Source organism: Amphritea balenae (genome assembly GCF_003858655.1).
GTDB lineage: Bacteria > Pseudomonadota > Gammaproteobacteria > Pseudomonadales > Balneatricaceae > Amphritea > Amphritea balenae.
Genome location: NZ_RQXV01000005.1, coordinates 173015 through 229819 on the forward strand (window position 1 = coordinate 173015; position 56805 = coordinate 229819).

Sequence of the window (56805 nt, forward strand, 5' to 3'; positions counted from 1 at the left end):
AAAACCACCAGGCCTCAGTGTTTTATGAATTTTCTGCAGAATATCCCGTTTACGTTCGGTGGAGAAATAGATCAGAACATTACGGCAAAATACGATATCACAAGGACCTATGCCGGTATAAAGTCCGAGCAAATTAAGCTCTCTGAACCGGACTCTGGATTTAATCTCTTTTTTAAGCGACCAGGCCTCATTTTTTCCCGGCTCAAAAAACTGTTTAAGCCGTTCTTGAGACAAGCCTCGTCCCAGCGCCAGCATCTCATACTCGGCTGCACGCGCCTTCTCCAGCACCCGGGTACAGATATCCGTTGCCGTAATCTCTTCACCTAACCTGAAAACGCCAGAATTAACTTTTTTGAATTCATCAATAATCATACTGATCGAGTAAGGTTCCTGCCCTGTAGAGCAGGCCGCCGACCATATTTTCAAACGTTGTCCGCTTCGGCTTTCAGCCAGTTCAGGCAGAATGATGTTCTTTAAAATTTCATAAGGGTGATTATCCCTGAACCATAATGTCTCGTTCGTCGTCATCGCATTGATGACAGCTTCCTTAAGCTCACTATTGCCCGGACGGCTCAAAGTATTAACCAGATCCCCTAGAGACTTGTACTCCCCTTCCTGGAGTATTTTTCCTAACCGACTTTCAACCAGATACTGCTTATGTTTGGCCAGCAAGATACCGCAAGCTTGTTCCAGATAACGACAGAACTGCTCAAATTCCTGCTCTGTAATATTAATCTTCGTGACTGTCAGAACATCTCTCCTCCACTGCTTGCGGGTCTCAACCCTCGAGCAGCTTGATACGATCTACAACAGCTTCTGCAAGCTCATCAGCGTTAAACTTACCAATAAATGCATTAGCGCCTACACGCTTTACCATTGATAAGTTAAAGCGGCCACTAAGCGAGCTGTGAAGTACTACATATAAATTTTTCAATCGATTATCTTCTCTGATTTTTTTCACCAGGGTATAGCCATCCATCTCTGGCATTTCAATATCAGAAATTATCATTAAAAATAGCTGTTCCAGGTCCAGACCTTTATCAGCTAACTGAGTAAGTACCCGCAGCGCAGCCTGGCCATCATTCGCAGTCGTTACCTTGATATTCAGACTTTCCAGGGCTTTTCTGACTTGCGAGCGCGCTACACTTGAATCGTCAACAACCAGAATATGATATTGCGCTGCGCTCTTCTTCACTTCCTCCGTAACTGCGGTGCTTTTTACCTCAGTACTAATAGGAATGAGATCGGCCAATACCTGCTCGACATCAAGAATTTCAATCAGACCACCTTCATGCTGAACAACCGCAGTCAGATAATTGGTTTCCTTAGTTTCAATGGGAGGAGGACTAACCTGATCCCACTTTGCGGGTATGATGCGATCTACTTTACGTACCAGAAAGGCAAGCACCCGGCGATTATATTCTGACACAATAAGAAAGCAGTCCTGACGCAAAGACTCTTCAATGGGGTTATGCCCTATCGCCTCTGCAAGATCGATTACAGGAATCGTTTCGCCACGGATATGGGCTAAACCTTTAAGCGCAGTGGTCTGTTTGGGTATACCGGTCAGCTCTGGACAAGGCAAAACTTCACGGACCTTAAATACGTTAATTCCGTATTCCTGATCATCATTAAGACCGAACAAAAGCAGCTCCAGCCGGTTCTGTCCTGCCATATCTGTACGTTGGTTTACAGTGCTGTTTATACCTGACATGATGCTCTCTGTACTAAGCTTTACCTAAACATTGCAAATTAGCAGCAATGCCAATCCCCGGGAAATCTGTGAACAAACTAGCGTTTACACTTTTAAGCACACTTATAGCGATGTTAGCTGTGCCAGTAAAGAGCAGCATTGCAGCCGAAACAGTGTCCATTGAGCAAAAAGCAGAGCGGTTCTTATTTAACGAATATAGCCTAACAAACCCTCTGGCACGTACAAAGGTCAGTATAAAGCCTCTTTCAGCCTCCCTTAAACAACGTCACTGCAACCAGCCAATCGCCTTTGAACACAAGCCTGGCAGGGCTTCCAGAGCAAATATCAAAGCAGTATGCCAACAACCAAAATGGTCTATATACATCTCGGCGATCATTGAACAATGGCAACCTATCGCAGTCACCAGCAGAGCCCTGAGTAAAGGCACCATTTTGGGAGATACTGACCTATATCTTAAGGAATTCGACGTGCGACGCCTGAATTCCCCTTACTATACTGACCCTGGAGAACTGATTGGCAGAGCGGTCAAACGCGCCGTCGCAGCCAATCAGATTATATCTCCGACACTGATTAAGAAACGTATGCTGATTCACAAAGGTGACCTGGTCTATATCGAGGCCCGCAAAGGGGCTATGACCATCCGTATGTCAGGTGTCGCTCAAAAGGGAGGGGCCCTGGGAGAGCAAATTCCTGTCATCAACAACCGTTCGGGTAAGACGGTTCGGGGTTACGTCAAAAGCCAGGGAGTCATTAGCGTATCCGGTAATTGAACTGCTATAATAGGCCCTGTATTTTTTTGTAAAAATAGCTAAAGATTAATAGCCACTCGCCGATAGCTAAGTTCAGAACAGTATGAGGACCAGACAATGGTTATTGATATCACGGGTTTATCGTCGACACAGACGGCTAACTCTCGTGCCAAGGTAAATGAACAACCTGCGTCCGAGAGTAAAGCTCAACAAACACCGACTACCGAGAAAGCTCCGGTAAATAGCGGTGTAAGCCTGAGCGATGCGGCACAAGCAGTACAGAAAGGTGTAGAACAGCTGGTCGAAGGTGGCACTTCTATAAATGAACAGAAAGTGGCCGAGATCAAAGCTGCAATCGAAGATGGCAGCTACAAAATAGATTATGAAAGCACCGCACGTAATTTATTCCAGATAGAAAGCCAGTTGGATTAAAACAGACTGTGACTTCACTACCACCGCTGAATCAACTCAATGCCCTGACCCGTCAGGGCATTAGCCTTTTGACGACTCTGGATACCCTTCTCGATCAAGAGTATCAGGCACTACAAGAGCGAAAGATTGATCAGTTACAGTTGTTGGTTGAAAAGAAAACCACCGCACTCCAGCAACTCGAAGAAAATAACCAGGCTCGTAACCAACTGTTTATCAATTCAGGGATCACTCCAGATAAAGCTGGCCTACAGGATTACTGCACCAAACTCCCGGATATCGATGCCAAAAGCTTCACTCAGTTCTGGAGCGAACTGGAAACGATACTGCTACAGGTTAATGAAAAGAACCAGCGGAACGAACAGGTTATCAGCCGCAGCAGTCGAAACATGGAACAGCTTCTGAGTATTCTGCGCGGCCAGAATCAAAAAAATATGCTCTATGATCAAAGTGGCGGAAAAGGTAACTACGCCGCTCAGAATCGAATCGGAAAAGCCTGATTTTCTTTGTTTTTACCGGGTGACTCGCCCAGCCAAACTATGTAGAATTGCCTCCGATGCCTCCCCGTAGTTCAACCGGATAGAATAGGGCCCTCCTAAGGCTTAGATAGGGGTTCGAGTCCTCTCGGGGAGGCCACTCTTCACTAATTAGCTAACCCTCGCCTTCTCGACATCAGAACGCCCTAGAAACTCCTCATTAGTTCGTTGGTAATAACCCACACATCAGATCAGCCATCAGATCTGAACTTCCCAGATGGGGCAGAATCTCAATATCCACTCCTGTTTCAGCCTCAGCAGCAAGACCCACCTGCTTAGGGATATCGGTGTGCACATGCCGGCCTTCTGCCAGAAAATAAGGCATTATCAGGACATGGGTAGCGCCTTTCTCAACGCAGCTTTTAATAGCTGCGGGTATTGATGGATCGACCTGCTCCAGATAGGCCGTCATCACTACCGGATAGTCCTGACAAAGGCGCTGTTCTAACTGCTTTCCTAGCTTCATAACTTCGTCATTAGACGCCTGACGACTACTACCATGCGATACAACAACCAACGCTTTCATCTGTTCTCCTGAAAGATAAAATAAAAATATCGCCTATGATCTTTAGCAATAACAGAGAGCATAATCACTATCAGTGGAGAGCTGTTTGACAATTAGCAATTATCAGACAAAAAAAAACCGCTGGAGAGCGGTTTAAAAGTGCGTTTAGAGAAAAACAACATACATAACAAAAAGAAGAGTGCGATCAACAAACCAGGTAAAGCATTACTGAGCAAGCCTGCTGATCTTCATCCATGGTGCTCAGTTAACGATTAAGGGGTCTGCTTTAGCCGCCTCTTTTTGTGCCAGAGCAGCTTCGGCCATTTTCTTGCCAAACAGCTCCATCACATCAAGGTTCTGATCAGGATTTTCGCTGGCTTCATCCATCGCAGCGACCATCGCTTCAACGGTAGGCAGAGTCTTTTCTACCAGTTGCTGAATATAAGCCTCGGGAGATGTACCTGTGTACTTATGGTAACGATCAAACAGTTCAACTGTTTCTGGTTGCAGTTCAACATTTACAAAAGACTTAGTAGCCATACTTAACTATCTCCAGATCTTATTCTTTTAATTAATTCAATATCTGTACCCGATGCCACCATACATCTGTCAGTCAGACTGTTATTCCGGTTATGACTGCTGTGCCAGTTCAGAACTGGCTATCAGCGATGATTTAAATATAGGAGATCACCTAAGCAGACATTAGAACCAGAAAATAACAGTTTCTGGAGCCAGTCAGGTCTGACTGGCCATATAACCGACACCAAACTGGCCCTAGTCATTGTCCTGCTTAGAATAAAGAATAAGGCTGAGATAAAACTATAAAAAATCACTCAAGATGACGGGCAGAAAAATGGCAGAATATACAACCCTGCAGGCGATGGGTATTACCGATATAAACAACATCAGCCACTATAAACTAAGTCAGAAAGAGAACACCGAAGAACTAAAAGTCTATTTTAAACGCCCAGAAGGCTCGACTCTGCCGAATAGCAGCAGCTTTAGTTTTGAAATAAATAAAGTTGTTGCCGCTGATAATGAAGCCCTGGCTCAAAACACTAAGGGTAGCGATCCTGTTCTTATTGCTGCCATCGGCGAACTTAACAGTCTGTCCAAGCAACAGAGCAAAGGTGATCGCCGCAATATTCTGATGCAGGAAATTGACCGTATGGAACAGGTGATGAGCGCTAAAATCCAAGAATTACGCGATGATCTGGCGCGTATTTAGCACCGACATCTATAGAATCAAGGCCGCATTAGCGGCCTTTTCTACGCTCAGAATATATCCACCTTTACACTGTAAGTGATGAAAACAGAATTGGCGCCGGGATTTTTTTCATTTGCACCCGCATTAGACAGATGAGTCACTCCCAGCCCAATCCGGGACAATTCATTCAGCCTGAAGCTCAGATCCAAGCCTGAACGGAACTGCAACTCCCCTCCCAGATCATTACTATCCCCCGCTTCATACCAACTGACAGCAGCATGAGGCGTCAAATCCCAATCATTGTTCAGATTAAAATCATATCGGATACCGCCATAAACCCAGTAACCACCATCGTCATTAACCTCAATACCTACCGCAGGACGTATATTATAGAAAGAATCCCTGGGCGCCCCTCGGTATTCAATACCATACTGAGTGACCTCTTCCTTAGTTACTTCGAAGATACCGGCAGAGACTGCGATTTCATCCGCTGACCCGGCAATTGCAGTCGGAATATAGAAAAAAATAAAAGCCAGAAACGTACAACTAACACTATGGGAAGGCATAGCAACCTCCTACGAAACAACAGCCCCTTCCCCTGCTATAAAAATAATCAATACTCTACACATTAGTATCAGATTCGCCGTGCTACAAAAAAAGGAGACATTTGTCTCCTTTTTTGTAAAGATTCTTTTACTTACTTCTTTCTGACCAGCCCCTCTACCGTCCCATTGCCTGATTGAGCGTCCCGATTGCTACGCTTCAATTGCGGGCTGATATAATCAAATGAACAGCTAGCATCTGACAGCTTATCCGGGCAATGATCTTCAGATGACTGCCCCAAAACCGCTTCCTGCTTACTGAAGATATCCCAGGTCAGAAATACCGTCTGGCCATCGACCATCAAGCGACCCAGATCGATTTGGTATTACAAAACTCCCGAATACCCGCTTCACCCAACTCACGGCCCAGACCAGAGGCTTTCACTCCCCCGAACGGCATACGAATATCACTGGCTACCTGAGCATTCAGGAATGCATTACCTACGTCCAATCGCCTAAGCATCGCTTCACCTTTTTCCAGATCCTGAGTCCAGACACTGGCCCCCAGGCCAAACCGGGTGGCGTTTGCCTGAGCGATCGCATCCGCTTCATCCTGAACAGCGACAATAGCCGCTACCGGACCAAATATTTCTTCGTTATAGGCGGTCATACCCAGCTTTACATTAGCTAATACCGTTGGCGCAAAGAAGAACCCCTCACCCGGCATGTACTCTCCACCGGCTAGCAGCTCAGCCCCTTCTTCAACGGATGCTAACACCTGCCGCTGCACCTGCTCACGTAAGTCATCACGAGCCATCGGTGCAATAGTGGTTTCAGGTGAGAGAGGATCACCCTGCTGCATCGCTTTAGCCTGGGCCACCATTTTCTCGGTAAACTCTTCGATACGAGATGGCACGACCAGAAAACGTTTAGCGGCAATACAGATCTGACCGGCATTACCAAACCGAGCCCGCATAGCAACCTCAACAGCGGCATCAATATCAGCATCATCCAGAACGATGAACGGATCAGATCCACCCAACTCCAGAACTACTTTTTTCAAATGCTGGCCGGCCAGTGCTGCAATTTTACGGCCGGCAGCTTCACTACCGGTAAAGGCGATACCCTGCACCCGATGATCAGCAATAACTTTGGCACTCTGATCAACCGAGATAGTCAGGTCTGTCACCAGACCTTCAGGGGCACCCGCATCACGCAGAATCTGCTCAATCGCTTTTGCACAGCGCGGCACATTTGGCGCATGCTTCAAAAGCAAACCGTTACCCGCCATCAGTGTTGGCACCAGACAACGGAACACCTGCCATAAAGGAAAGTTCCAGGGCATGATTGCCAGCACAATACCCAAAGGCTCATAGCTGATAAGACTCTTACGCGCGGGAGTTTCAATTATTTCATCCTGCAGCATCGCTTCAGAATTATCGGCATAGTAACTGCAGGCAGACGCACACTTATCTACTTCACCAAACGCCTCTACAAGGCGCTTACCCATCTCCAGAGAGATAACATGCGCCAGCGCTTCACGCTGATCATGCAGCACTTCAGCAACAGATTTAAGCAGCGCCGCCCGGTCAGCGAAACTGCTGGACGCCCATGCCCGGGCGGTTTTATCAGCCTGAGTCAGCTTCTGCTCTAACTGCACTTCGGTTAGAAAATCAAATTGTTCCAGCAACTCGCCTGTTGCTGGATTCCGGGTTTCAAAATTCATTCTCTATCTCCTTAATTAGCTTCAGACTGTTTTAGCTTCAGACGGTCTGATCACCATGGAATAAACGTACAACGTGACGCGCTTCAGCAAAGAACAACCAACGCTCAACCAATAAACCGGCCAACGTCAGCAGGGCAGCAATAATCAACAGAACACTGCTGGACGTCAGCAGTAACAGGAAAGGCACAACAAAGGCCAGTACCAGCATCAACAGACGCATGCGCACCAGCTTATTAGCGGCAACGGTATAACCGAATTCATTATTCAGGAAGCTGTTAGAAGTATGACCCTGATCCAACAAGCGCACATTGGCCTGGGTAAAGCCGGTCGCGGTATTGATAGTGCTACCCGCAGGCTTACCTATCCAGAACAGATACACCAGTTTACATACCGCCCCCAGCACCAGCAGCGCTAACGCCAGAGTATAAAGTGAAGAGGACAACTCCCCACCGATCAGCGACTGCAGCGCCGCCAACAGCAAGGACCCGGACATCAGGCCCAGCGCTATGTAGTTAACCGGTGTCAGCGAAGAGTTCCATTGCCGGATCGTCTTCAGACTGGCATAGATCATACTGGTACAAAACAGCGTCAGCATCGCCAGCACGGCGGTCAGAATACCCGCCAACAGGCCCAGGGCCGTTACCTCGCTACCGCCGAAAAAGATCGCTGCCAGATAAGTCAGCGCAAACGGATAAAACAACACCGCAAAAACCGCCTCGCGGGACAGCCATGAAGTTTTAAAACGACTGAACGCACGCCATGCATTCTTAGGATTGGTCAGGTGCAGCGTCGACGACAACAAACCGCCGGTAATCAGCGCTATTGCCAACACGCCACCACTGAGCAACACAGTACTATCCTGTAACTGAGGCAACCCAGCCAGATGGCCGATAATCATCAATGTCATCAGGCCATAACCGGCACCGGACATCACGGTAAATATAAGAACTGAAAAAGCCGGATGCATAATACATTCTCCGTTTTTCGAGGCCGATAAACTGGCCCTGTTTTTTATTATTTGCCTGTTACTAATTTGTTTAGAAACACGCACAAATTTTCTTTAGAACCAAGGTGCCTTTCTGACTGATCCGATCGTCGCGAGGGGCAGACTGGCTGAGTCAGATTTCCTTATCTTTCGCGGCGAATAGCAGCGCTCTTTAACAAGGAAGATCATGAAATATGGCCAGCCAGGCTGTTCCGCAGTAGATCAGCGTTCAGTCAGACAGGTACCTATCTCGAAATGACCTTGTTCACCCAGTCTTTTACGCTGGCCGCCACCGACCTCGGCTCATACATCTCCACCACCGGCTTATTACGTGGCGGCAGGTAAGTATTTACCGGGTTATAACCCAGCTCAGGCATCAGCTGTTTACCGGCTCGATCACGTACCAACTTGCTCACTTCTGAGTTCGGATCATCAAAATCGCCAAATACCCGTGACTTGGTCGGACAGGTCATTACGCAAGCCGGCTTACGTTCATCCTCAGGCAGCTTCTCGTCGTAGATACGGTCGACACAGAGAGTACATTTCTTCATGGTTCCCTGTGACGGATCGATCTCACGAGCGCCATATGGGCAAGCCCAGGAGCACAAGTTACAACCCATGCACTTATCCTGATCCACCAGGACGATACCGTCCTCTTCACGCTTATAGGACGCTCCCGTCGGACACACCGTCACGCATGCGGCATTATCACAATGCATACAGGACATCGGCATATTCACGGTTTTACTGTTCGGGGTGTCGTCCACCTCATAGGTACGGATACGGTTCAGCCACGCCCCATTGGGGTCTTTACCATAGGGGTTTTCATCGGACAGCGGGCCGATGGTGCCAGAGGTGTTCCACTGCTTACAGGCTGTGGCACAGCCATGACAGCCAACACAGGTATCCAGATCAACTACCAGACCTAATTTCATCTTATTATTCTCCGTCTGCAGTTACTTCTCGCCGCGGGTCAGAATGTCTGACATCGAGCGAACCAGATTGACATTTTTATGGGAGCTATAGCTAAGCATGTCCGGAGACGGCTTAGCATTTGGCTGTGGCTTCAGTGCTGCAAAGCTAGGCCAGGATCCCGTTTCTCCCGGTGCGGCCGGCGTGATTTTCACCCGCAGGTCGTACCAGGCTGCCTGTCCGGTGACAGGGTCGGAGTTAGTAACACGGTCTATCTTGTCACCCTTCTGCGGCAACAATTCAGAGATCAGGTGGTTCATCAGGAAACCATCGCTGGCTTCATTGGCATCATCAGACAAACCCCATGCACCGCCGCGCTTAGCAATCGCGTTCCAGGTCCATACTGTCTGTTCGTTGGTGCCTTCCATCAGTTTCACCTGCGTCCGGATCTTACCGTTATGGGATTCCACCCAAACCCAGGACAGATCTTCGATACCATCACGCTCAGCCGCCACCCGATTCATGTACAGATAGTTCTGCGACATGATCTGACGCAACCAGGCGTTCTGGCTGTCCCAGCTGTGATACATAAACATCGGACGTTGATTCACAGCATGATACGGGTACTCATCACGATCGATTCGCTGCTCTTCTAACGGCATGTAGTAGATAGGCAGTGGATCAAAGTACTTAACCAGACGCTCTTTATGGTGCTCTTCAGTCGGCATCGGGCCGTCGTACAACCCCTGTCCCGCCAGACGGAAGGTCTGCAGTTTTTCAGAGTAGAGTTCAATCACAATCTGATTGGTTGAACCGACCCAGGAAGCTTCTTTCGCCAGCGTCAGATAATCCAGATTAGCGTGACGCATGTAACGCTGATTCGGCTTCAGCCTTTGTTCGAAGAAACCTTCATTCTCTTCATAGGCTTCCCACTGGCGAGGGTTTGGCTCACCACGTAATGATTTTTCACCGTCTTTACCGCGGTAACCCGCCAGGAAGCCGATACCCGGCTCTTTCTCAAAGTTGATAATGAAGTCTTTATAGCCTTTGTACTTAGGCTTGCCTTCAGGATTAGTGAATGCTGGGAAGCCTAAACGTCCCGCCATCTCTACCATCACTTCCTGCCATGAAAGTACATCACGGTCCGGCTGTATCACCGGAATACGTACCGCGTCACAGGCGGCATCCGGTTCAGAGATAGGTCGGTCCAGCATCGAAATAGTGTCGTACCGCTCCAGATAAGTAGTATCCGGCAGCACCAGATCAGAGTACGCCACCATCTCAGAGTTAAAGGCATCGGAGCAGACGATAAACGGGATTTTATACTCACCGTCATCCTCCTTAGCACAAAGCATATCCAGGGTCTGGGCGGTATTCATACTGGAGTTCCAGGCCATATTGGCCATGAACAGCATCAGGGTATCGATCTTATACGGATCGCCTTTTACCGCATTACTGATCACCATATGCATCAGACCATGACAGGAGATAGGTGCATCCCAGCTGTAGGCCTTATCGATACGCAATGGATTACCTTCAGCGTCGATCACCAGATCTTCAGGGCTGGTTGGGAAACCCAGTGGTGGTGATTTCAGCGGTGTATTCGGTGCCATCTCTTTGGCAGGCTTAATACCCGGCGGTACATGTTTCGGGAATGGAGGCTTAGCCAGGTGCCCCCCAGGACAATCAATAGTGCCCAACAGAACTTGTAACAGATGAATCGCACGGCAGGTCTGGAAACCGTTAGAGTGCGCAGAGACACCACGCATCGCATGCATCGATACCGGACGGCCAATGAACTTATCCTGCTTTCGGCCAGCCCAGTCGGTCCACTCGACATCGATAGTAATGCTTTCTTTGAACGCTACATGGGCCATTTCCAGCGCCATACGTTCAATATCTTCTGCCGCAACACCACATTCTTTTGCGGCGACTTCTGGCGAATATTGCTCATCCAGATATTTGTCTAACATAATGCTCATGGCAGTACGCAGCGGCGTACCATCAGGCGCTGTGTATTCACCAAATAGTGCTGGATTAATATCCGGCAGGTTTGCGTCTACATAGGCTTCTTTTACCAGATCCCATACCTGTGGCTGCTCGCCCTTACCTTCGGCTAAGGAGCCACGATAGAACAGGCCATCGCCTTTCTGTCCCGGGGTGTTAACCACCAGCTGTGCGGAGTTGGTATAGCGGATCAGAAACTCTTCATCCACCAGCTGATTTTTCAGCAGCACATGCACCATCGACAGTGCCAGAATACCGTCGGTGCCCGGACGAATAGCCACCCACTCATCGGCAATCGCCTGGTAACCGGTACGCACCGGGTTTATTGCAACAAACTTGGCACCGCGCTCTTTCAGGCGTTTCAAACCCAACTTGATCGGATTCGAGGCGTGGTCTTCTGCCACACCCCACATCATGAAGTATTTGGTGTTTTCCCAGTCCGGATCACCAAACTCCCAGAATGCGTGGCCCATAGTGTACAGGCCACCGGCCGCCATATTGACAGAACAGAAGCCGCCGTGCGCTGCCCAGTTGATAGTACCAAACTGGCTTGCCCACATGCCGGTCAGCGCCTGCATCTGGTCACGGCCAGTGAAGTAAGCTAACTGTTTAGGGTCGGTCGCACGGATCCTGGCCAGACGTTTTTCCAGCATATCCAGCGCCCGTTCCCAGGAGATCTCTTCAAACTCGCCAGCACCACGCTCAGTACCCGGCTTACGCAGCAACGGGGAGCTTAGTTTGGCTGGTGAATATTGCTTCATGATGCCAGAGTTACCTTTGGCACAAAGCACACCCTTATTCACCGGATGATTTGGATTACCCTGAATAAAACGAACTTTATTATCTTCTACTGTTACTTTAATACCGCAGCGACAGGCACACATATAACAAGTTGTGTACTTGGTTTCCTGATTATCGCGATCTTCAAACTGAGGCAAGCTGGAGTCGCAGATCTGCACTGTTTCATCAGCACCTTCTTTAGCGAATACGCCAGTCTGGTCCGTGGCCGCCTGGTTCATATCGTTCTGTTTAAGAGTGGCTTGGCTTGTCATATTTATTATTCCACCGTCGCGTCATGGCCCGTATTGCAACCATCACCCATGAGTTTTAAATGCCGTAAGTTGCAGAGTCTTAAAACTGAGCTCCTGTTATTTGCTACAGGAATTCGACCCTGCCATTTATGCTATGAACTGGACAGGATCGGCACAATGACCAGTCTTAAAAGTCCGATGGGACCAGAAGTGGCATTAAAATTTACTCAAAACTGGTTCTACTGGCACCAATGATGTCTTACTAGAGTAAACTGAGATCAGTTTCAGCCGACAGCACCAAGGGCCTGCATATTAAGGGTTATCAGATGCCGCCAATATGAACCGGACTAGCACAACGACCAGACAGAAAGTGAAGTTTACTAAGTAAACTAATATCAGTTTCAGCCCCGATACTTCACATAACAACGAGCCAGCGAATTAAGGGTTATCAGATGCCACAAAGCACCGGAAACAGTACCGCTCATTCACAGACTGGCAAGCACTCAGCTATTACCCGACTGCTGCCGTTTCTGGTCTGGATGCGGCTGATTACGCCGGCCAAAGCACGGGATGATCTGTTTGCCGGTCTAACTAATGCTGTTATTGTGCTGCCTCAGGGTGTGGCTTACGCCCTCATCGCAGGTATGCCCCCGGAATACGGCCTTTATGCCGCCATAGTGCCAGCGATTATCGCAGCCCTGTTCGGCTCATCCTGGCACCTGATCTCAGGCCCTACCGCAGCTTTATCGATAGTGGTCTTCACCACCGTTAGTCCACTGGCGGAACCCGGCTCAGCTGAATTTATCAATCTGGTACTGGTACTGACCCTGATGGCAGGGCTGTTTCAGCTGCTGCTGGCTTTTTTCCGTTTCGGCACGCTGGTTAACTTTGTTTCTCACTCAGTAGTAGTTGGCTTTACCACTGGCGCAGCGATCGTTATCGCCTCCAGTCAGGTAAAAAACATTTTAGGTGTCAGTGTTGAAAGCAGTGGTAGTTTTATCTCCACCTGGCAGGGCGTCATTGCTGCCGCAGGTGACACCAACTGGTTTGCCGTTTCTGTTGCTGCCGTAACGGTGGTCTGCTGTATTCTGGTTAAGAAGCTACTACCGCGCTGGCCGAATATGCTGATCGCCATGGTGGTCAGCAGTGGCTACGCCTGGTGGTTGGGTGCGGCTGACAAAGGCATACAGCTGGTTGGCGAAATCCCCGGCAGTCTACCGCCGTTTCTGTTTCCACAGATTGATGCCGGTTCACTTTACGAACTGGCACCGGGTGCCATTGCTATCGGCCTGTTAGGACTGGTTGAAGCGGTCTCTATCGCCCGTTCAGTCGCCACCCGATCCCGTCAAAGCATTCATGGCAACCAGGAATTTTATGGCCAAGCACTGTCCAACATTGTCGGTTCAGTGTTTTCCTCCTATGCCTCTTCCGGCTCCTTTACCCGTACCGGTGTTAACTACTCTTCTGGCGCAAGAACACCATTGGCAGCCATTATTGCGGCCATTTCACTGGCGGCTATTGTGCTACTGTTTGCCGATCTGACCAGCTATGTCCCGATCCCCTCCATGGCAGGTCTGTTATTGATAGTGTCCTGGAACCTGATCGACTTTCATCACATCGGCTGTATCTTCAAAGCAGGTAAGTCTGAGTTTGCAGTGCTGGCGGTCACCTTCTGTGCCACTCTGGTCATGGCGCTGGAATTTGCCATCTATCTGGGCGTCATTCTGTCTCTGGTGTTCTATCTTAAGCGCACCTCGCAGCCCACTATTGTTGAAGTACTGCCAGACCCTAACAGCCCAAGCCCCTTCTTTAACCCGGCCCACAATGATCAACAGCCACGCTGTCCACAACTGCGTATTATCCGTATCGAAGGCTCACTGTTCTTCGGTGCAGTAAACTTTGTTAAGGACTACCTTGAAAATGTCAGCGAAGCTAACGTTTTGATTGTTGCTAACGGTGTTAATCATATCGATATAGCCGGTGCTGAGATGCTGATGAATGAAGCCCAACGGCGCCGGGAGAAAGGTCAGACACTCTACCTTTCAAACCTTAAAGTTCAGGTAAATGAGTATCTGAGTAAAGGCGAATATCGTGCCGCCATCGGTGAAGAGCAAATATTCCTCTCTAAAGGTATCGCTATCACACAAATCTATAACCGGCTTAATCGAGATATATGTGATCACTGTAAAAGCCGCATCTTTATCGAATGTAAACCCACCATCATTGCCAGCGACACGGTACAGAATTAAGCCGCGGGGCGACAACATCAGCGGTTCAAAGATACACAAACGATTTAAGCACTGGCCTCACTCGAAGGTCTAATCTGGACAGTCAGCTATGCTGGCTGTTCCTCTATAATTGCGCTCAGTGCGCTACCCCGACTTTCGTTCAGTTGTCTGAACCCATACTGAGACTCTCTGCTACATGGATCTACTGATACTTCTCCCCTTTATCACCATCATCGCCTTTGCGACCTATGTGCAAACCGTCACCGGCTTTGCCCTGGGCATGATAGTCATGGGCGCAGTAACCACCTTTGATCTGGTACCTATCGCTTTCACCTCAGTGGTGATCAGCATAGTCACCTTCATCAATGGCGCAGTCGCCCTGAAAGGTAACTATAAAGCCGTCGACCTTAAACGGGTGGTGATCACCTGCAGTGCAATGTTCCCTGCAATACTGGGGGGATTGTTGGTACTGGACTATATGAGCAGCGATCTTAATAGCCTGTTACAGGTTCTGCTGGGGCTAACGATTATCGTGGCCGGACTCATGATCATGCTCAAACCCGAGCCCATGACAAAGCCTTCCGGCACCCTGATGTTTGCCGGCTCCGGTGCTGTTGCCGGTTTTATGGCAGGCCTGTTCAGTATGGCCGGACCACCACTGGTTTACTTGTTCTACCGTCAGCCGTTCGAACTTAAAACCATCCGTCTCTGCCTGCTCAGTATCTTCCTACTCAGTGCCGTCGGCCGTACCACACTCGTTGGTGCTCAAGGCGGCCTGACCATCGACATGCTGACATTCTCAGTTATCTGTCTGCCCATCGTTACGCTATTCACCTGGCTGGGTAAAAATTATCCCCCCAACGTCAGCCCGACAACGTTGCGCAGGCTGGCGTTCTTTTTGCTGATCATCATTGGGGCAAGCCTGGTAGTTAAAAATATATAAGTAATACAAACACTTCGCTTGTCCGAACGCCACTTCGTGGCTTGTCCGACCTACGGCACAGCACCTTTTAAGAACGGTATCCTGCAGCTCTCACAAGCTTTTAAATATTTTTTCCTGACAAGTAGCTTGCTGCGATCGGACAAGTATCGAAGATACGATCGGACAAGCGCAAAGCGCGTTCGGAATACTGGCCACATACAAACCCGACAACTGGCCCACTCCCAGTCCGCACTATTCTCATAAACTGGCACCATAGTTAACATTTAAGGTGGCCCTAATGTCCGATATTAAAGTTGATCAGCCCGATATCATGATCTCAGTACGGGATGTATTCGGTATCGATACCGATCTTAAAGTACCGGCATTCAGTCAGCGGGATGACCATGTACCTGAAGTCGATACTGCCTATCAGTTCAACCCGGAAGTGACCCTGGCGATTCTCGCCGGTTTCAGTCGCGACCGCCGGGTGATGGTGCAGGGCCTGCACGGCACCGGTAAATCCACCCATATCGAACAGGTTGCGGCACGGCTGAACTGGCCCTGTGTACGGATCAATCTGGATGGCCATATCAGCCGCCTGGATCTGGTGGGTAAAGACACCATCGTACTCAAAGATGGTAAGCAGGTAACCGAGTTTCAGGAAGGTATCGTGCCCTGGGCACTGCGCCGTCCTACCGCACTGATCTTTGATGAGTTCGATGCTGGCCGTCCTGATGTAATGTTTGTTATCCAGCGTATTCTGGAACGCGACGGTAAGTTCACCCTGCTGGATCAGAACGAAGTGATCCATCCGCACAATCAGTTCCGACTGTTTGCGACCTCCAACACCATCGGTCTGGGCAACAGCACTGGCCTGTACCACGGTACTCAGATGGTCAACCAGGCCCAGATGGACCGCTGGAATATCGTTACTACCCTGAACTACCTGCCGACCGACGACGAAGTGAAGATCGTTCAGGCCCGTGTCAGCAGCATGGCCAACGATGCCGGTACCGAACTGGCCCGTTCCATGATTGCCGTTGCTGATATGACCCGTAACAGCTTTGCAGCCGGTGATATTTCTACCCTGATGTCTCCGCGTACCGTCATTTCCTGGGCCGAGAACATCGAGATATTCCGCGATCCGGGTATCGCCTTCCGTTTGTCGTTCCTGAATAAGTGCGATGAATCTGAGCGTCCGATGATTGCTGAATTTTTCCAGCGCTGCTTTGATCAGGAGCTGAGTGAATCCTGGGCCCATCAGGCGGCTCAGGTGATGAGTCAGGACTGATCGTGTCTGCTCCGGTCAGAAATACCGGCTTTGATCCGGTCGTTGTCGCCCCCCGCAAAGAGAAGCTGCAGCAGAAAATTGAAGAGATCTGCGGCGCTACTGTCAGAGCCTGGTCCGGTGAAAAAGGTTTTGAATACCGTGGTCGCCGGCCGGAGCTGAACGGCCGCCCATCGGGTATCCGTGCCGCCCATCTGCGCACCGATCCCAACGAAGACGACTTTACCTCCTGTCGTGGTGCTGCCGACGGTATCTCCCTGCGTCTGAAGCACAGCGATATTCCACTACACCGTAGCCTGATGCCGGAATCGCCAGTAGGTCAGATGCTCTTTGAGTTGTTAGAACAGCTAAGAGTCGAACGACTGGTTGAGAAACGCTACCCCGGTATGGTGAAAAATCTGGATCACCGTTATAAGCAGTGGTGCGCCCAGTTCTGCGCCTCCGATATGATCGAAAGCCATGTCGGCCTGCTGGTTTATACAATCGCTCAGGTAGCCTGGTCCAGACTATCAGGCCAACCGGTGAACGAAGCCACCGAAGGGCTGATCGAACCCCAGCGAATGATGCTGGCACCTCACATAGGCAGCTTTCTGGTCGGCCTGAAACGTAACGTGCATGATCAGGCGGTCTACGCTGAGAACGCGCTGGGAATCGTTCAGGTGATCGATGAGATCACCGAGAAGCTGGACAATAAGGACGATGAAAGCAAAGAGAAAGACCAGAAAACCATTAACAGTTTCGGCCTCTATTTCGATGAAGACTTCGAAGGCCATGGTGATACTCCGGCACTGCCCGGCCGTCGCAATAGCCGTATCGAATATCGTGAACTACTGGCACAGTTAGAAAAGTATAAAGTCTATTCCCGCGCCAATGACCGGGTCATCGAAGCGGAAAAACTGGTGGTGCCTTTTCTGCGCCGTAAACTGCGGCAGAAGCTGGATGAGCGGATCAAAGGTCAGGGCGTTAACGTTCACCGACTGGCCCGCGAGCTACAACAGATCCTGTCTGCACCGGAACTGGATGGCTGGAACTTCGGCGAAGAGGAAGGCTACATCGACGCCCGTCGCTTGAGCAAGCTGGTGACCTCGCCTGATTTCCGTCAGCTGTTCCGCAAGGAGCGTTACCAGCCACGTAGTAACTGTCTGGTTACTTTCCTGGTGGATAACTCCGGTTCCATGAAGGAACATATCGGCTCCATCGCAACCTTAATAGAGATTATGACCCGAGCACTGGAACAGGCCGGTGCCACCACCGAGATCCTGGGCTTCACTACCAGGAGCTGGCAGGGCGGCAAGCTGTTCAAGCAGTGGCGTGGCAGCAGTAAAGATGAAACACCGGGCCGTCTGGCCGAGCTGGAACATATCATCTACAAAGATGCGGATACCCCGATCAAACGCGCCCGCGGTAATATCTCAGCCATGCTCAAGCAGGACGTATTCAAAGAAGGTATCGACGGTGAAGCCCTGCTCTGGGCCGCCGAGCGAATGAATGGCCGGCCTGAAGAACGCCGTATTCTGATCGTACTGTCCGACGGTTGTCCGATGGAAGCGGCCACTGTGCAGAGCAACGAAGAGGACTTCCTTGATAATCACCTGCGGCAGGTTGCGCGGATGATTGAGGCGCGCGGGGATATCGAGTTACATGCGCTTGGGTTTGGGTTGGATCTGTCGACCTATTACCGGAACTCGTTGGAACTGGATCTGCCGGAGGTTTTGGAGAATCGGGTGTTTAAGGAGATACTTCAGATGCTTAGCAAAAGGCGCTAATCCGAGGTCCGATCGCTTCGCTTGTCCGAACACTACGTTTGTCCGATCGCTGCAAAGCAGCTGTCCGAAAGGTCGAAGAGATAAAAGCGTATTTACCACAGAGTGCACAGAGGACACGGAGAAGATCATCAGTGCTTCTCCGTGTTAGATCGCTTCGCGACTCCCCCTGGCGTTTCGTTAATCAATGGGTACTGCCCTCTCAAAATTAAAGAAGCAGCCAAAGAACGGCCTCAGACAGTCCTCGTACTATTCCATTGACCCACTCCAATGCTCGGCTGCACAGAAGGGGGATTGTGTCCGTGCCATCTGGGGTCATCGCAGTTTTAATTTTACTCTGACCCAATTTATTTGCATCGCCGTTACAATCGCATACGGTAATTAATTGGCATTAATTTGATTCTGACCCCGTTTTTCCATAATCTACCGATCCTCCCCAATAGGAAGTTATGATTGGTTAATAAGGAAATACGATGTTCAAGCCTGTAATCACACTCACGCTTACTTGCGCTATTTTATCCGGATGTCAGATAAAGCCACATTCTGGTATTGAAGCCGAGCAAGAGCAAGCTCTAGTTGATGGTCGCGTCGTCGCACTTTACACCAGAATAAATGAAATCTGTCCACTCAACGACAAAGACAAAGATCTCTATATACGCTCCGCTAAAAGAGGGGATAGGCTTTATTCCGGTTCGCCATTTGAATCTTATTACACTCATGCAAAACTCTCGGTTCTAGAAGAGTCAAGATCAGACCTAGCTAGACGAATGAAGAATATCAACTCTGATCTGCTGAAAGCTTGCGACATACTAACAGCAGAGGTAAGAGATATTGCTATAGAAAGACAAAAAGCTGCTGAAGATATGAGACAAGCGGTTCTTGGTCAGGATACAGAGAAAGATCCGAGAAAGCTTAAAGCTGTTTATCATGGAGTTGTCGTTCAAACTTTGAATCACATTGAACTAGTGTGTTCAGTTTCTGGTGAAGAGCAAGCACATATAATGAATGTCGTATATAAATTTCATCAAATGTACCCCGCAGGTAGTAAGTATTATTCAGACTTTATAGGAACCAGGCTGCGAGACGGGACCGCATCATCTACTATCTCTGAATCCAAGATAGCATCCTCTCTTAAGCAGTACGCAAAAACCAATAATATTGAGAGTGCTTGCAAGAAAGCCATATCTGACGCAGTTAAAGAATCAGTGAGCTATGGCGGTATAAATTAGAGCTGTAGGTTAAATAGAGTGAAACGAGACCCAACATTTTATTGGGCATCACTACGCTCAGCCCTCCAAAAGAGCCAGGAAGCTCTGAATAAGTTGGAGTGAGGATTACCTAGTAAAGCAAAGCTCTTGAATCAGCTCTCCAGAGAGAATAAGCCCCTGCTTGCACAGAAGCTGTTAATAAGGGGTTTACGCTTTTTCGGACTTCGGACAAATCACGCAGTGATGTTCGGACAAGGGGAGCGGAGCTCCCCGATCGGACTTCTCCCTACGCCTTCGGCCGCCATCCCGGAGGCTTAACCAGATATTTCACAAAGTCCGATGCATTCTCAGCGCTGGCAAGATCCTTATACAGGCGCGGGAATTCGTAGAACTGTACGGTGATCGGGTTTTTGCTGGCCATAGGGGTGGTGAGGCCGTAGTTGGGCAGTTCTTCCTCTTTCTGGAAAGTACCGAAGATACGGTCCCAAATGATCAGGATGCCGCCAAAGTTCTTGTCGATATATTTACTATCGGAGCCGTGGTGGACCCGGTGGTGGGATGGTGTGTTTAAGAACCATTCCAGCGGTCCGAGCTTGCCGATCATCTCGTTATGAATCCAGAACTGGTACGCCTGAACCAACACTTCAGCGGCGAAGATCAGGATAGGATTGAAGCCCATCAGTACCAACGGCAGGTGGAACAGCACCGACACCATCGGATCGAATAGGCTGAAACGAAATGCGGTGGCGGTATTGTAGTCACTGGAACTATGATGCACTGAATGGGCTAGCCAAAACAGACGAATGCGGTGAATGGCGTAATGCTCGATGTAGTAGGTCAGGTCTGCCAGCATCAAAACCAGCAGTGCGCTGTAACCGTTTACCGGTATCTGCCAGGGAATATACTCGTAGATAACGAAGTAGAGGTAGACCGCACCGCCGAAGATGATCATCTCGGTAAAGTAGTATGGCACCTGGGTGAAGACGCTGGACAGGGTTTCCATAAAACGCCCGCCACTGAAGCGCCGGGTGACGATATCATTAAGTATTTCCAGTGCCAGGAACAGCCCGGCAAACACTAGCACCCAGTCGTAAATGTTGAACGACATAAACTCCATGTATTCAAGCCAGTTAGCTTCGCTCATGTTCAACCCCCCTACTTCAAACCAAGAAATGCGGTAACAGCCACCGGCTGATAATTGTTATCCAGTTGCCAGCGTTCAAAGTCACTCTGATAGAGGAAGTCTTTGTAGCTGTCCTTTGTTTTCTGCCAGACATCCAGCACAGTGTCATCCCGGTAGGTTTTATACCGCCCTTCAGCCACAGCAATACGTGGCATACCTTCTACCTGTGCCTTTATTCCCAGGGTCAGAATTACTGTATTCGTACTGCTATCGTAATCCCGGTAGATCCCGTACACAGGTTTGTCAGCCTGAATATATCCAGCGAGCGGCGATTCCGCTAACGCTTGCCAGTGATCCCTTATCTGCTGATCGACATCCGACTGAAGATCAACCTTTCTACTCAGGCCGCTTATCCCAAAAACGCTTTGCCAGACTGGCTGATTAGTTACTGTAATTTCCTCCGAGGATTGCTGCTTAACAACAGAGAGTTGCTTTGCCTGAGAAGGCTTATCGGATTGTGGCTGGGCAACGACAGCAGCTTCGCTGAATGGCAGCCAGGATTGCCAGATCAGAAATGCAAACATGCCGATCATGCTCAGGCCATACAACCCGCGTAACAACAGGTTACGTTGAGGTAACGCCATGGTCAGATCTCCCAGAAAAAGCAGGAGATTGCCACCAACAGCCAGAGCAGCATGGTGCCCCAGTAGGCACCGGGTTCTTGTGCCCGTTTAAACTCACGGTGCAGCCATACACTGCCGCTAAACAGATCATAAGCAACCCATAGCAACAGGGCGATGCCCAGTATATAAGCCAGAGACATAGGTAGAACCTCGTATAAAAAATGATCGATAAGTTAGTCAGTTGATAAAGAGTTGAGCAGGTACTCCGCTGCGCTGCGGGCCGGCTGACGGTACTGCTGGTTCATCCCTAGTGGCGCCAGGGAATCAAGGTTGAAATAGAGTGAGATCAGTCCGAAAGAAACAGCCTCAAGCCGGGCGTTATCCGCCTTAGGAAACTGCCCTTGTAAGATAAAGGTAATATCGTCGGTAAAGCCCTGCATCCAGGCCTGCATCCGCTGTCGTAACGCTGCGTCGCGACCGGCGGAGAAGATCAGGGATTCGATCACCAGAATATATTCTCCGTCACTGTACTGATCGCTGAACAGCCCTTCTAATAACAGCTCTGTGCAGCTCTTTTTACAGTTCTCTTTACTCTCCTTGGTGGGCAGTGATTCGATAAAGCCGCTCCACTGCTGTTGCGATTGCTCTAGCACCCGGTCCACCAGCATGGACTCAAGCTCCTCCCGGTTACCGGCAAAATGTCGTACCAGGCTACGCTTCAGGCCAGACTCATCTGCGATGCGCTCTAAAGTACTGCCGTCAATTCCGTAACGGGCAACACAGCGATAGAAGGCATTAAGAATCTCTTCGATGCGTTCCTCTTTCTTACTGGGACGACCCATTAATCTGCTCCACTATCAGCGCCAAAAAATAACCCAGGCATTTATTGTCATTTGTGACAGTTTAAATTAACATCGAATAAATTGTCAAATAAGACAATAAACTATTTTATTCGAGTACAGGGCAAACCATCCCCGTATGCCCGGCTATGCCATATGGAGAAAATAATGAACCAAACGCTGATGAGTGCTTATAAAGAATCTGCCCAGGCATCGCTGGAACAAGCAAATGGCCTGCCGCTGGCGGTATATCACGACCCGTCAGTTTTCGATGCGGAGATCAAAGAGGTGTTTCTGAATGATTGGGTGTTTGCCTGCGCTGAAGCTCAGTTAAGCCAAAGCGGAGATTACTATGCTTTTGAGATCGCCCGCGAGCCGTTGGTGATTATCCGTGGTAAAGATGGTGCACTTCGGGCTCTTTCCAATATCTGCCGCCACCGGGGTACCCCGCTGCTGGATCCGGGTTTTGGCCAAATAGGTAAAAATATCGTTTGTCCTTACCATGCCTGGACATTCGACGATACCGGCGCATTTAAAGGCGCTCCCCTGACTGGTGAGATCAAGGTAGATAAAGAGAAGCACTGCCTACCGGAATTTGCCATTGCCAGCTGGAACGGGCTTATCTTTGTCAATCTGTCTGACGCGCCACGGCCCTTCAGTGAAAAGGTTGAAGGTTTGGATAGCTACCTGTCGCTGTTTGACCTGCAACGCTTTAAGCAGCCCTACCAGATGCCCACCGAGCATTGGGACAGTAACTGGAAACTGGCAGTTGAGAACGGTATCGAAAGCTACCACCTGTTTAAGGTTCATAAAGAAACGCTGGAAACCACCACTCCCAGCAAACAGGCCTATTATGTGGCAGGCAGTTCAGAGTGGACTCTTACCGGTGGGAAGATGAAAGATGACCGGGGTACTCTGAGCAAATGGCTAAGCGGCAATTATCCCGAAGCTTACGATCACTACCTGTTACTGTTCCTGCCACCGTCGCTGGTCGCGGTCATTACCTACGATGGCCTGAACTGGATTCAGATTATGCCCCGAGGACCTGAACAGTGCGCCGTGATACCCGGTGGCCTGCTGGAACATAAAACTACCAACTTTAACTCGCCGGAGTTTCAGTTTACTCAGGCGTTCCTGAATGAAGACAAGCAGATCTGCGAACGGGTACAACAAGGAATGCATGCCCGTAAAGGCAAAGGCGGCAAGCTGGTCAGTATGGAGAAGATTCTGGTAGATTTCCGTCAGTACCTCGCTAATCGCTTGTTCCAGACTGAACCCGATCCGTTTATTGAAACCGAACAGGCACAACGCTTTTATGCCGAGTAAACGTTGTGCTTTGTCTAGCAAGTCTGACGCTTCGCGCAGTAGTCTGATCAGCATAGTATGCCTTGTCTGATCGTATCTCCGATACTTATCCGAACGCTGAGAAACAGCTGTCCGAAAAGTCTAAAAGATAAGAGCGGGCTTACCACAGAGGACACAGAGGACACAGAGGACACAGAGGACACAGAGAAGATCATAAGATCCGAAGCCCGATCGCTTTGCATATGCTAGCTCTATGCTTATCTGCTGGTTACGACTTTTCGGACTTCAGACAAACGAAGTGTTCGGACTAAGGGGCGAAGCCCCTGATCGGACCTCGCCGCGAAGCGGTGCGTCTAAGCCTTTGGCGTCCGTGCCATCACATAAAATTCCGGATTAGGCTGCATAGCCGTCACTATCGCCATCCGGTTCGACAGGCCAAAAAAGGCGGTAACGCCGGCTATATCTAGAATGTCTTCATCATCGAAACCATGCTCTTTCAGATCGGCATAATCAGCATCGCTAACCAACTCAGGATTACGAGAGAGCGTCATGGCAAAGTCGAGCATCGCTTTCTGCTTGTCAGTAATTGGCGCGTGCAGGTAGTTGATGGCTATCTGGTCGGCCAACTGAGTATCTTTAGCAAAGATTCGTAGCAGTGCACCGTGGGCGACTACGCAATACTGGCAACCGTTGGCTGCGCTGGTCGCAACGATGATCATCTCTTTTTCAGCGGCTGTCAGGGTGCTGCCTTCCCGTTCCATAATGGCATCGTGGTATTCAAAGAAAGCGCGAAACTCTGCCGGGCGATGCGCCAGGGTCAGAAATACGTTAGGGACAAAGCCGGCTTTATCCTGTACCGCCAGGATACGATCACGGATATCCTCAGGCAGGCTGTTTACATCCGGTACCGGATAACGGCTAATATCATTCTGGCTCATGGATTTTATCCTCTTTAGTCGTCTCTAAAATTTGAGTATCGCTTCTATTTCTTCAGTCTGTTGGTTACTCTAACAGCCAAAACTGACAATATTCAGACACAAACACGCCATTTATCGCGCGTATCAGGTCATACTGCCATTATCTGATAAAAGCAGCGACGTTATTAACAGGATGAATCGACCCTTATGTATCAAGTTCTGGGCTTAGCCTTTGATGGCTGTCAGGCATCCGGGCTAACCGCCCCCTTCGATGTGTTTAATGTGGTTAACTCCATCTGGCGCCACCAGCGGGAAGAAGACAGCGATCTTTACCATTGTTCGTTGGTCACTGCGACCGGCGAGCCGTTGAACTGTTCCAACGGTATGCAGATGCGGGCTGACTTTTCACTCGACAATGCCCCTAAGCCTGATCTGATTCTGATTCCCGGTATTCACCACCTTAACAGCCACTCGTTGTTAAATAATCTGAAACAGCTGGGCAGAGAGCAACACTGGCTGCAGCAACAGATCGATCAGGGTGTGACTATCGCAGCCAACTGTAGCGGCGTCTTTCTGCTGGCAGAAACCGGCGCGCTGAATAGCCGTAGTGCTGCAACATCCTGGTGGTTAGGCGGACTGTTCAGCAAACGCTATCCTGATGCGGTGCTTAATAAAGACAGCTTGCTGGTTGAGGATGGCCGTTATTACAGCACCGGATCTATGAGTGCCAATATCGGGGTTATGTTAAGAATCGTCGAGCAACAAGTCGGCCGACAGTTAGCTCAATCAGCTGCTAAAACGATGTTAATCGATGCGTCACAGAGCTTTGCCTCGCCTTACCTGTTTATGCAGGAACAGAGCGAACATCAGGATAGCCTGGTGCTGGCGGTCGAAAGTCAGTTACAGCGGGATATTGCACAGAAGATTAATCTGGAAGAGCTGGCCGCCATGCATTCGGTCAGTGTCCGGACACTTTCGCGTCGCTTTAAACAAGCCAACGGCATTGGTCTGTCTGACTATCTGCAACGGCTTCGTCTGGAACAAACTAAATTGCTGTTAGAAACCACAAGTCTTTCGATCGAACAGATCGTGGACCGGATCGGCTATAGCAGCCAGAGCTCATTACGCCGGCTGTTCCAGAAAGAGCTGGGGATGTCACCCAGAGAGTACAGGACAGCAAAGCTGTCCTGATTCACTTCGCTTAATTGCTTCGCAAGGGTCGCTAGAACGTTGCTACGCAACTCACTGGGAGCTAAACCAAAAACTGAGTTTTCCTTGCTAGAACAGGCGTAAAATCTGCCTAACTGGTGCGAAGCGCGTTCTTGCCAGAATAATTAATATTCCATAAAGTTAGCACCAAAATAGTCTTTATAACCAAAACGCAAACCCAAAGACATAAACAATATTAGCTCTGACTGTCCCCCTAAGTATAATGCGCTGCATCATAGTGGGTCGCCTTACCTGGCACTGACTCCACCCTGTTTATTACCTCCTGCATTCCAAAAGAAAAGCAGGTTTTTTTATGCTGCGTCGTCTGCTTATCCACAGACGGCAAGCGCCAACCCGATCCGGTGATCCTGGCCCGAAAGTGTTAGCACTTTTCCGGCTTATTGCTGTTTGCGTTGCTGTCGTTTGTTCTGCACGTAGCGAATTAGTTTCTGCAATCCGGGAGTCTAAAATGAGAGCCAACCCGCTCGCGCTATTACCTCTGTTACTGTTTCTGGCCCTGTTTATCGGTAGCGGTGTTTACTATCAGTCACAAAATGTTGATTTTGCCTTTTACCAGATCTCTGCGCCGGTGGCGATTCTGCCTGCCATAGTGCTGGCTCTGATTCTTGGCAAAGGCGCGCTGAATAAACGTCTTGAAACCTTCATCGCCGGTGTCGGTGACAGCAATATCATTACCATGTGTCTGATCTATCTGTTGGCAGGCGGCTTTGCCAGCGTAGCTAAAGCGGTTGGCGGTGTTGATGCTACGGTTAACTTTGGCCTGAATATTATTCCAACTGAGTTGGTGCTGCCTGGCTTATTTGTCATTACTGCATTTATCGCTACGGCCATGGGCACCTCTATGGGAACTATCGCTGCGATGGCTCCGATTGCGCTGGGCCTGACCGAGGTTAGCGACCTTTCCCTGCCGCTCTGCATAGGTGCTGTAGTGGGTGGTGCGATGTTCGGCGATAACCTGTCGATCATCTCCGATACCACCATCGCGGCAACCCGCTCCCAGGGCTGTGAGATGCGCGACAAGTTTCGCATGAATTTTAAGATTGCTATGCCTGCGGCACTGATCACGCTGGTATGGCTTTATCTGCAGGGTTCCAGTGCAACCATTGCCGAAGCAAGTGACTATGAAATGATTAAGGTTCTACCTTATCTGGCTGTACTGGGTATGGCGCTGGCCGGCATTAATGTTCTGCTAGTGCTATTCAGCGGTATCGTGCTGGCCGGTGCTATCGGTCTGGGTGCGCTACCTGATTATTCAGTAGCCCAGTTCTCCAAGGATATTTACGGTGGCTATACCGGTATGCAGGAGATCATGATCCTGTCGATGCTGATCGGTGGTCTGGGTGCACTGATGAAAGCTCAGGGGGGTTTAGAATTTCTGGCCCGCCAGATCGATCGCCTGACCAGCAAAGGGGACAATTCAGGAAGCCGTCGTGGCGGAGAGATCGGCATCAGCACAGCAGTTGCCCTGACCAACGCTTGTACTGCGAATAACACAGTAGCGATTATTATCTGTGGCGGCCTGGCCAAAGATATCGCCACTCGCAATAACGTTGATCCAAAACGTAGCGCCTGCTTACTGGATATCTTCTCCTGTGTGGTTCAGGGCCTGTTACCATATGGTGCGCAGGTGCTGCTGGCAGGGTCTATTGCAGGACTGTCACCGCTGGTTGTAATCGGCAATATTCACTACAGCTGGTTACTGGGAGTGATTGCGATCGGCACTATTATTGTTGGTGGCGTTCAGCGAAAATCCGGGAAAACGGTGGCTGTTAATTAACAAGTAGCTGGACCGAACTCGCTTTGCTCAAGTAGCTAAACGAAAAGCATCGTTTACTTTGCTAGAAAATGTACAGGCCTTACAACCCGGCTATATCAGTGAACTTAGATTGCTTTGAGTAATCTATACCTAAGTACCGGGCTGTTACTGATCATTTAGAGAGAGAAATTATGTATAAAATTCTGTTTTCTACCCTGCTTATCTGTATCAGTAGCTTCAGCTTTGCAGCAGAGCCGGTGAGTATGAGTTACTGGAACAAGGTCGCTATTGAGGGTCATGATACGGTGGCTTATCACGATACCCATGTTCGAAGTTCACACCAACAGGTATTAGGACAGAAACAGTTTACCGTTGACTGGGGCGGAGCTAAATGGCGCTTCGCCAGTCAGGCCTCGGCCGATAAATTTGCCGCTGATCCAGCCCGTTACAAGCCGGAATACAACGGCCACTGCGCTAATGCTTTGAGTCTTGGCGAAGGACTGATTAAAACCGATGGTACGGTATGGGAGTTCTTCGGTGATCAGCTGCATCTGTTCTACGCCGAGCGGGGCCGCCAACGCTGGTTGAACGGTGACTGGCAAGTTTATAAACAGGACGCCAACAAAGCCTGGCAGGCACTGACGCAATAACCTGCTGTACTCACTTAGGTAGCCACTAACTATATAACCAGCATGGCTGCTGACTAGGGAGTGTTGCGCAATGCAGCGCTCTTAACACGACCCTGCCAGATAACTTCGTTACCAGGGCCAGGCTGATATGGCACTAACAGAGCCAGAATCAAAGAGATACCGCCCATCGCAGCCCCGGTAAGAAATACCGCTGCAGGTGAAACTATCCACAACAGTCCATAAGCCGCCGGCAACGCGACCGCGGCAATATGGTTGATCGAAAACGCCACACCTGCGGTGGACGCCATATCTTTCGGGTCGGCTATTTTCTGAAGGTAAGTTTTCTGGGCGATCGCCATCGAAAATAGCAGATGATCAATGATATAAAGTGCGATCGCAATCCCTGGATCCGAGACAAAAGCGTAGGCGGTAAACACCGCGATCAGTCCTATATATTCTACACAGAGCGCTTTTCGCTCACCCCAGTAACCAATCAACCTACCAATTTTTGGTGCACAGTACATATTCAGCACACCGTTAGCCAGAAACAGAATAGATATCTCGCCAGCACTGAAACCGAACTTTTCCACCATCAGGAAACCGGCAAACACGACAAAGATCTGGCGACGCGCCCCTCCCATAAATGTCAGCGCATAGTAAAGCCAGTAACGTTTGCGCAAGATTAGTTTTTTATGCTGCTCAACCTTTTCAGGAATATACGGGAAGAAAAACCAGCAAAACAGTGCGATCGCACAGGTTATTCCGCCGCCCACCAGATAAACAAACTCCATTCTGATACTGAGAATATCCAGCGCCAGCCAAACCAGCGCAAACGCGATCAGGCTGGCAAATGACCCTATTGCCACTAACTGACCCAATTTATAAGCCGCATCGCGCTTGTCAAACCACTGCAGCGATAGCGACTGATTCATAGTTTCGTAGTAATGAAAGCCCAACGACATTAACACCGTGGTGCAATAAAGGCCGACCTCAGAGGGAAAAAAACCGGTCAACGCGGTACCGATGCCCAGCAATAGCATAGATAGCAGCGCCAGGGTCTGCTCCCGCATCAGTACCAGCAACAGTACTGCTGCAAATGCCATAAACCCCGGAATCTCACGCAACGACTGTAAAATACCGATCTCAACACCGGTAAATGCTGCGCGCTCAATAACGAAGTTATTTAACAGAGCTTGCCAGACACCAAAGGAGATCGGCATCGCCGCAGCTAACAAGAACAGGAACATTTCAGGACGACGTAAATAACTCATTTAACACTCTCCCAGTGATTACTGGCGTTAACCTAAAACAGCAGACAGAGCCCGGATTCTCCCCCTACCTATCAGAAATAGCGGGCAAGCTCCCGGCAAGGCTAATTGCCGCCTCAGCTGCGTATTCAATATGAGTTACTTTAAAATCGATCGGATTTGGCGTATATACTATGTCATGCCAACTTATATCGCTAAACAGCCAGATCTGCCGGAAGTTCCTAAACACTGGACCCGCTTCGATGGCATTCACAGCCCAAGAATTGAGGAGACACCCCGCAAGGTTGTGGTACGCCAGGTTGAACATGAACCCGGCGCCTATGCGCCCTATCACAGCCATGGCTGGGGTCAGCTGCTGTTTATCTCTGAGGGGCTGATACATGTCTCGGCAAAAGATATCGGTTTCTGGGTTGTACCACCGCAACGGGCGGTCTGGATACCGGCGTTTACGCAACATGATGCCCGTACCATACACGCGGTTCAGATGCGTAATCTTTATATCTCACCGGATGCCGCCAGTGAGCTGCCTGATCACTGCCAGGTCATACATATCACGCCCCTGTTACGGGAACTGATTTTAGCCTTAGGCGAATTCGACACGCTGTACGATGAGGCCGGCGCTGAAGGCCGGCTGGTGCAGGTATTTCTGGACCGGCTAAAAACCACCCCTGAAGTACCTCTGAGTCTCCCCCGTCCCAGCGGAAAGATCCTGCAAAAAATTGCTGATTATTTAGCGGCGGACCCCGCAGATCAGCGCTCAATGGAGGACTGGGCAACAGAACTCGGCACCAGCTCCCGCTCTCTTGCCCGTCATTTTCGCCAGGATACTGGCATGACCTTTGGCCAGTGGCGCCAGCAGGCCCGTTTACTGGCAGCCCTGACCCGTATAGCCCGGGGAGATCCCATCGCTAATATTGCTCTGGATCTGGGCTACAGCAGCCAGAGTGCATTTATCGCGATGTTTAAAAAAGCATTAGGCAAAACACCCGGTCGTTACTTTGAGCTCTAGGTTTCAAGTACAAGTTTTTTAATACCAGGCGCTGCTGTTACTACAGATGCTTTGGCTGCTGTGGATAAGTCACCCGCCGGAGCTGCTCAGGGGTTTCTTAATCTTTCTTCTCTACTGTGATTTCCAACGTTTTACTGTTGCCGGCAAACCATTTTTGTACATACAGGGACCCCATAATTGGTGCCTGTCCTTCGGCTGGAACTTCCTGATAACGGACGCTGTTTTTAGTTTCTTTCTCGTATTCAAACTTCACTGTAACTTTGGACATCAGGTTTTCTCTCAAGACATTAATACCGCGAATATACGAATATGAGTGCTCTTAAACAAGGACTGCTTTGGTTTTTTCTAGCCATTAACAAGAGGCAAAGCTTCCGTTCTAACCAATGATATTGTCCTACACTGATCTCATACACCCATCTGAACCTTTGCCCTATCAAGGAGTGAAAGATGAGCAGAGCAAATCCGCTATTACAGATGTCGCAGGTACTGTTTTTTTGCCTGGCGATACTTTTTTTTGTCACGCCACTGCCAGCCGCCGACAGTATTAAGCCGACCCGATTAAAAGTGTCTCTGGCTTTTCCCTCAGCTCTACCCGCCGTTAAAAGCTCAATTTTATGGATAGCTGATCAGGCCCCTGTCATCAGTAATGGTTCGCTAAATATTAAAACCTATGATCCGGGTAAGCTGGTTGCTCCCTTTGAGATTCTGGATGCAGTATCCAGTGGCAAGGTTAATGCGGGCTTTGCTATTTCAGGTTACTGGGTGGGTAAAATCCCTGCGGCAAGCATCTTCTCTTCCGTACCCTTTGGCCCTGAGAGTGGTGAGTTTATGGCCTGGTTGTATTACGGCAACGGCCTGAAACTATACCAACAGATGTATGATCAGGCCGGGTATGCGGTAAAAGTCATCCCTTGTGCAATTCTGGCCCCGGAGAGTGGTGGCTGGTTTAAGCGGCAGATAAACAAGCCTGAAGATCTTAAGGGCCTGAACATGCGTTTTTACGGTCTCGGCGGTAAGGTTTTCAGCAAGCTGGGAGCATCGGTATCACTGATTCCCAGTTCCGAAATCTATCCGGCCCTTGAGCGTGGCGCGATCGACGCTACAGAGTTTTCCCAGCCAGCCATCGATCAGATGCTGGGCTTTCACAAGATCGCCAAATATAACTATTTTCCCGGCTGGCACCAACAAGCCAGTGTGATCGAGTTACTAATCAATAACCAAACATGGCAAAACATGCATATCAGCCAACAGGCAACCCTTGAAGCCCTGTGCAAAGCGTCGATGACCAATACTCTGGCTCAAGGGGAGGCGATTCAATATCAGGCGATGCATAAAAATGAGAATGAGCGCGGTGTCACTAACCTCTACTGGAATGCCGAAATGCTTTCACTGTTCGAAGCAACCTGGCAAGAGGTGGTACGCGAAGAGTCGGAAGACCCGTTCTTCAGGACAGTATGGGATGATCTATCGGCTTTCCGCCAAAACTACAGCCTCTGGCAACGCCACGCCTTCCTGCCACGGCCAACCGGCCGTTTAGAAGAGTAGCGGCCAGGGCTCAGTTATCCAGTGAAATCTGGTTGGCTGCAAAACGGCGGGCTAGCCTCTGTTCTATCCGATATGCTGAAGTAAAGCGGCCTGAGAGTCGGCTGAATGATAAACCTCTTCGCCCACCTGAAAATCGGTAAAGATTATTTCCAGCGCCCGGTCATTGGTGAGCAACAGCAAGATGGTGTAATCCTTGGTTTTTTCCAGTTCGTATAAACCCGCTTTAAACCAGCTATTGGACAGTTCAAGCTGTTCCAGATAGTCCTGACGGGATACCGAATGGAATTCTAGGGGAATATTTTTATCGCCTTTAAACTGAACCAGTGTGTAAGTTTTGGGTACCGAGAGAAAGTCCCGTTTAGTGGCATAAGCGACAGTCAGCAGTGACTCACCTGATGGATTATGGCCGATAAAAGTACAGTCAGTACCCGGCTCAGTTTCCAGTGCAGGCAGTTCGGCGAAGGTTTTTAAGATCATTGGTCTGAATCCGTTATAAGAAGCTAAATCCGTTAAACAAACATCACATAAGCGATAAACAGCGCCCAGGAAAGTAACAACAGAATCCAGGGTAACTTACTGCCAGCGGTGGGAATATCCACTTCCACATCATCACTGTCTGCAACTGCGTTCTGGATCTTTTTCTTACGCTGCTTATCCAGTTCCCGGGATTTAGCCTTCTGTTGCTTCTTGTACTGATCGATCCCCTTCTGAATACCCTGGGCGATCAGTTTAGTCTGTTCTTTGGTCTGGCCCGGTTTCTGAGTGGATTTGGCTACCTGCATCGCCTCTTCTTTGGTTCGGTCTGAAACCGCGCTTTGCTTGGATTTTGCCATTGATTCAGTGTCCCGGGATTTGAATGCCTGCAGTATATAGTAGCGAGTAGCCAGACGCATCGTTTAGACTGCCAGACTGCTACTTCAATCTTGAGTCTATACTCCCCATACCAACCTTTCAGAGCTAAATACCATGCTACAGCTATTGACCGGCATATTACTATTCTTCGGTATCCATTCCGTATCTATTGTCGCCTTACCCCTGCGTGACAGTTTCGCAGCTAAGAGTGAGTATGGCTGGAAAGCCATTTATAGCCTGATCTCTGTCGCCGGTCTTTGGCTGATGATTCAGGGATACGGCGAGTTGAAGCAAACTCCTGAGCTACTTTATATTTCCCCGGCCGGCCTACGCCACCTGGCAGCATTACTACTATTACCCGCTTTTATTCTGACCATAGCGCCCTACTTTCCCGGACGTATCACCCGAGCAATAAAACACCCACAATTGCTGGGCCTGCAACTCTGGGCGGTGGCTCATCTGATGGTCAACGGCGGCTTAGCTGATCTGCTACTATTCGGCTCTTTTCTGGTATGGGCTGTTGTCGATCGTATATCAATGATGAAACGTCCCAGCCGTGCGGTGCCAGGCGTACCTGAGTCCAACCGTAATGATATCTTACTGATTGTTGGAGGTTTGGCTATCTATGTGGTGATCGCCGGATGGTTACACCAACCCTTATTTGGTGTGGCGCCTTTTGGTTAGGGAACAGGTTCCCAGGATATTAGGCCTGAACTCCGACGCCCAAGACTATGAAATCAGGTTATCGATCAGCTTTTGATGCCCGCTATCCTGAAGTCCTTCAAGAATGCGCAGAGCCGCGAACGCGTCGTTAGCGGCATAAAGCTTCTGCGCATCGCTCAACTTAGGCAGAGACCAGTTAGAGGTAGAAACACGCTTGGATTTATTAAACTTCTGTCCGAACTGAACCGCGATAGCAGCCTTCACACCAAGCTGACGACGGTAGCCCAACTGACGATAGATCGCATCAAGATCAAGAATGCCCTTGATCTCAACGCCAAATTTACGTCGGATATGGCTGCGATCCGATTGCAGACCAAAGCCCACTTTCACAACCTGTTCAGCCTCCAGTAACTGACAGATTACCGGGTAAACAGAGCGATCGTGCAACTGAAAAAGATAGCCTGTTTCTGCAGTACAGAGTTGTACCAGATGTGGGCCATCTGACTTTTGATCTTTACGAAATACCGGTCTGGACTCAGTATCAAAGCCGATAAAGGCACTGCTTTGCAGATCGGTCAGTGCCGCCGTCAGCTCCGCTTCACTCTGTGGCAAGCAGATCTGTTCCAGGGTCATTCCCTGAAACAGATCAAATTCGGCTATCTCTTGCTTAGTCGGGGGAAGCAGTTTCTCTTTCATCGGTCAGCTCTGATCCACTATTCAGCCGTAAAGGCCGGGGCTCTTAATAATCTGATTTCTTCGACTTAGAGGGTGCTTTACCCCATTTGAAGCCGCTTTCACTCGGCTTCCCGGAGGCAGGCTTTCTTGCGGTTGGGGGCTTATCGACTACAAATTTAACCGTCCGATCCGCTGGCTTACGCATCTTTTTACTGCTATCGGTATGACCTTCGGTGCTGGTTTTACGCAGTGGTTTAGTATCATCCACCGCCGGTGCTTTATCCCTGAGTTGATGCTGCATACCGGTAAGGAAGTTACGCAGTACCTGATCTTTACACTCACGGAAGTTTTTATGCCCCTGCTTACGGAACAACGCACTAAGTTCATGCTTACTTACACTGAAACCCGCTAGTTTTAGCATATCCAGAATCTGATCCGCATCCAGATTCAGCGCAATCTTCAGTTTACGAAAGACGATATTATTAGTCAGACGACGCTCTGCAACCGGCTGAGGTCCATCCTGTCGACCGCGCTTCTCAATAATCAGGCCATTCAGAAAAGTCGCCATCTCATAATCAGGCAGCAACACATATTCTGGATCATCGTCTTTTTTAAGCCAGTGCTTAAGCTGCTCCCGGGTAACTGCCATCTCAGCATGGCGAAACAGAGCGATCATTTTGGTATCGCTGTAATTAAAGCTATAGCGCAAACGGCGCAGAATATCGTTATTGGTCACATCAGGGTCCAGACAGGAAAGAATCAGGCAGGCACTTTAGCATAAAACGGGACAGCCTTGAGCATAATACGAACAGCCTTGAGCATAAAACTTAAGAGTCTTGAGCATAAAACTTAAGAGCCTTGAGCACAAAACTTAAGAGCCTTGAGCATAAACGGCAGCTTACAGGTATTAAAGAGGCCGCTTATTCAACATCGGCCAACCGGTTATCGGCATCTCTGAGACGACGCGCCATCTCACGGGCCAGATTCAATAACAAAATACCAAAATCATTTGGCAGCTTTTGTTGGATTTCACTGAATACCGCAGTGGAAACCCTGAGCAGAAGCGTCAGTTCTTCAGCATCACCGTCACCGGCTCGATCATGCAGACCGATCATCGCCATAAAACCCACTTCCATACCAAATTCATAATCACGAATATGCGTACGACCGCCACGACAAGGTTTATAAAACCCCACCCGACCATCGAGTACAACATAAAAACAGTCCACCGGATCGCCGAAACTAAAGATTCGGTCGCCGGTCTGTGCCAGTAAAATGTCACTTTTGTCTAATAAAAATAGCAATGCATCATCTGACAAAGCACCAAAGGTTGATGCGTTTTTAAAATAATCCGTTGAATAAAGCTGAAGCAGTTCCTGTGCCGATAGGCTGGTAATCATCTGACTCTTCCCGAAGGCTTACGACTGTCATCGTTCAGACTAGCAAAGCTGGACTGAACAGCTACTTAATTGTCCCCAATGCGGGTATTTTATCGAACAACCACTGGCCCAATAAAGTTTCAAAAACTGGCCCTAACTGGTACCAAAGTCCAACCCCTATCATAGCGCGCGAAAGCTCATCAGAAACAGCTAAAAGCTTAGGTAATTAGCCATAACTGACCCAAGCGATCTGGGCCCTGCCCATCCCTGAAACAGTTGTTACTGTCTCAGCTCAAATAATAATAATCTGGCGTATTAATAACGCCCCAGACCGAACTAGTGCGACGGTCTGCTGCTCACTTATCTATACTGATTTAATAGATAAGCGCTTCCTGTAAAGAAGACGGAGCACCCGAAGGAAAATACGAACAATCTTCTTCGTAGCTTCCATTACTATTTTTTGAGTCCGGTCCGCCTGAAATAGCGGATCAATTACTGAGAACAATTAGCTATGTCTGATTATCCTACCCTGAACAAAATGGGCATCAAATCTGTCGAGAGTGTCGACAAGTACACCCTGCGTCATCAGGGCGATACCGATGTACTGAAAATCTATTACAAACGTGCAAAAGGCTCGTTGCTGTCGCGCAGCAAAAAGTTCTCTTTTGTACGTGGCCGTAAAAATATGCCACTTGAAGTGCGCAACTCTAAAGCATTTGAAAAGATGGCTAATATCAGCCCACAGCTGGTTATGGCACTGGAAGAACTTAAAAAACTTGAAGCGACCCGTAAAGAGGAGAAGCCTCAGGATCCTAAACAGAAGTTCCTTGCCGATCTGGATCACCTTGAAAAAGTGATGAACTCGAAGATGGATGAGATTCGTCGTCAGATCAACGAGCTGGACTAAGATTCGAAATAACACAGGTACTATCCTGTAGCATGTTGCGCCTGAACGTTCTGTCAGGCGCTATCCCCCCCGAACGAACTGGTTCTACCCCGCTTTACCTGTGAAGTACTAGGCTGACTACACTCACTTTAAAACCGGCCAGCTTATGACTATAGAGCAACTGCTTCCTTTTCTGTTGATCGTTGCCTTTGGTACTTATGTCCAGACAGTGACCGGCTTTGCCTTAGGTATGATAGTACTCGGCTGCGTCGCCCAGCTCGGACTTGCTTCTGTCACTTTCACTTCGGTGATTATCAGCCTGCTAATGCTGGCAAACGGCCCCATTGCGTTACGGGGCAACCTGCAACATCTGGATCATAAGGCGATGCTCTGGTCACTGACAGGGCTATTTCCGGCACTGGTGGCCGGCGTTCTGCTGCTCAATTATCTAAGTAGTGATTTTACTCAAATGCTGCAATGGCTGCTGGGTGCCACCATTATTACTGGCGGATTATTCATCATGCTTAAGCCAGAGCCCCTGCCGCAACGTAGTTCACATCGCTCATTTGCAATAGCGGGTGCTGCCGCAGGTATTTTCGGCGGCCTGTTCAGCATTGCCGGTCCACCTCTGGTATATCAGCTATACCGTCAGCCGCTGTCACTGCAAACGATTCGCTTAAGTTTGCTGGCAATGTTTCTGGTAATGAATATCATCCGGTTACTGGTGTTGGGAGTTCAGGGACTACTGACACTAGAGATGCTCTGGACCGGACTAATCTGCATTCCTGTGGTCGCCGCATTTACGCTGATTGGCAAACGTTATCCACCGCCATTCAGCGATACCACTATGCGCCGTCTGGCGTTCGCATTGCTGATCATCATCGGTATAAGCCTGGTTATCAGCGCCTAAAGGATACAGTTTTGAGTTATAAATGAATAAACAGTTCGTCTCTTGAGCGACGTACTTTTTTCAGCAATGCGTGGTGATCATTCTGATCCCGATAGCCTAAGGCTAGTAGCACCAAGCTGCGCATATTTTTCTCTTTAAGCCCGAGCAACTGGTCCAGCGCATCCTTATCAAAACCTTCCATTGGTGAAGCATCAATCTGTTCGAGTGCTGCAGCCGTGACGGTAGTCCCCAGAGAGATATAAGCTTGTTTAGTCGCCCAGTGAAGCTTCTCTTCAGGGCTAAACCGGTTTACAGCCCCCTTTATCATCGTCCTGTAGGCTCCGAGCTCTGATACATCAGTCCCCTGCGTTTCTGCAGTGAGCCGGATGAAGTCATCTACATCGTCACCATTCACGTCTTCATGCGCAGCAAAAACCAATAGATGAGACGACTCGCTAATTTGTGGTTGATCAAAGGCGATCGGTCTTATCTTCTCCCGCAACGCCGCACTTTTAATGACAAAAACACTGTAAGGCTGTAATCCATAAGAAGATGGAGCCAAACGTGCGGCCTCAAGAATCCGATCCAGTTTCTCTTGTGGAACTTGCTGTCCGTTCATACGTTTGGCTGCGAAACGCCAGTTCAGTGCGTCAGTAATATTCATGTGCTATATCCAGGTAGCCGCTAAAAAAGGGGATAAAAACGGGTTAAAGGTTTATTCAAATACCCTAAACTGAAGTACAACTCTGCGTGGGCACCTTAGCACCCCGATGAAACAGAAATGTTCCGACGACCACTAGTACAGCCGCCAGCGCAAGGTTTGTAGGCGCAGCCTCTCCCAATACAAATACCGCAAATGATGTACCGCTCAGCGCAGCCACTGTGCCAATCTGGCTCAGATAAACCGGGCCCGCCAACTTTTGCAGGACAAAATAGAACAGATAAAGAATGGCAAATACGGCGACCTCGAATACCAGTAGTTGGATCACCTGAGTTGATTCGAACAACGCCCCAAACTGACCCGGCTCGAACAGCAGTACAAAGGGTAGCAATGACAGCGCACCGCCAAACATCATCAGCGCAGCTAGAAATACAGGTGCTGCGCCTTCAGGCCAGCGCAAGGTGCGGTAGATGTTGCCAAAGGCCAGTACCAGCGGTAGTGCCAGCACCAGAAGAACCCAGCCCTGCGCTTCACCGGCGCTGCCACTCTTGGCTGAGGCCAATACAATACCGCCCAACAACCCTAGTAAAACCCCGATAAACCGCATTCCCCGTAAGCGCTCCATGCCCAGAAAAACAGCCAGTACCCAGGTAAGCAAAATTGGAAAAGCAAAGCTCAGCGATATAAACCCAGCTCCGACGTGCCGTATAGCCAGGAAACCCAGTGCGTTAGGCAGAGCGATAAGTACGCCTGAAATGGCTGCATATTCTAATGTACGGCTATTAAATGGCATCGGCTGACGTTGCATGATCGCGATACAACCCAGAATTACGCCAGCCCCTGCCATCGCCACCAGCAGGAATGTTAATCGCGGTGCACCCGCAACATCGGCCAGCTTACCCACCACTAAAGACGCAGCGAGTAATACACCGACCAGCAAAAGGCAGGCAAACGCATAAATACCAGTTCGATCTGAACGCTTAGCTGACTTATTGATGTTAGACATTATCTGTCTCCTGTACTCTGTTACACTCTATTAATGAAAAGATACTTAACCAAGAGCTACTTAACATAAAGTATCTTAATGCCAAGATATATTATGAAAAGTATCTTAACGTAGAGATAAATATAAAACAATGAATAAAGTAGAATTAGCTTCGACCCAATGGCAGCGGGAAATGCCCGAGCTGGATCTATTACCGATGGAAGTAGTGGCCCGGCTGGGTACAGCCACACGACTGATCAGCCGGGACTACCTCAATCCATTTTTCAAAAACCACGGACTGCAGCAGGGGGAGTTCGATGTATTAGCGACCCTGCGTCGTTCAGGATCTCCGTATGAGCTGGTGCCAACGCAACTGTTTGAAGCGCTGATGATCTCATCTGGTGGCATGACCAACCGGCTGGATCGTCTTGAAAAAGCCGGCTCGATCGCTCGCAAGCCTAACCCCGAAGATCGTCGCGGCACCTTGGTTGCCCTGACTGAAGAGGGGCTCGAACTGATTAACCGGATATTTCCACTGCATGTCGAGAATGAGGCGAAAGCGCTCACAACGCTCAGTAAGAAAGAGCAGCAGACATTGCAGGGGTTACTTGAAAAACTGCTTGATGGGTTGGATGCGGAATAGGGCTATTACTGGCGCAACTGATATTAGTTCAACGAGTGATACAGACTCAGCTAGTCATATAACCAAAAACCCCGCCGTCAGTTTCTGACGACGGGGTTTAAAGTGGTTTTCTGCTCTAAAAATCAGGCAACTTTAGACGCTTGGCTCTGACTTTCAAGATACTCATCGAAGGTACCCGGGAAGTTGATCATTTCCTGGTCTTTTATTTCGATAATGTAATTCGCCAGTGACGATACGAACGCCCGGTCATGGCTAACGAAGATCAGCGTACCGTCAAAAGCTTCCAGCGCATTATTCAGCGCTTCGATCGCTTCCATATCCATATGGTTGGTTGGCTCATCCATAATCAGGACGTTCAGGTCCATCATCATCAGCTTACCAAACAGCAGGCGGTTCTTTTCTCCACCGGAACAGACTTTTGCTTTCTTATTAAAGTCATCGGCAGTAAACAGCAAGCGACCCAACATAGCACGCACTTTAAGATCATCGTGCTTAGGGGTACGCCACTTAGACATCCATTCGAACAAGGTCAGATCGCAATCAAAATCGGCGGTGCTGTCCTGTGGGCAATAACCGATCACAGCATTCTCAGACCACTTAACAACACCTTCGTTAGCTTGTAGCTCATTCACCAGGCAGCGCAAGAAAGTTGTCTTACCGGCACCGTTTTCACCGATAACCGCCAGTTTAGCGCCGGCTTCAAGAATCAGATTACCATCAGAGAACAGCGGAGTACCCTCAAAACCATGACCCATATCTTCCAGGATCAATGCCTGGCGGTGTAGCTTTTTATCTTGCTTCAGGCTGATAGAAGGGACCTGACGGCTGGATGTTTTCACTTCATCCAGTTCAATTTTGTCTAGTTTCTTTGCCCGGGAACTGGCTTGTTTAGCTTTTGATGCATTAGCAGAGAAACGGTTAACAAAGGACTGCAGTTCATCCATCTCCGCACTTTTCTTGGCATTTTCAGTCAACAGCTGCTCGCGGATCAATGACGAGGCTTCCATGAAGTATTCATAGTTGCCCGGATAAACCCGTAGCTCACCGTAATCGATATCTGCCATATGGGTACAAACCGCATTCAGAAAGTGACGGTCGTGGGAGATAATGATCATGGTGCACTTACGCTGGTTCAGTACATTTTCCAACCAGCTAATGGTATGAATATCCAGGTTGTTGGTCGGCTCGTCTAGCAACAAGATATCAGGATCTGCAAACAGTGCCTGCACTAACAGAACACGAAGTTTCCAGCCCGGAGCAACCTGACTCATCAGGCCAAAGTGATATTCCTCAGCAATACCTGCTTCTAATAAAAGGTCACCTGCGCGACTTTCAGCAGTATAGCCATCCATCTCGGCAAACTCAGTCTCCAGATGGGCAACCTTCATACCCTCTTCTTCTGACATCTCCGGCAGCGAGTAGATACGTTCACGTTCCTGCTTCACTTTCCAGAGTTCAGGATCACCCATGATAACCGCATCGATTACACTGTATTCTTCAAACGCAAACTGGTTCTGGCTCAATACACCCAGTTTATGTCCCGGCGTGATAGAGATATTACCCGCAGTTGGCGTTAGCTCACCACTGAGAATTTTCATAAAAGTGGATTTACCACAGCCATTCGCGCCAATCAGGCCATAGCGGTTGCCATTACCGAATTTAGCGGAAATATTTTCAAACAAAGGCTCAGCGCCAAACTGCATGGTGATGTTCGCGGAGGAGATCAAAGGAATTGTCCTGGGAGATTACAGATTAAAAAGTAAACCGATAGCGCCAAAGTAAGACGTATAAAGGGAGGCCGCACTTTAAAGAGTTGCGGCCAGAATGTCGAGCATAACTGTACATTATATGCACAAAAAACAGCGTCTTCTTTCCTTTCCTGTACTGACTATCAATTCCTGATATCCAGGTGCCGCCAGTATCAGGTACTGGTAATCAATACACCTACACCGGTAAGCACCAGCAGTAGTCCTGATATCCGACTGAAGAGCCTGCCATCGGGAATTACTTTCTCTACCAGTACATAGACAGTTAAAGCAGCCATCCAGATAAGGTTCATCACACCACCGACAAACATCAGCAACATCAGTGCCCAGCAACAACCGGTGCAGATCACCCCATGTCGTACTCCCATAATAAATGCCCCTCGATACCCCCGCCGCCATTCAAGCAACAAAAAGCTTAATGGGCTACGACACTTCGTCAGGCACGCTTGCTTCAGAGTACTCCACTGAAACAAGCCAACACTTACTAACAAAAAAGCACCAACCTGCGATTCGAATTTAACCATCGGCAAAGAGAGAATTCCGGAACCAGATAAAGCGAATTGAAGCAGTGATGCCATGACACTGAATACACACCAGACTGATAGGTAGCCTGTAATAAAAACCAGCGTTTTTAATGTAACTCCATCCGATTTATTTTGTTGCTCCGTCACTCGGGTAAAACACAATATCATAGGGCTGGCGGAAGGAAGCATCATAGCAACCATCATTACACTCCACATCATGATGTTGAGCCATAACATCTCAGGGGAGCTTTTCATACCCGGGGCCATCGACATCATTTCGGTACTGTCTATCGCCATCTGCACCATATAAATCCAGGCTAGCAGGCTGATAATGCCTATAGCCAATCCGATAATAATCCTATCCCGCCGAATTACAGCAGTAATTGTCTGAGTCATCATAACAAGCCCCTGAGTTGTCGTTTTACCTGAGCAATCATCCGCAGATTCAGCTTAATCACTGGTATAAGAAAATGACGAATAGAACGCCATCCGGCCGTCCAGCTCAAAGTTAAGGCCATAAGCGTCATGCCGCAAAGATCTGGATTTAGCGACTATCAGTTCTTCTCCCGGGGCCACCGCTAGAGGATGATTATGAATACTGACATAGTTTCCGTTCTGACCTTCCATAGCATCAATCGATGTTTCAGCAACAACACCGACTCCGAAGTGCCGATAACCATCATTCGCCTGATAGCGGATAGGCAGATATTCGACACCTAAGACTTCGCCGATAAAGCTGGCTAATACTGCGGGATGCCCACCACATTCACCACCAAAAACCCCCATCAGAGCCGACCGTTGGTTTTCATCCGCAGCCTGATCAATATAAAGTACGACCTTCCAGTTACCATCAGCCATATCCCCGGGAGAACGCAACGCCACAACAACGTTGAGACCATCCAACGTCGTATCACCAAACTGGCCTTTGCTTATATGCCAGCCAACCAGTGCGGTACAGCTACCTTCGGTTGGTGAGCCCAGAAGCAGGCAGGGACATGCTCCTTTACAGGAACAGCTTTCCAGATAATGACCATCCATATTCCAGAAATTTTTCATAATTTTTCCCTCATTAGGGGGTTACTGAAAGCCAGACAAATTTGTCTCGCCCTTAATTTTTAGCAGTTCAGACGGGAAAAGGATGAAAAACGGATGAGGATTTCATGAGAATTTTGTCCGGCTCTGTCGCAGTGCTCTATGCTTTATCTGAGTCTTTGTCCACTGAGCTTGGCTGCTAGCCATATTAAAACTACAGCGATCGGAGAAAAAAATGACCGGCCATATTGCTGATCTTTTAGCGCGTAAGAATCACGCAAATTTTGCCAACCGCTCTGTTGAACTTGCTACGCTATGCGGCACACTTCAGGATGACCTGCCCCGGGTAATACACATTTCTGGAATCCCAGGGATCGGCAAAAGCACTCTGCTCGAGATGTATACTGACCAGGCACGGGAACAGGGCGCCATTGTGATACGACTTGACTGCCGCACCATTGAACCCACACCAAAAGGGCTACTGAAGCAACTTGACGAAGCGACCGGCCTTTGTGCGTCAAACCCTGAACAAATTTGCGACCGCTTTGCAGACTTTGATACCCGGGTTGTGCTGGCCTTCGACAACTACGAAGTATTCCGATTAATGGATACCTGGCTGCGGCAGACTTTTATCCCCGCCCTACCCAACAATGCCCGGGTACTTCTGTTCAGCCGGGAACGTCCGGGCACTGGCTGGTACACAACAGCGGGCTGGCATGACCTGTTCAAAACACTGGATCTGGGGCCTCTGTCAGATGATGATGCTGAAAATTTACTCAACCGCTTAGGCGTTACGCCGTCGGGGATGAATAAAATTATCCAGCAGACCCGGGGACACCCACTGGCGTTGCAACTGGCTGCTTCAGCCTGTCGTGGACGCCAGCAGCTGGTTCTGACTGATCCCTCCTTACAATATGTGCTGGAAACACTGACCCGCATGTTTCTCGAAGATGTGTCAGAACCACTTACCCGGTTGGCATTAGAGGCGACATCTGTCAGCCGCCGGATTACCCTGCCAATGTTGCGGGCATTATTCCCGAATCAGGTACCGCAGGATATCTTCGAACGATTAGCCACTCTGCCCTTCGCAGAGCTGCGCAGCGACGGCTTGGTCCTTCATGATGTGGTACGTGAATCCCTCGCCCACTCTTTAAAAGCCCGGGATCCGGAAACCTATCTGAATTACCGACGCATCATCTGGCGACAGCTTTCAACGGCGCTGGACTCAGCTGGCAGCCACGAACTATGGCGCTATACCGCCGATATGCTGTTCCTCATAGAAAACCCCGTCGTACGTGAGGCATTTTTCCCCAGCGGCAGTAACCAGCTAACAGTAGAACCGGCAACTCCATCGGACAGTACCGCCTTACAAACGATAATAACCCGTCATGAAGGCCCGCAAGCCGCACAGCAACTGCTGCGTTGGTGGCAGAGGTTGCCACAGTCCTTTTCCGTGGTCCGGGATGGCAATGGCAGCGTTGCCGCTATCTATTGCAAGATATCCACAGACTCTGCGGAGCCTGCCTGGTTAGAGGAAGACCCGGTCACCCGCGAGTGGCTACATCACCTTCGCCAGCATCCATTGCAACAGCAACAAACTGTACTGTTCTGCCGACGCTGGCTTAGCCAGGTGGAAGGCGAATCGCCATCCGCCTGTCAGGCGGCCATATGGCTGGATCTGAAACGATCATATATGGAGATGCGTCCTGACCTAAGGCGCGTGTATCTGACACTATGTGACCTTCCCGCCTATGCTCCGGTAGCGCTAAAGCTGGGCTTCGAAGTGCTAACCGGGCAAGAGGTAACATTAGATAGCCAAATCTATCACAGCGCCGTACTCGACTTCGGACCGGCATCGGTGGATGGCTGGCTTGCTGATATAGCCGCAGCGGAACTCGGCATTCAACAAGACAGATCACTACTGGATATCGAGTCTCACGAACTGATCATCGACGATAAACGGGAATCACTCACACCGTTGGAATTTGGCGTTATCCAACACCTGTTGGCGAAGCAGGGAAAAGCGGTATCCCGCAGCGAACTGCTCAGGGATGTATGGGGTACCCGGTATGAAGGCGGTAGTAATGTCGTTGATGCTGTGGTTCGGGGCCTGCGCCGTAAACTGGCGCACCAGGCAAGCTGTATTGAAACCGTCACAGGGGTGGGCTATCTCTACCGCGAGCAACCCTGACCCTATGTCGCTCCAGCTATAAACAGCGCTGTAACTATCATTCTGAGATCGATACAACGTAGATCATTCTGATGACCTAGCGGTCATCCTATGACAATGGGTCAGGTAATACGGCACTTATACTGTCAGTATCTACCGTAGGCGTTTCATCTGCATTGTTGGCCGGAGTCTCAGATACTTCATCTGCCGAAGCTTCCTGTGTCGCTTCCAGATCGTTACGGGTCCACCAGTATTTGAAACCGTTATCCATCATCCACTGCCCAACCCGGTCAAGGTTAGACCACTCCCGACACTCGCCGCGAGCACTGTTGATACGTAGCGGAAGGCCATCAACATAAACCAGGATAGCCCAGCTATATGGGTGTTTACTGCGGTCGCCGAAACCACCGCCCTGTTTATTTCTGAAGATCCGGTAAGCGACGGCATAGTCGCCCATCCGTCCCTGTGTATGAACAACAGGAAGCTCTGCCTGAGTGATAGTGCCTGCGATTTCAAGAAAGACTTCTAAACTGTCATTATCAAACATCATGATCCATAGTGTTGCTTTTTTTAAAACTTGAACATACATTATGAGTCATGCTGTCGGATTCTACAATCGGTTATGCCAGGCAAAACCACCGCCTTAAGCGCACAAAACAGCCCGATCATACGATCCGAGATAATAATTATAATGAAGGAAAACAGATGAATTTTGCCAATAAAACGGCCATCGAACTTATTGCTGATCTTCGCGCACACAAGATTTCAGCCACTGAACTACTCGAGCAAACCATCGCTCACGCTGAACATGTAGCCGAGTCTTATAATCCTTTTTCTATCAAACTCTATGACCGGGCTCGCGCTGCTGCCGCAGAAGCCGATAAACTTCTCACCGAAGGCCTGGGTGGTCCTTTATGCGGATTACCTATTACGATTAAAGAATCTCAGTGGCTTGCGGGTGTTCCAACCACAAACGCTTCACGCACCCAGGCTGATGTGATTCCTGATGAAACCAGTGCCGCGGTACTACGCCTGGAAGAGGCCGGTGCGGTCATCTTTGCAAAAACGACCTGCCCTGAGTTTTGCTTAACCGGTACCACTTCATCCGAATTATTTGGTGTCACCTCAAATCCATGGAACGCTGAACGCACCTGTGGCGGCTCATCCGGGGGCGCCGGAGCTGCAGTTGCAGCCGGTGCTGGCACACTGTCACTGGGCGGTGACGGCGGTGGTTCGATCCGTATTCCAGCAGCCTTTTGTGGCATCGTCGGCTTCAAGCCCTCTTTTAAGGCGGTACCCAGAGAGCCTTGCAACCCATCCTGGAGCACTATTGTTTCGTATGGCCCAATGGCACGTACGGTTGCTGATGCCCGCTTAATGTATTCAGTGGTTGCTGCCAACAATGATGAGTATTCATACATCGACTCGCTGAATGTCCACGCTCAGCATCCGCTCACACTGTCAGGTCAGAAAATCATTGTCTCTGAAGACCTGGGTTTCGCACCTATCGATGATGATGTTCGTATGACCTTCCGACGTATTGTGCATCTGCTGAAAGACGCCGGTGCAGAGATTATCTACGATCATCCGCATCTGCCTTCGTCCGTTATTGCCTGGGCAACTTCAGCGCACTATGACTCATGGAGCTTTCAAAAAGATAAAGAGGCTCCACTTGAAGGTATTGAGCAGGGAACCCGGGAAACACTGGAGTTCGGCGCCAGCATTACTGAAGATGAATTCAATGCTGCAGAAGAGCATCGTGAAGTTATTCACAACGCATATACCTCGATGTTTGAACGTAACGGTAGTACCACCTTTATCACCCCGACTCTGGGTGTTGAGGCCTTTAAACACAGCCGTCGACATCCCAAATATGTTGGCTCAACCCGCATCACTAATCCATGGCTGGATTGGGTTGCATTCCTTTACGATGCGAACCTGACCGGTATGCCAGCCTGCGCCCTGCCTATGGGGCTGGGCGATGAACAGCTGCCATTATCGATTCAGGTGGCGGGCCCCCGGGGTAATGATGCCGCGGTATTAGATATAGCGGAACAACTGGAAAGTATTATCGGATGGGATAACAACCCTAAAGATTCACTTAAGGAAGCTGACGACAATGCCTCTGACCAGGCATAAGTAAACACGTCAGTGATGGATTAGTGGAGATAAAGTTGTGCTGAAAAACCTGCAATTCGATGTCATCGATGAGTTAACACCCGGCGATAAGTTTAGTCAGCTTTTTAACAAGAGCTGGCCCGCTTACAAAGCCTGGTATCTGGATGAAGGTGAAGCTGCTCGTCCCAGCTATCTTGAGTGCATTAGTGCGCTTAATGAATACATGCCTGAACTGGTGCCACTCTATCAAGAGTTACTTAAATTGTTGGACTGCGATGATCTGCAGGCCCGTTTTTTAAGCCTGTACTGCCCACCAACGTTTTATTCGGGCTGCTCCCAGCTAATCTATAAGAAACATGAACCAGTCATTATCCGTAATTACGATTTTCCGGCATTTCTCTGCGAAGGTACCATTTTACGAAGTCACTGGCGTGACAAACAGGTTATTGCCATGGCTGATTGTGTCTGGGGAGTATTAGACGGAATCAATGATGCGGGCCTCGGTGTGTCGATCAACTATGGTGGACGGCTAGTCGAAGGCAAAGGCTTCGGTATTACGATTGTAGTGCGCTACATTCTGGAAACCTGCAGCAATGTTGATGAAGCCATCGCTGTGTTAAAACGGGTGCCGGTACATCTTGATTACAATATCGCTTTGCTCGATAAAGCGGGCAATCATGCCACAGTATTTATCGCTCCTGACCGGGATATATGTGTTACGCAAGCAACTACTTCAACCAATCATCAGGGCCCCCAAGAGCCAGGCAAACCTCTGTTTCTGGAAGACTCAGGTATTCGTTTAGACGCGCTTAATACACTGGCATCCCCCAGAGAAAGTAACCTTCAGGAAACGATCAGTGCCTTCCTGCACCCCCCGCTATACCGTTGCCATGAGAACTCTTCAGGCACGCTGTACACCGCAGTATATAACCCGACACAAGGCACGGTTAGCTACATCTGGCCTCACTACAGCCTTAATCTTAGTTTTGATCAGCTGACTGAACAGACACTGGATATTCACTATGCCTAGCACCCAATCTAACGCCACACGTGAAACTTGAACGGAGCGATATAGAAAACATGATAAAAACAATAACATCGATTCCGAAACGAATTTACAGATCTATTTTTTCATCCAGGCCAACAGCTATGGATGATAATGCTGGGACTGAAAGACCCTTATCTAAAGATAATAATAATGAGGATGTAACTATGCATACCCCTGAAAAGCTTCGCGGTTTATCCGATATCTATCGTTTCTTCCGCAAGAATACGACTCCGATCTACTTTGTCTCACCTACAGCGTATAACATCCTGGGGTTAGGACAATGGATTCAAGGATTCCAATACATCACCCATTTTGATTCTTTCGATGGCGGTCATTTCCGGGTAACTAATCCACAGCAGAACAGTGAACGTGAGTTTTCGTCGATGGAAGACATGCTCAACTACCTTCTCAGTCATAAAGAGTCAGTCGACCTGTTTCAGGAAAACGGTGGCAAAGGCAAAATTCTGACGGTCATGTTTGATGAGAAAACTGAAGAGATCGCAGAACGTTTAGGCCTTGAGATAGCCCTGCCACCAGCCGAATTACGTACACATCTTGATTCCAAAATTGTGACAACTCAACTGGCGAATGAAGCCGGTGTTCGCAGTGCACCAAATCTGGTAGATGTAGAAGCCTCTAGCTATAAGGAACTAACAGCCCTTGCAGCAGAAAAGAAACTTGGCGATAAGCTGGTTGTTCAAACCCCTTACGGTGATTCAGGTAAAACAACCTACTTCGTCAACAATCAGCAAGACTGGGATAAAAACGCCGATAAAATCACCGGTGAAAAACTTAAAGTGATGAAGTACATCAACCATATCCCTGGCACTGTGGAAGCAGTGGCTACCCGGTGCGGCACTATGGTTGGCCCGTTGCAAACCGATATCACCGGTTATGAAGAACTCACACCCTATAAAGGTGGCTGGTGCGGTAATGATATATTCCCCGAGATTTTACAAGGTGAACAACGGGATAAAATCATCACTATGGTTAAAGCCATGGGCGATAAGCTTTACGAGAAAGGCTATCGGGGCACTTTCTGCTTCGATTATCTGGTTGATACCGATGACGGTGAAGTTTATCTGGGCGAGATCAATCCACGTATCAGTGGTGCCAGCCCACTAACTAACCTGGTAACCTCAAAGTACGGCGGCATTCCGCTAATGCTGTTCCATCTGCTGGAGTTTATGGATGTTGATTTTGAAATCGATGTCGATGAAATTCAAAAGCGCTGGGCCGACTTTGGTAGCTGGACACAACTGGTTCTGAAGCATACCGAAGATCAGGTGCGCATGATTACTAAAGCACCCAGATCAGGTATCTGGCGTATGGCAGACGACGACAGCATCAGCTTTGTCCGTAACAGCATCGACTGGAACAATGTCAGCGATGGTCACGACGCCTTTTATCTGCGGGTTTATGGTGCCGGCGACTATAGCTATCTGGGCGCGGATATGGGTATTGTTGTTGCCCGCGGCAGAATGCAGACTGATGACCGTCAGCTATTACCTCGCGCTGAGAAGTGGGTTAAAGCGATCAATGCTGAGTTTGAATACCGTACGTTAGAAGAGTTGGAAACCCCTTACATTCCTATTGATAACGTCCGTAAGATGATCTGATCAACATATCAGAATGATAAAAAAAGCCTCTTTCTTTAAGAGGCTTTTTTGTTAGCGTCGCTTAAGAGGTCAGTATCCCCGCTGCTTATCAACCACTAACGGCATTGTGCCATCCACAAGGTAGCGTCTAATATTTTCAGCAACAATAACGCTCGCGGAATTCACACTGGTCGGCGCCGATATATGAGGCAAAATTGTAATATCAGGATTTGCCCATAACTCAGAATCGGAGACCAGTGGCTCCTGTGCAAACACATCTAATACGGCATGATATAGCTGTCCTTCGGCTAACGCGCTGATTAGATCCGACTGGTCAATAGTCGCACCGCGGCCGAAGTTTATCAGCGAAGCCCCCTGTTTTAGCTCTGCAAAAAAGCCGCTATTCATAAGTCCTTTAGTTTCAGCGGTAAGGGGCAGTAAGTTAACAATAATATCAGCCTGTCCGACCGTTTCAGCCAACCCCTGCTCGCCGGCATAGCATGGGACGCCATCGATAGCCTTTAAGGAGCGGCTCCAACCGGACACCTGAAAACCGTTTTCAACCAAACGCGCAGCACTTTTCAAACCCAGCTCACCTAGCCCCAGAATCACAATCTGGCGATCAGCGGGCTCTACATAAGGTTGCTGTTGCCAATGTGCCAAGGCCTGTTGAGCTCGATAGCCCGGCATATCGCGGTGCAGATACATCACCCAGGCCAATACCGCCTCAGACATCGTCTGAGCCAGATTTGGATCGACTAAACGCACAATATCAAACGGCATATGCGCTAACTCAGCCATCATTCCCTCTACTCCGGCCCAGACGGAGTGAACCCATTTCAGATTTGGCAGCAGGGCAACATCGCTGGAAGCAGGATTAGCGACGATAGCCAGCTCAGCCTGCTCTCTCTCCTGCTCTGTCAGCTGATTAAAAAGGCGGATATCGCAGTCCGGCAGTTTTACCTGTAACGCATTAAGCCAGTCTTTGGCTTCCTGAATATCAATCTGGTGGACAAAAGGGATCAGAGGCCGCATTCAAAAAACCTATTTTTCGATTTGTTGTATCTTGCAGAAATAAGGAAAAGCGCTAATGTCTGTTATCAAGAGCGCCTCGATGTTTGAGATAGCGGCTTTATCTTAACTACAGCGCTATATGTATCCGGGCATTATGAGAAACAGTTTATTTAAACTTGTTATAAACAAACAGCAATAAAAATGCACCTATAGTTGCGGTGATTATGCTGCCAATATTCAAACCATCGGCACCACCAAAACCAACCAGGCTGCCGATAAAGCCACCCACAAAAGCACCGGCAATGCCCAGCAACGTGGTAAGAACAAAGCCACCGCCATCTTTACCCGGCATCAGCATTTTCGCCAGCATACCGGCTATAAGACCCAGAATTATCCACGCTAAGAAGCCCATACGGTTCTCCTTAAGTTATAACAGATGAAATTAATAACAGCTTAGTTCACTCTATAGCTAAGCACATGCAGCTACTGTAAGCCTTTACTTCAGAACCAAAAAAGAACATAAAAAAGCCACCCTGAAGATGGCTTTTTAAAAATAAGTTAACGCCTTTACCTACAGCAAGTCAGGTACAAAAGTGATTGGCCAGGTTATGTGAACCGGTTGTATGCCGCCAACAATATAAAAGCACCTAGGGTTGCCAGTGCGACGCTGACTAAATCAATACTATCGCCCGTTCCCAGATCAAACAGACTCCCCAACAGACCTCCGACGAATGCCCCGGCCACACCTAATAAGGTTGTGATAATAAAACCGCCGCCAGTCTTCCCAGGCGTTAGCCACTTCGCCAGCATGCCCGCAATAAAACCTAATATCATCCATGATAAATAGCCCATATAAGATCCTTCTAGTATGAGTTGTTTTAAGCTTTTATTTTAAATCAAAATGTAATAGCACGCTCCCTAAGTCGCCATATTCTAGTGAAAACTCTTGATCAGCCGACACTTCTATTACCCCCGCATATGAGCTGGTAATAACATACTGACCGGCTTTGATATCTATGCCACGCTGACTCAGAAAGATCACTAGCCAAAACAGCGGCAGTTGTGGATATTGGTTTGGATGAATACCCGCCAATACTTCTATCGCAGGAGAATTTGTATCTGAAGCATCAGGAAAGCGTGTCAGAGTCAGATCGATATGGGATGCTGAAAAGGCCTGATCCAATGATATTTCAGGCCCAATATAAAGCCCCTGATTAAACAGGCAATCGGCTAAGTGCTCAAGAAAACCAGCCTCTTCAGATTGCAGATAACGATTCTGAATCAGCTCAAGCGACAGGTGCGCTCCTGAGAGAGCCTCTGTTATCTCCTGATCAGAATAGGCTTTATTCCGGGCTGGCAGATCATGCTGAAAGCGGAACGCTATTTCCGGCTCTATCTTACAGACGCCCTCATCCAGATGTATCGGACAGGGCGACCGGTCATAAACAGTATTACTAAAGATAGGTGCAACAACCGGCAGATCATTCATGCCACTATCTGAGATAGGCAAAGCGGTTTTCCAACCACCTACCGTATCGGGCATTTGATTAATCAGCTGCTGCTGAATGGCCAGCGCCTGTTCAACCGTTTCAGGTCGCAAAACCTTATCTAATCTGGCAGTAAGCTGATTACTCAGCCGGCGTTGTATTAACAACTCTGCTGCGAGTTTTACCTGTTCCCTTTGCATTTAATTTCCTGACGCTATCAAAATTTTCAGGCTGTTACTCTACCTTAAAAGCCAACCAAGATTACCTTTTACGACAGTAATGACCTTGCTCCATCGCGCCGAGTAATATCTGATTATTCACTAAATCAAAATCTAACAGGTTCGGCAAAGTACCGAATAATGGCGTACCACCGCCCAGTAGAATGGGTATTCGGGTGATAATTATCTCATCAATCAGATCTTCACTCAGAAAGCTTTGAATAGTTTGTCCGCCATCAATATATAAACGGTTAAAACCTTTTAAATTAAGCTCAGCTACCACGTCCTTTAACGAGCCGGACACTAACTCTGCTTTATCAGCATAGCCATCAGGGATAGAGGACAAAGAGTTACTTAATACGAAAACGGGAACAGGATAAGGCCATTCCTGATCAAAGCTACAGACGGCATCAAAAGTCTTTCGCCCCATCACCAGCGCGTCGATCTGAGCGATAAAATCAGCCCAGCCAAGGTCATCATTATTGGGGTTTGGAACGCTACCAAGCCAGTCAAGCCCGCCATCTTTATCGGTAATATAACCATCCAGGCTAGTTGCGATGTATACGATATTAGGCATATAACCTCTTAAAATCATGAGAGCTATCAAACAACGAGATGCTTATTTGTAAAGCATCTCGATTCATCAAATAGCAGTGTTACTTTGCCGCCAGTTCCCGGCCAATTCGTTGGCAATTATCCACCAGCTCTGTCAGGTGTTCACTAGTGACATCAGCATTAGCCAAAATCAGACGGATACCGGTACGGCCCTTAAAGCGGGCGTAATCAATGTATGCTCCGCCGGAACGTCGCATCTCAGCGCAGATCGCAATATTCAAATCACGCAGCTGAGCCTCGTCAGTCATATGCTCCGGGCGATAGCGGAACAAAACATTCTGATATACAGCGGGTGCCAGCATCTCTAACCCTTCTCGCTGCTCCACCAGTTCAACACACTGATTTTTAATCTGCTGCAGATAATCGATTTTGTCTGAAAAACCTTTATTACCCGCGGCTTTCCAGCTTAACCAGACCTTCAGGGAATCTGCCCGTCGGCCGCACTGAATAGAACGTTCACCCAGATTGTAATCGGCATTTTCATCGGCATGGAACAGATAGTCACCGCCACCACCTGAACAACAAGCTTTTAATGCGCCGGGATGCTTAACCAGAATCACGGCAGCCGTCAGAGGTACGTTCATCAGTTTATGGGCATCCCAGGTAAAGGAGTCCGCCAGATGGCTGTTTGCCAGCAGATGACGATGCTGTTCAGAGAACAGAATAGGACCTCCCCAGGCGCCATCAATATGCAGCCAGAGATCATGTTTTTTTGCCACATCGCTACACTCAGCAACCGGATCATAAGCCCCGACGACAGTGGTACCTGCTGTCAGACAGACATAAAACGGGGTTTTACCCTCCGCCTTGCTAAGCTCAATGGCGGCATCCAGCGCAGCAGGTTTCATCCGGCCCGCCTCATCGGATTCGACAGAGATAAGGTTATCGGTGCCTATACCTAATACGTTGGCGGCTTTTTCACCTGAATAATGCGCCTGATCTGAGACATAGGCCACCAGCGTTTTACCCTGGGCGCCCTTAGTTTTGTAATCCGGACAAGCTTTGTGCCGCGCCAGCATCATACCGATCAGGTTCGCCTGACTACCACCGGCCACCATTACACCTTCACCCTGATCAAAGCCAACCAGCGCATTCCATTGTTTAATCAGTTCCAGCTCCATTAGCGTTGCAACGGGACCGACCTGATAGGTATGCATAGTGGCGTTACTAAGGCTGGTGATCCAGTCTCCCAACAACGCAGGCTTATTCTGCCCTGAATAAAGCAGTTTAAAGAAACCCGCCTGAGAGACATCAGGGTTATAGTGCAGATAATCACGAATAGCCTGCTCCAGAGTCGCCTGATCGGCCCCCTCATGAGTCAGGCCCAGATCCAGTATTTGCTCCAGTTCCTTTGCCGGAGGTGCCTGAGAAACCGGCCGGTCTTCAGGAATCCACTGTTTAATCGCTCGGGACAGAATTTCCAGGTTATCTTGCATCAGTTAAAGCCTTCAGGGTAATTAACAGGAGCCGGCCAAAGGGCCATATCTATATCTGGCCAGTATAGACAGAGCTCAAGCGGAGCTGCTAATGCTGATTTGCTCTGTACTGGTTACTTTTTGGCATAGGGATTAAAACAGCTCAGTCAAACATCATCAACCGACCCGGCTATCTCCCTGATTATAAAGTTCCTGCAGATAACGCCAGAACTGGTTAGCGGTATTACACTGGGACTGACGCAGGCGATACAGACATATATTCAGATCGATCAAGAAAAGCAGCGCATCCAAACCGATTAACCGACCCGGCTATCTCCCTGATTATAAAGTTCCTGCAGATAACGCCAGAACTGGTTAGCCGTATTACACTGGGACTGACGCAGGCGATACAGACAAATATTCAGATCGACCGAGCAAAGCGGCGCATCCAAACGAATAAACTGGCCGGTTTCCAGTTCCCGGCTAACCAGACTTTTAGGCAGCCAAGCCATACCATAGCCCTGCAACACTAGCGCCTTTAACGCCTCCGACAGGGCATTTTCACAGGCAACGTTAAGCCTCAGATCTTCAGGTAAAGCTGACAAACAACGTTGTTGCAGCAAGCGACCAAAGAACGACTGCGCCGGATGATTCAACAGTTTCAGACTATTATCTGACTGAATACCGTGCAGTGGTTTACCGTTACTATCCGCCAGACTAACTGGCACCAGCTCATCCACCCCTACCTGCAGGCTCTCTACGTCCTGTCTCTGTAACTGACTAAAAATATCGCCGCCACGACCAACCGGATCACCCCCTGAGTTGGAACTGGAGCTATAACAGAGTAAAAAATCTCCGTTACCCGATAAAAAAGTTTCTACTGAGTCATGCAGATTGCCGGTCTCAACGCTGATCAGGGCTCCGTTGGTCAGGCTTTCCAGGGTCTGCATCCAGGAGGGGAAAAAAGACACCGCCAGCGCATGTTGCGACAGTATTTTAATTTCGTCCCGCGCTTCGCTGATATCCCGCATCTGATGCTGAACAGAGTAGATCTGGCTAATTAACTGTCGCGCCTGCTCAGCAAATGCCTCACCAGCAGGGGTTAGTGTTGTAGGGTACTGGTTACGATCAACCAGGCTGACTCCGAGCCAGTTTTCCAGCGACCGGATACGACGACTGAATGCCGGCTGGGTAACAAAGCGCGACTCTGCAGCCTTAGAAAAGCTGCCATGTTCCACCAGTGCGACAAAGTCTTTCAGCCATTTTAATTCCATCTACACCACCCTGTACTGAACTAATACTACGTTATCCACGGGACCACTTTTACAGTATACCGAAAAGTAACCGGTCACTTTAAAAATAGCATTGGCCTGTTACAGCCCTCAGATCCTACTATCTAGGCATGAGTATCGAATGAGCATCTAAACATCTGACATAGAGTCCGGTAAGTCGCTCGGTGCTGTGCTCAAACTAAAGTACGAGAATTAAGCGCTACTGAAATAAGCTCGACTACAAGCCGAATAATAAAAATCAAGGAACCCACGATGGAATACCTGAAAAAATCCACCGCTGCCGTTGCGGAAAATGATGAACGGATCCAGGCCACGGTTAAGACTATGCTGGCCCGTATCGATACGGAAGGCGAAGCGGCGGTACGTGAATACGCGGCACAGTTTGATAACTGGCAGGGCGACTTTATTCTATCTGATGCCAAGCGTGCCGAACTGATCGCTCAGGTACCCGAGCAGACCAAACTGGATATTAAGTTTGCCTATAAACAAGTGCGAACCTTTGCTGAAGCACAACGCGCCAGCCTGACTGAATTTGAAATTGAATCAGCGCCGGGCGTAAAACTAGGCCAGAAAGTCATTCCGGTTAACTGCGCCGGTTGCTACGTTCCCGGTGGTCGATACTCCCATGCGGCCTCTGCACTGATGAGTATTGCTACCGCTAAAGTGGCCGGCGTAGAGACTATTGTTGCCTGTTCTCCGCCGAAAGATGGCAGCATCCATCCGGCAATTGTTTATGCCATGGATCTGGCCGGTGCCGATATCATTCTGGAGATGGGTGGCGTTCATGCGGTGGCAACGATGGCCAAAGGCCTGTTCACCGGTGTAGCCGCCGATATTCTGGTAGGCCCGGGTAACGGCTATGTTGCCGAAGCCAAACGA

Annotated in this window: 60 protein-coding genes and 1 tRNA gene (2 of these 61 only partly in view); 25 read left to right on the plus strand and 36 right to left on the minus strand. The window is 49.0% G+C overall.

What is annotated here, in order from left to right; genetic code table 11:
- Both EHS89_RS10475 and EHS89_RS10480 read right to left on the minus strand, forming a co-directional pair.
- A protein-coding gene (locus tag EHS89_RS10475; protein ID WP_338080778.1) for a CheR family methyltransferase crosses the window boundary here: on the minus strand, positions 1–804 show its 5' portion. It extends 93 nt beyond the left edge of the window; 804 of the gene's 897 nt are visible here — the first part of the coding sequence; its start codon is at positions 802–804; the stop codon falls past the left edge of the window.
- Positions 779–1714, minus strand: a complete 936-nt coding sequence (locus EHS89_RS10480; protein WP_124926104.1) for a chemotaxis protein CheV — start codon at positions 1712–1714, stop codon at positions 779–781. Before EHS89_RS10480 ends, EHS89_RS10475 begins: the two co-directional genes overlap by 26 nt.
- A 152-nt stretch (positions 1715–1866) precedes the next feature.
- Between EHS89_RS10480 and flgA the strand changes: the two genes are divergently transcribed.
- From flgA to EHS89_RS10500, 4 genes are all read left to right on the plus strand, one after another.
- Positions 1867–2484: a flagellar basal body P-ring formation chaperone FlgA gene (gene flgA, locus EHS89_RS10485; RefSeq protein ID WP_229753676.1), complete on the plus strand. Its 618-nt coding sequence runs from the start codon at positions 1867–1869 to the stop codon at positions 2482–2484.
- A gap of 96 nt (positions 2485–2580) precedes the next feature.
- The gene (flgM, locus tag EHS89_RS10490; protein WP_124926106.1) at positions 2581–2895 is read left to right on the plus strand and encodes a flagellar biosynthesis anti-sigma factor FlgM; all 315 of its coding nucleotides are present in this window, start codon (positions 2581–2583) and stop codon (positions 2893–2895) included.
- Between the two features lie 8 nt (positions 2896–2903).
- Positions 2904–3392 carry a flagella synthesis protein FlgN gene (locus EHS89_RS10495; RefSeq protein ID WP_170167475.1) on the plus strand — a complete coding sequence of 163 codons (489 nt, stop codon included), beginning with the start codon at positions 2904–2906 and terminating at the stop codon, positions 3390–3392.
- Between the two features lie 60 nt (positions 3393–3452).
- Positions 3453–3528, plus strand: a tRNA-Arg gene (locus EHS89_RS10500).
- Positions 3529–3588: 60 nt separating this feature from the next.
- Here EHS89_RS10500 and EHS89_RS10505 read toward each other — a convergent pair.
- Both EHS89_RS10505 and EHS89_RS10510 read right to left on the minus strand, forming a co-directional pair.
- Positions 3589–3954, minus strand: a complete 366-nt coding sequence (locus tag EHS89_RS10505) for a sirohydrochlorin chelatase (protein ID WP_124926108.1) — start codon at positions 3952–3954, stop codon at positions 3589–3591.
- A 240-nt stretch (positions 3955–4194) separates the two neighbouring features.
- On the minus strand, positions 4195–4473 hold the full coding sequence (locus tag EHS89_RS10510; RefSeq protein WP_124926109.1) for a hypothetical protein: 279 nt from the start codon (positions 4471–4473) through the stop codon (positions 4195–4197).
- 313 nt (positions 4474–4786) lie between these two features.
- Here EHS89_RS10510 and EHS89_RS10515 point away from each other — a divergent pair, with 313 nt between their 5' ends.
- Positions 4787–5161: a DUF3461 family protein gene (locus tag EHS89_RS10515; protein ID WP_170167476.1), complete on the plus strand. Its 375-nt coding sequence runs from the start codon at positions 4787–4789 to the stop codon at positions 5159–5161.
- Positions 5162–5208: 47 nt separating this feature from the next.
- Here the strand turns inward: EHS89_RS10515 and EHS89_RS10520 are convergent, their stop codons facing one another.
- From EHS89_RS10520 to EHS89_RS10545, 6 genes are all read right to left on the minus strand, one after another.
- Entirely contained in the window at positions 5209–5706 is a 498-nt protein-coding gene (locus EHS89_RS10520; protein ID WP_124926111.1) for an acyloxyacyl hydrolase, read from the minus strand.
- Positions 5707–5837: 131 nt separating this feature from the next.
- On the minus strand, positions 5838–6044 hold the full coding sequence (locus tag EHS89_RS10525; protein WP_124926112.1) for a hypothetical protein: 207 nt from the start codon (positions 6042–6044) through the stop codon (positions 5838–5840).
- Positions 6044–7408: an NAD-dependent succinate-semialdehyde dehydrogenase gene (locus EHS89_RS10530; protein WP_124926113.1), complete on the minus strand. Its 1365-nt coding sequence runs from the start codon at positions 7406–7408 to the stop codon at positions 6044–6046. The genes EHS89_RS10525 and EHS89_RS10530 overlap by 1 nt, the downstream gene beginning before the upstream one ends.
- Before the next feature lie 37 nt (positions 7409–7445).
- Positions 7446–8375, minus strand: coding sequence for a dimethyl sulfoxide reductase anchor subunit family protein (locus EHS89_RS10535; RefSeq protein ID WP_124926114.1), 930 nt, complete (start codon positions 8373–8375; stop codon positions 7446–7448).
- Between the two features lie 263 nt (positions 8376–8638).
- Positions 8639–9328, minus strand: a complete 690-nt coding sequence (locus tag EHS89_RS10540) for a 4Fe-4S dicluster domain-containing protein (RefSeq protein WP_124926115.1) — start codon at positions 9326–9328, stop codon at positions 8639–8641.
- A 21-nt stretch (positions 9329–9349) separates the two neighbouring features.
- Positions 9350–12364: a molybdopterin oxidoreductase family protein gene (locus EHS89_RS10545; protein WP_229753675.1), complete on the minus strand. Its 3015-nt coding sequence runs from the start codon at positions 12362–12364 to the stop codon at positions 9350–9352.
- A gap of 431 nt (positions 12365–12795) precedes the next feature.
- Here EHS89_RS10545 and EHS89_RS10550 point away from each other — a divergent pair, with 431 nt between their 5' ends.
- From EHS89_RS10550 to EHS89_RS10570, 5 genes are all read left to right on the plus strand, one after another.
- A complete protein-coding gene (locus EHS89_RS10550; protein ID WP_124926116.1) occupies positions 12796–14592 on the plus strand; it encodes a SulP family inorganic anion transporter in 1797 nt (598 codons plus the stop codon).
- A 175-nt stretch (positions 14593–14767) separates the two neighbouring features.
- Positions 14768–15514 carry a sulfite exporter TauE/SafE family protein gene (locus tag EHS89_RS10555; RefSeq protein WP_124926117.1) on the plus strand — a complete coding sequence of 249 codons (747 nt, stop codon included), beginning with the start codon at positions 14768–14770 and terminating at the stop codon, positions 15512–15514.
- A 277-nt stretch (positions 15515–15791) separates the two neighbouring features.
- Complete coding sequence (locus tag EHS89_RS10560) at positions 15792–16784, plus strand: AAA family ATPase (RefSeq protein WP_124926118.1); 993 nt, start codon at positions 15792–15794, stop codon at positions 16782–16784.
- A gap of 2 nt (positions 16785–16786) precedes the next feature.
- On the plus strand, positions 16787–18547 hold the full coding sequence (locus EHS89_RS10565; RefSeq protein WP_124926119.1) for a cobaltochelatase CobT-related protein: 1761 nt from the start codon (positions 16787–16789) through the stop codon (positions 18545–18547).
- Positions 18548–19017: 470 nt separating this feature from the next.
- The gene (locus tag EHS89_RS10570; RefSeq protein WP_124926120.1) at positions 19018–19773 is read left to right on the plus strand and encodes a hypothetical protein; all 756 of its coding nucleotides are present in this window, start codon (positions 19018–19020) and stop codon (positions 19771–19773) included.
- Positions 19774–20038: 265 nt separating this feature from the next.
- Here the strand turns inward: EHS89_RS10570 and EHS89_RS10575 are convergent, their stop codons facing one another.
- Genes EHS89_RS10575 through EHS89_RS10585 form a run of 4 tightly spaced genes read right to left on the minus strand, consistent with a single transcriptional unit; the run spans position 20039 to position 22340 of the window.
- Positions 20039–20896 carry a sterol desaturase family protein gene (locus tag EHS89_RS10575; protein WP_124926257.1) on the minus strand — a complete coding sequence of 286 codons (858 nt, stop codon included), beginning with the start codon at positions 20894–20896 and terminating at the stop codon, positions 20039–20041.
- 11 nt (positions 20897–20907) lie between these two features.
- A complete protein-coding gene (locus EHS89_RS10580; RefSeq protein ID WP_124926121.1) occupies positions 20908–21519 on the minus strand; it encodes a hypothetical protein in 612 nt (203 codons plus the stop codon).
- A gap of 2 nt (positions 21520–21521) precedes the next feature.
- A complete protein-coding gene (locus EHS89_RS21105) occupies positions 21522–21698 on the minus strand; it encodes a hypothetical protein (protein ID WP_170167477.1) in 177 nt (58 codons plus the stop codon).
- A gap of 33 nt (positions 21699–21731) precedes the next feature.
- Positions 21732–22340 (minus strand): TetR/AcrR family transcriptional regulator, encoded by a 609-nt coding sequence (locus EHS89_RS10585; protein ID WP_124926122.1) that lies wholly within the window; start codon positions 22338–22340, stop codon positions 21732–21734.
- 165 nt (positions 22341–22505) lie between these two features.
- Here EHS89_RS10585 and EHS89_RS10590 point away from each other — a divergent pair, with 165 nt between their 5' ends.
- On the plus strand, positions 22506–23663 hold the full coding sequence (locus EHS89_RS10590) for an aromatic ring-hydroxylating oxygenase subunit alpha (RefSeq protein WP_170167478.1): 1158 nt from the start codon (positions 22506–22508) through the stop codon (positions 23661–23663).
- 332 nt (positions 23664–23995) lie between these two features.
- Here the strand turns inward: EHS89_RS10590 and EHS89_RS10595 are convergent, their stop codons facing one another.
- Entirely contained in the window at positions 23996–24580 is a 585-nt protein-coding gene (locus tag EHS89_RS10595) for a peroxidase-related enzyme (protein WP_124926124.1), read from the minus strand.
- Between the two features lie 186 nt (positions 24581–24766).
- On the opposite strand from EHS89_RS10595, the gene EHS89_RS10600 reads away from it, so the two are divergent.
- The 3 genes from EHS89_RS10600 to EHS89_RS10610 all read left to right on the plus strand — a co-directional run bounded on the left by EHS89_RS10600 (position 24767) and on the right by EHS89_RS10610 (position 28195).
- Positions 24767–25750: a GlxA family transcriptional regulator gene (locus tag EHS89_RS10600; RefSeq protein ID WP_124926125.1), complete on the plus strand. Its 984-nt coding sequence runs from the start codon at positions 24767–24769 to the stop codon at positions 25748–25750.
- A 487-nt stretch (positions 25751–26237) separates the two neighbouring features.
- On the plus strand, positions 26238–27566 hold the full coding sequence (locus tag EHS89_RS10605; protein ID WP_124926258.1) for a Na+/H+ antiporter NhaC family protein: 1329 nt from the start codon (positions 26238–26240) through the stop codon (positions 27564–27566).
- Between the two features lie 170 nt (positions 27567–27736).
- Positions 27737–28195 (plus strand): YHS domain-containing (seleno)protein, encoded by a 459-nt coding sequence (locus EHS89_RS10610; RefSeq protein WP_124926126.1) that lies wholly within the window; start codon positions 27737–27739, stop codon positions 28193–28195.
- A gap of 53 nt (positions 28196–28248) precedes the next feature.
- Here the strand turns inward: EHS89_RS10610 and EHS89_RS10615 are convergent, their stop codons facing one another.
- A complete protein-coding gene (locus EHS89_RS10615; RefSeq protein WP_124926127.1) occupies positions 28249–29445 on the minus strand; it encodes an MFS transporter in 1197 nt (398 codons plus the stop codon).
- A 130-nt stretch (positions 29446–29575) separates the two neighbouring features.
- Here EHS89_RS10615 and EHS89_RS10620 point away from each other — a divergent pair, with 130 nt between their 5' ends.
- Positions 29576–30451, plus strand: a complete 876-nt coding sequence (locus EHS89_RS10620; RefSeq protein WP_229753672.1) for an AraC family transcriptional regulator — start codon at positions 29576–29578, stop codon at positions 30449–30451.
- A 97-nt stretch (positions 30452–30548) separates the two neighbouring features.
- Here the strand turns inward: EHS89_RS10620 and EHS89_RS21110 are convergent, their stop codons facing one another.
- Complete coding sequence (locus tag EHS89_RS21110; protein ID WP_170167479.1) at positions 30549–30719, minus strand: hypothetical protein; 171 nt, start codon at positions 30717–30719, stop codon at positions 30549–30551.
- Between the two features lie 179 nt (positions 30720–30898).
- Between EHS89_RS21110 and EHS89_RS10625 the strand changes: the two genes are divergently transcribed.
- Positions 30899–31996, plus strand: a complete 1098-nt coding sequence (locus EHS89_RS10625) for a TRAP transporter substrate-binding protein (protein ID WP_229753671.1) — start codon at positions 30899–30901, stop codon at positions 31994–31996.
- A gap of 63 nt (positions 31997–32059) precedes the next feature.
- Here the strand turns inward: EHS89_RS10625 and EHS89_RS10630 are convergent, their stop codons facing one another.
- Together EHS89_RS10630 and EHS89_RS10635 are read right to left on the minus strand one after the other, a co-directional pair.
- The gene (locus tag EHS89_RS10630) at positions 32060–32473 is read right to left on the minus strand and encodes a hypothetical protein (RefSeq protein WP_124926128.1); all 414 of its coding nucleotides are present in this window, start codon (positions 32471–32473) and stop codon (positions 32060–32062) included.
- A gap of 32 nt (positions 32474–32505) precedes the next feature.
- On the minus strand, positions 32506–32889 hold the full coding sequence (locus EHS89_RS10635; protein ID WP_229753670.1) for a DUF2956 domain-containing protein: 384 nt from the start codon (positions 32887–32889) through the stop codon (positions 32506–32508).
- Positions 32890–32962: 73 nt separating this feature from the next.
- Here EHS89_RS10635 and EHS89_RS10640 point away from each other — a divergent pair, with 73 nt between their 5' ends.
- A complete protein-coding gene (locus EHS89_RS10640; RefSeq protein ID WP_124926129.1) occupies positions 32963–33532 on the plus strand; it encodes an NnrU family protein in 570 nt (189 codons plus the stop codon).
- Between the two features lie 45 nt (positions 33533–33577).
- Here EHS89_RS10640 and EHS89_RS10645 read toward each other — a convergent pair whose 3' ends face one another.
- The 3 genes from EHS89_RS10645 to EHS89_RS10655 form a co-directional block, all read right to left on the minus strand.
- The gene (locus EHS89_RS10645) at positions 33578–34207 is read right to left on the minus strand and encodes a 3'-5' exonuclease (RefSeq protein WP_124926130.1); all 630 of its coding nucleotides are present in this window, start codon (positions 34205–34207) and stop codon (positions 33578–33580) included.
- Positions 34208–34250: 43 nt separating this feature from the next.
- A complete protein-coding gene (locus tag EHS89_RS10650) occupies positions 34251–34922 on the minus strand; it encodes a YehS family protein (protein WP_124926131.1) in 672 nt (223 codons plus the stop codon).
- A 184-nt stretch (positions 34923–35106) separates the two neighbouring features.
- Positions 35107–35586, minus strand: coding sequence for a Crp/Fnr family transcriptional regulator (locus EHS89_RS10655; RefSeq protein ID WP_124926132.1), 480 nt, complete (start codon positions 35584–35586; stop codon positions 35107–35109).
- Positions 35587–36076: 490 nt separating this feature from the next.
- Between EHS89_RS10655 and EHS89_RS10660 the strand changes: the two genes are divergently transcribed.
- Both EHS89_RS10660 and EHS89_RS10665 read left to right on the plus strand, forming a co-directional pair.
- On the plus strand, positions 36077–36472 hold the full coding sequence (locus tag EHS89_RS10660; RefSeq protein WP_124926133.1) for a DUF3461 family protein: 396 nt from the start codon (positions 36077–36079) through the stop codon (positions 36470–36472).
- A 145-nt stretch (positions 36473–36617) separates the two neighbouring features.
- Positions 36618–37361, plus strand: a complete 744-nt coding sequence (locus EHS89_RS10665) for a TSUP family transporter (protein ID WP_124926134.1) — start codon at positions 36618–36620, stop codon at positions 37359–37361.
- Positions 37362–37377: 16 nt separating this feature from the next.
- Here the strand turns inward: EHS89_RS10665 and EHS89_RS10670 are convergent, their stop codons facing one another.
- Both EHS89_RS10670 and EHS89_RS10675 read right to left on the minus strand, forming a co-directional pair.
- Positions 37378–38004 carry an NAD(P)H-dependent oxidoreductase gene (locus EHS89_RS10670; protein WP_124926135.1) on the minus strand — a complete coding sequence of 209 codons (627 nt, stop codon included), beginning with the start codon at positions 38002–38004 and terminating at the stop codon, positions 37378–37380.
- A gap of 64 nt (positions 38005–38068) precedes the next feature.
- The gene (locus EHS89_RS10675; RefSeq protein ID WP_124926136.1) at positions 38069–39007 is read right to left on the minus strand and encodes an EamA family transporter; all 939 of its coding nucleotides are present in this window, start codon (positions 39005–39007) and stop codon (positions 38069–38071) included.
- Positions 39008–39137: 130 nt separating this feature from the next.
- On the opposite strand from EHS89_RS10675, the gene EHS89_RS10680 reads away from it, so the two are divergent.
- Complete coding sequence (locus EHS89_RS10680; protein ID WP_124926137.1) at positions 39138–39629, plus strand: MarR family winged helix-turn-helix transcriptional regulator; 492 nt, start codon at positions 39138–39140, stop codon at positions 39627–39629.
- 122 nt (positions 39630–39751) lie between these two features.
- Here the strand turns inward: EHS89_RS10680 and EHS89_RS10685 are convergent, their stop codons facing one another.
- The 3 genes from EHS89_RS10685 to EHS89_RS10695 all read right to left on the minus strand — a co-directional run bounded on the left by EHS89_RS10685 (position 39752) and on the right by EHS89_RS10695 (position 42975).
- On the minus strand, positions 39752–41356 hold the full coding sequence (locus tag EHS89_RS10685) for an ABC-F family ATPase (protein ID WP_124926138.1): 1605 nt from the start codon (positions 41354–41356) through the stop codon (positions 39752–39754).
- A 194-nt stretch (positions 41357–41550) separates the two neighbouring features.
- Entirely contained in the window at positions 41551–42318 is a 768-nt protein-coding gene (locus tag EHS89_RS10690; RefSeq protein WP_124926139.1) for a DUF2182 domain-containing protein, read from the minus strand.
- Between the two features lie 51 nt (positions 42319–42369).
- On the minus strand, positions 42370–42975 hold the full coding sequence (locus tag EHS89_RS10695) for a DUF1326 domain-containing protein (protein ID WP_124926140.1): 606 nt from the start codon (positions 42973–42975) through the stop codon (positions 42370–42372).
- Between the two features lie 211 nt (positions 42976–43186).
- Here EHS89_RS10695 and EHS89_RS10700 point away from each other — a divergent pair, with 211 nt between their 5' ends.
- Entirely contained in the window at positions 43187–45142 is a 1956-nt protein-coding gene (locus tag EHS89_RS10700) for a winged helix-turn-helix domain-containing protein (protein WP_124926141.1), read from the plus strand.
- 88 nt (positions 45143–45230) lie between these two features.
- On the opposite strand, the gene EHS89_RS10705 is transcribed toward EHS89_RS10700, so the two are convergent.
- Positions 45231–45710 (minus strand): hypothetical protein, encoded by a 480-nt coding sequence (locus EHS89_RS10705; RefSeq protein WP_124926142.1) that lies wholly within the window; start codon positions 45708–45710, stop codon positions 45231–45233.
- Between the two features lie 116 nt (positions 45711–45826).
- On the opposite strand from EHS89_RS10705, the gene EHS89_RS10710 reads away from it, so the two are divergent.
- From EHS89_RS10710 to EHS89_RS10720, 3 genes are all read left to right on the plus strand, one after another.
- A complete protein-coding gene (locus EHS89_RS10710; RefSeq protein ID WP_170167480.1) occupies positions 45827–47260 on the plus strand; it encodes an amidase in 1434 nt (477 codons plus the stop codon).
- 37 nt (positions 47261–47297) lie between these two features.
- A complete protein-coding gene (locus EHS89_RS10715; protein ID WP_124926144.1) occupies positions 47298–48269 on the plus strand; it encodes a C45 family autoproteolytic acyltransferase/hydrolase in 972 nt (323 codons plus the stop codon).
- A 119-nt stretch (positions 48270–48388) separates the two neighbouring features.
- On the plus strand, positions 48389–49906 hold the full coding sequence (locus tag EHS89_RS10720) for an ATP-binding protein (RefSeq protein WP_229753669.1): 1518 nt from the start codon (positions 48389–48391) through the stop codon (positions 49904–49906).
- Positions 49907–49975: 69 nt separating this feature from the next.
- On the opposite strand, the gene EHS89_RS10725 is transcribed toward EHS89_RS10720, so the two are convergent.
- The 8 genes from EHS89_RS10725 to EHS89_RS10755 all read right to left on the minus strand — a co-directional run bounded on the left by EHS89_RS10725 (position 49976) and on the right by EHS89_RS10755 (position 55908).
- Positions 49976–50920 carry a 2-hydroxyacid dehydrogenase gene (locus EHS89_RS10725; protein ID WP_124926145.1) on the minus strand — a complete coding sequence of 315 codons (945 nt, stop codon included), beginning with the start codon at positions 50918–50920 and terminating at the stop codon, positions 49976–49978.
- Between the two features lie 145 nt (positions 50921–51065).
- The gene (locus EHS89_RS10730; protein WP_124926146.1) at positions 51066–51311 is read right to left on the minus strand and encodes a GlsB/YeaQ/YmgE family stress response membrane protein; all 246 of its coding nucleotides are present in this window, start codon (positions 51309–51311) and stop codon (positions 51066–51068) included.
- Positions 51312–51505: 194 nt separating this feature from the next.
- Positions 51506–51751, minus strand: a complete 246-nt coding sequence (locus EHS89_RS10735) for a GlsB/YeaQ/YmgE family stress response membrane protein (protein ID WP_124926147.1) — start codon at positions 51749–51751, stop codon at positions 51506–51508.
- 34 nt (positions 51752–51785) lie between these two features.
- Positions 51786–52586, minus strand: coding sequence for a hydratase (locus EHS89_RS10740; RefSeq protein WP_124926148.1), 801 nt, complete (start codon positions 52584–52586; stop codon positions 51786–51788).
- A 61-nt stretch (positions 52587–52647) separates the two neighbouring features.
- On the minus strand, positions 52648–53181 hold the full coding sequence (locus EHS89_RS10745) for a dihydrofolate reductase family protein (protein ID WP_124926149.1): 534 nt from the start codon (positions 53179–53181) through the stop codon (positions 52648–52650).
- Positions 53182–53260: 79 nt separating this feature from the next.
- Positions 53261–54655 (minus strand): pyridoxal phosphate-dependent decarboxylase family protein, encoded by a 1395-nt coding sequence (locus tag EHS89_RS10750; RefSeq protein ID WP_124926150.1) that lies wholly within the window; start codon positions 54653–54655, stop codon positions 53261–53263.
- 156 nt (positions 54656–54811) lie between these two features.
- Positions 54812–54946 carry a hypothetical protein gene (locus EHS89_RS21495; protein ID WP_268239396.1) on the minus strand — a complete coding sequence of 45 codons (135 nt, stop codon included), beginning with the start codon at positions 54944–54946 and terminating at the stop codon, positions 54812–54814.
- Positions 54947–54951: 5 nt separating this feature from the next.
- Positions 54952–55908 (minus strand): LysR family transcriptional regulator, encoded by a 957-nt coding sequence (locus EHS89_RS10755; RefSeq protein WP_124926151.1) that lies wholly within the window; start codon positions 55906–55908, stop codon positions 54952–54954.
- 270 nt (positions 55909–56178) lie between these two features.
- Here EHS89_RS10755 and hisD point away from each other — a divergent pair, with 270 nt between their 5' ends.
- Positions 56179–56805, plus strand: partial view of a histidinol dehydrogenase gene (gene hisD, locus EHS89_RS10760; protein WP_124926152.1) — the start only. The gene runs 696 nt beyond the window's last position; the window shows 627 of its 1323 coding nt (coding positions 1–627); its start codon is at positions 56179–56181; the stop codon falls past the right edge of the window.

Bases quoted from the DNA above. Each gene is read 5' to 3' on its own strand.
- EHS89_RS10480 (WP_124926104.1), bottom strand. From the start codon at position 1,714: ATGTCAGGTATAAACAGCACTGTAAACCAACGTACAGATATGGCAGGA.
- flgM (WP_124926106.1), top strand. From the start codon at position 2,581: ATGGTTATTGATATCACGGGTTTATCGTCGACACAGACGGCTAACTCT.
- EHS89_RS10505 (WP_124926108.1), bottom strand. From the start codon at position 3,954: ATGAAAGCGTTGGTTGTTGTATCGCATGGTAGTAGTCGTCAGGCGTCT.
- EHS89_RS10510 (WP_124926109.1), bottom strand. From the start codon at position 4,473: ATGGCTACTAAGTCTTTTGTAAATGTTGAACTGCAACCAGAAACAGTT.
- EHS89_RS10515 (WP_170167476.1), top strand. From the start codon at position 4,787: ATGGCAGAATATACAACCCTGCAGGCGATGGGTATTACCGATATAAAC.
- EHS89_RS10520 (WP_124926111.1), bottom strand. From the start codon at position 5,706: ATGCCTTCCCATAGTGTTAGTTGTACGTTTCTGGCTTTTATTTTTTTC.
- EHS89_RS10525 (WP_124926112.1), bottom strand. From the start codon at position 6,044: ATGGTCGATGGCCAGACGGTATTTCTGACCTGGGATATCTTCAGTAAG.
- EHS89_RS10530 (WP_124926113.1), bottom strand. From the start codon at position 7,408: ATGAATTTTGAAACCCGGAATCCAGCAACAGGCGAGTTGCTGGAACAA.
- EHS89_RS10535 (WP_124926114.1), bottom strand. From the start codon at position 8,375: ATGCATCCGGCTTTTTCAGTTCTTATATTTACCGTGATGTCCGGTGCC.
- EHS89_RS10540 (WP_124926115.1), bottom strand. From the start codon at position 9,328: ATGAAATTAGGTCTGGTAGTTGATCTGGATACCTGTGTTGGCTGTCAT.
- EHS89_RS10545 (WP_229753675.1), bottom strand. From the start codon at position 12,364: ATGACAAGCCAAGCCACTCTTAAACAGAACGATATGAACCAGGCGGCC.
- EHS89_RS10550 (WP_124926116.1), top strand. From the start codon at position 12,796: ATGCCACAAAGCACCGGAAACAGTACCGCTCATTCACAGACTGGCAAG.
- EHS89_RS10555 (WP_124926117.1), top strand. From the start codon at position 14,768: ATGGATCTACTGATACTTCTCCCCTTTATCACCATCATCGCCTTTGCG.
- EHS89_RS10560 (WP_124926118.1), top strand. From the start codon at position 15,792: ATGTCCGATATTAAAGTTGATCAGCCCGATATCATGATCTCAGTACGG.
- EHS89_RS10570 (WP_124926120.1), top strand. From the start codon at position 19,018: ATGTTCAAGCCTGTAATCACACTCACGCTTACTTGCGCTATTTTATCC.
- EHS89_RS10575 (WP_124926257.1), bottom strand. From the start codon at position 20,896: ATGAGCGAAGCTAACTGGCTTGAATACATGGAGTTTATGTCGTTCAAC.
- EHS89_RS10580 (WP_124926121.1), bottom strand. From the start codon at position 21,519: ATGGCGTTACCTCAACGTAACCTGTTGTTACGCGGGTTGTATGGCCTG.
- EHS89_RS21105 (WP_170167477.1), bottom strand. From the start codon at position 21,698: ATGTCTCTGGCTTATATACTGGGCATCGCCCTGTTGCTATGGGTTGCT.
- EHS89_RS10585 (WP_124926122.1), bottom strand. From the start codon at position 22,340: ATGGGTCGTCCCAGTAAGAAAGAGGAACGCATCGAAGAGATTCTTAAT.
- EHS89_RS10590 (WP_170167478.1), top strand. From the start codon at position 22,506: ATGAACCAAACGCTGATGAGTGCTTATAAAGAATCTGCCCAGGCATCG.
- EHS89_RS10595 (WP_124926124.1), bottom strand. From the start codon at position 24,580: ATGAGCCAGAATGATATTAGCCGTTATCCGGTACCGGATGTAAACAGC.
- EHS89_RS10600 (WP_124926125.1), top strand. From the start codon at position 24,767: ATGTATCAAGTTCTGGGCTTAGCCTTTGATGGCTGTCAGGCATCCGGG.
- EHS89_RS10605 (WP_124926258.1), top strand. From the start codon at position 26,238: ATGAGAGCCAACCCGCTCGCGCTATTACCTCTGTTACTGTTTCTGGCC.
- EHS89_RS10610 (WP_124926126.1), top strand. From the start codon at position 27,737: ATGTATAAAATTCTGTTTTCTACCCTGCTTATCTGTATCAGTAGCTTC.
- EHS89_RS10615 (WP_124926127.1), bottom strand. From the start codon at position 29,445: ATGAGTTATTTACGTCGTCCTGAAATGTTCCTGTTCTTGTTAGCTGCG.
- EHS89_RS10620 (WP_229753672.1), top strand. From the start codon at position 29,576: ATGAGTTACTTTAAAATCGATCGGATTTGGCGTATATACTATGTCATG.
- EHS89_RS21110 (WP_170167479.1), bottom strand. From the start codon at position 30,719: ATGTCCAAAGTTACAGTGAAGTTTGAATACGAGAAAGAAACTAAAAAC.
- EHS89_RS10625 (WP_229753671.1), top strand. From the start codon at position 30,899: ATGAGCAGAGCAAATCCGCTATTACAGATGTCGCAGGTACTGTTTTTT.
- EHS89_RS10630 (WP_124926128.1), bottom strand. From the start codon at position 32,473: ATGATCTTAAAAACCTTCGCCGAACTGCCTGCACTGGAAACTGAGCCG.
- EHS89_RS10635 (WP_229753670.1), bottom strand. From the start codon at position 32,889: ATGCGTCTGGCTACTCGCTACTATATACTGCAGGCATTCAAATCCCGG.
- EHS89_RS10640 (WP_124926129.1), top strand. From the start codon at position 32,963: ATGCTACAGCTATTGACCGGCATATTACTATTCTTCGGTATCCATTCC.
- EHS89_RS10645 (WP_124926130.1), bottom strand. From the start codon at position 34,207: ATGAAAGAGAAACTGCTTCCCCCGACTAAGCAAGAGATAGCCGAATTT.
- EHS89_RS10655 (WP_124926132.1), bottom strand. From the start codon at position 35,586: ATGATTACCAGCCTATCGGCACAGGAACTGCTTCAGCTTTATTCAACG.
- EHS89_RS10660 (WP_124926133.1), top strand. From the start codon at position 36,077: ATGTCTGATTATCCTACCCTGAACAAAATGGGCATCAAATCTGTCGAG.
- EHS89_RS10665 (WP_124926134.1), top strand. From the start codon at position 36,618: ATGACTATAGAGCAACTGCTTCCTTTTCTGTTGATCGTTGCCTTTGGT.
- EHS89_RS10670 (WP_124926135.1), bottom strand. From the start codon at position 38,004: ATGAATATTACTGACGCACTGAACTGGCGTTTCGCAGCCAAACGTATG.
- EHS89_RS10675 (WP_124926136.1), bottom strand. From the start codon at position 39,007: ATGTCTAACATCAATAAGTCAGCTAAGCGTTCAGATCGAACTGGTATT.
- EHS89_RS10680 (WP_124926137.1), top strand. From the start codon at position 39,138: ATGAATAAAGTAGAATTAGCTTCGACCCAATGGCAGCGGGAAATGCCC.
- EHS89_RS10690 (WP_124926139.1), bottom strand. From the start codon at position 42,318: ATGATGACTCAGACAATTACTGCTGTAATTCGGCGGGATAGGATTATT.
- EHS89_RS10695 (WP_124926140.1), bottom strand. From the start codon at position 42,975: ATGAAAAATTTCTGGAATATGGATGGTCATTATCTGGAAAGCTGTTCC.
- EHS89_RS10700 (WP_124926141.1), top strand. From the start codon at position 43,187: ATGACCGGCCATATTGCTGATCTTTTAGCGCGTAAGAATCACGCAAAT.
- EHS89_RS10705 (WP_124926142.1), bottom strand. From the start codon at position 45,710: ATGTATGTTCAAGTTTTAAAAAAAGCAACACTATGGATCATGATGTTT.
- EHS89_RS10710 (WP_170167480.1), top strand. From the start codon at position 45,827: ATGAATTTTGCCAATAAAACGGCCATCGAACTTATTGCTGATCTTCGC.
- EHS89_RS10720 (WP_229753669.1), top strand. From the start codon at position 48,389: ATGGATGATAATGCTGGGACTGAAAGACCCTTATCTAAAGATAATAAT.
- EHS89_RS10725 (WP_124926145.1), bottom strand. From the start codon at position 50,920: ATGCGGCCTCTGATCCCTTTTGTCCACCAGATTGATATTCAGGAAGCC.
- EHS89_RS10730 (WP_124926146.1), bottom strand. From the start codon at position 51,311: ATGGGCTTCTTAGCGTGGATAATTCTGGGTCTTATAGCCGGTATGCTG.
- EHS89_RS10735 (WP_124926147.1), bottom strand. From the start codon at position 51,751: ATGGGCTATTTATCATGGATGATATTAGGTTTTATTGCGGGCATGCTG.
- EHS89_RS10740 (WP_124926148.1), bottom strand. From the start codon at position 52,586: ATGCAAAGGGAACAGGTAAAACTCGCAGCAGAGTTGTTAATACAACGC.
- EHS89_RS10745 (WP_124926149.1), bottom strand. From the start codon at position 53,181: ATGCCTAATATCGTATACATCGCAACTAGCCTGGATGGTTATATTACC.
- EHS89_RS10750 (WP_124926150.1), bottom strand. From the start codon at position 54,655: ATGCAAGATAACCTGGAAATTCTGTCCCGAGCGATTAAACAGTGGATT.
- EHS89_RS10755 (WP_124926151.1), bottom strand. From the start codon at position 55,908: ATGGAATTAAAATGGCTGAAAGACTTTGTCGCACTGGTGGAACATGGC.